The following is a 57,323-nucleotide window of genomic DNA, read 5'->3' on the forward strand; positions in this document are numbered from 1 at the left end:
CCCAGGCCCGGCACCTTCTTCAGGGCAAAACCCGCCGCCATCAGGCCACGACGAACCCAGCCGGTGGTGGTGAAGGTGCCCAGGGTAGTGCCTGGGCGCGACAGCCGCGCCAGTTGGGCGAACAGCTCGGGGGTCCACATGTCGGGGTTCTTGGCCGGCGCGAAGCCATCGAGGAACCAGGCGTCGATCGGCGCATCCAGTTGCGGCAGTTGCTCCAGCACATCGCCGATCAGCAGGGTGAGGGTGATGCGTCCACCCTCGAAGCTGAACTGCTGGAAGCCTGGGTGCACGGCCACATACTGGGCGAGCAGTTGCTGGCTGTAGGCAGCCAATTGCGGCCAGAGTGCGGTGGCCCGGCTCAGGTCGGCGAAGCTCAGTGGGTATTTCTCGACACTGACGAAATGCAGCCGCGCGTCGGCGTGGGCATGCTCGGCGAAGTGCTGCCAGGCGCAGAAGAAATTCATGCCGGTACCGAAACCGGTCTCGCCGATCACCAGGCAGCTGTGGGGCGCAAGTTCGGCGAAGCGCTGGCGCAGGCGGTTCTGTTCGATGAACACGTAGACCGTTTCATCGACGCCTTCGTTCTTCGAGAAGTAGACGTCGTCGTACTGGCGCGAGTGCGGGCGGCCCTGTTCATCCCAATCGAGCTGGGCGTAGGCGGGTAGGGGGGTATCAGGCATCGGTCGGCTCGTCATGCGGTGCAGGAGGCGATTCTAGGGGATTCAGGGCAGTCGTGCAGGCTCAGCCGACTGACCTGGGGCAAACCCGCGTGGTCGTAGATTCCGCTAATCTTGCTAATCCACTGAAGGAGCCCGCCCTATGTTCGAATCCGCACAAATCGGCCATGCCATCGACAAGGAAACCTTTGAAGCCGAAGTGCCCGCCCTGCGCGAGGCGCTGCTCGAAGCCCAGTACGAGCTCAAGCAGCAGTCGCGCTTCCCGGTCATCATCCTGATCAACGGTGTCGAGGGGGCGGGCAAGGGCGAGACGGTCAAGCTGCTCAACGAATGGATGGACCCGCGGCTGATCGAGGTGCGCACCTTCGACCAGCAGACCGACGAGGAACTGGCCCGGCCACCGGCCTGGCGCTACTGGCGTGCATTGCCACCGAAGGGGCGCATGGGCGTGTTCTTCGGCAACTGGTACAGCCAGATGATCCAGGGGCGGGTGCACGGGCAGTTCAAGGACGCCGTGCTCGACCAGGCCATTGCCGGTGCCGAGCGCCTGGAGCAGATGCTGTGCGACGAGGGCGCATTGATCATCAAGTTCTGGTTCCACCTGTCCAAGAAGCAGATGAAGGCGCGGCTCAAGGCACTCAAGGACGACCCGCTGCACAGCTGGCGCATCAGCCCGCTGGACTGGCAGCAGTCGCAGACCTACGACCGTTTCGTGCGTTTCGGCGAGCGTGTGCTGCGCCGCACTGGTCGCGACTACGCGCCCTGGCATGTGATCGAGGGTGTCGACCCGCACTACCGCAGCCTGGCGGTGGGGCGCATTCTGCTGGAAAGCCTGCAGGCGGCATTGGCCAACGACCCCAAGGGCAAGCACAAGGGCAACGTTGCGCCGCTTGGGCGCAGCATCGACCAGAAGAGCCTGCTGGGTGCGCTGGACATGACCTTGCGCCTGGAAAAGGCCGACTACCAGGAGCAACTGGTCAGCGAGCAGGCGCGCCTGGCTGGGCTGCTGCGCCACAAGCGCATGCGTCAGCACGCCCTGGTGGCGGTGTTCGAGGGCAACGATGCAGCCGGCAAGGGCGGGGCGATTCGCCGCGTCGCCGCCGCGCTCGACCCACGCCAATACCGGATCGTGCCCATCGCCGCGCCCACCGAGGAGGAGCGTGCCCAGCCCTACCTGTGGCGCTTCTGGCGGCACATTCCGGCACGCGGCAAGTTCACGGTGTTCGACCGCTCCTGGTATGGCCGGGTGCTGGTGGAGCGGGTGGAGGGCTTCTGCAGCCCGGCCGACTGGCTGCGCGCTTATGGCGAAATCAACGACTTCGAGGAGCAACTGAGCAACGCCGGGGTGGTGGTTGTGAAGTTCTGGCTGGCGATCGATCAGCAGACCCAGCTTGAGCGCTTCGAGGAGCGCGAGCAGATTCCCTTCAAGCGCTACAAGATCACCGAGGAGGATTGGCGAAACCGCGACAAGTGGGGCGAATACACCGCGGCAGTGGGCGACATGGTCGACCGCACCAGCACCGAGATTTCGCCGTGGACGCTGGTGGAGGCCAACGACAAGCGCTGGGCGCGGGTGAAGGTGCTGCGTACCATCAACGATGCGCTGGAGGCGGCGTTCGCCAAGGGCAAGAAGTAGATTCGCGATGGCCTTTTCATGGCCAATTCCGCTCCTGCAGGTACCCACCGAGTGTGGGTACTGTGCAATACCCGCTTCGCTACCCATGCCCCGACAGAATGACCTGATGAAATATTTTCCCGCATCGATCCCCCAGCCCAGTCTCCCGAGCCCTTAGAATCCCCATACCCCCACCACGGGCTGCAATCGAGGACGCTATGCACATTTCATCCGGACGCTGGGTCTATGGCCTGTTCCTGGCACTGTTGACCGCGCTGCTCTGGGGCATCCTGCCGATCAAGCTCAAGCAGGTGTTGCAGGTGATGGACCCGGTGACGGTCACCTGGTATCGCCTGATGGTGTCCGGCGGCCTGCTGTTCGCCTGGCTGACCGCGAACGGCCGCTTGCCGCGTTTCGATGGCCTGGGGCGCAAGGGCTACGGGTTGGTGGCGGTGGCCGTGCTCGGGCTGGTGGGCAACTACGTGCTGTACCTGGTGGGCCTGAAGTTGCTCAGCCCCGGCACGGCGCAACTGGTGGTGCAGCTGGGGCCGGTGTTGCTGCTGGTGGCCAGTGTGTTCGTGTTCAAGGAACGCTTCAGCTTTGGTCAGGGTGTCGGTTTACTGGTCCTGCTGGTGGGCTTCGGGTTGTTCTTCAACCAACGCCTGGAAGAGTTGCTGACCTCGTTGGGCGCTTACACCACCGGAGTGCTGACCATCGTCCTGGCCACCAGCATCTGGGTGTTCTACGCCTTGAGCCAGAAACAGCTGCTGACCGTGTGGCATTCGCAGCAGGTGATGATGGTGATCTACCTCTGCTGCGCCGTGTTGCTGACGCCCTGGGTACACCCGCTGGAGGCACTGCAATTGAGCCCGCTGCAAGGCTGGCTGCTGCTCGCCTGCTGCCTCAACACCCTGGTGGCCTATGGCGCGTTCGCCGAGGCGCTGGCCCATTGGGAGGCCTCGCGAGTCAGTGCGACCTTGGCCTTGACGCCATTGGTGACGTTCATCGCCGTGGCGCTGGCGGCCTGGGTGTGGCCTGAATTCGTGCAGGCCGAAGAGATCAACGCCCTGGGCTATGCCGGGGCGGTGACGGTGGTGCTGGGGTCGGCGCTGGTAGCGCTGGGGCCATCGCTGGTGGCTGGTTGGCGGGCCAGGCAGGCGCGGGTGGCGCAGGTTCGCTAGGGATCGGCGGCGACCCATTCGCGGGTAAACCCGCTCCCACAGGTGTTGCGCTGATTTCGGATTGCGCGCAGAACCTGTGGGAGCGGGTTTACCCGCGAAGAGGCCACCACTGGATTGGGATCAGCCCTTGCCCCCTGGCGCCAGCATGTTCTCCGGTCGCACCCACTGGTCGAACTGCTCGTTGGTCAGGTAGCCGAGCTCCAGTGCCGCCTCACGCAAGGTCTTGCCTTCGCTGTAGGCCTTCTTGGCGATTTCCGCCGACTTGTCATAGCCGATATGCGGGTTGAGCGCCGTCACCAGCATCAACCCACGCTCCAGGTGCGCGGCCATCTGCCCGGCATCCGGCTCGATGCCGGCCACGCAGTGCTGCTGGAAGTTGCGGCAGCCATCGGCCAGCAGCTCGATGGACTGCAACAGGTTGTGGATGATCACCGGCTTGAACACGTTCAACTGCAAATGCCCCTGGCTGGCCGCGAAACCGATCGCCGCGTCGTTGCCCAGCACCTGGCAGGCCAGCATCGACAGGGCCTCGCACTGGGTCGGGTTGACCTTGCCCGGCATGATCGAACTGCCTGGCTCGTTGGCTGGCAGGCGCACCTCGGCCAGCCCCGCACGTGGGCCGGAACCCAGCAGGCGCAGGTCGTTGGCGATTTTCATCAGGGCCACGGCCAGGGTCTTCAAGGCACCCGCCAGGCTGGTCAGCGGCTCGTGCCCGGCAAGGGCGGCGAACTTGTTCGGCGCGGTGACGAAAGGCAGGCCCGACAAAGCCGCCAGCTCCGCCGCGATGGCCTCGGCAAAGCCATGCGGGGCGTTCAGCCCGGTGCCCACCGCCGTACCGCCCTGGGCCAGTTCGCACACCGCTGGCAGAGCCGCGCGGATGGCGCGCTGGGCGTAGTCGAGCTGGGCGATGAAGGCCGAGACCTCCTGGCCAAAGGTGATCGGCGTGGCGTCCATCATGTGGGTGCGGCCGGTCTTGACCAGGTGCGTGTGGCGCGCCGACAGCTCCGCCAGACCCGCCGACAGTTCGGTGATCGCTGGCAGCAGCTTGTGCTGCACCGCCTGGACCGCCGCGATGTGCATGGCGGTGGGGAAGCAGTCGTTGGAGCTCTGCGAGCGGTTGACGTGGTCGTTCGGGTGCACCGGCACCTTGCCGCCACGGCCTTTGCCGGCCAGCTCGTTGGCGCGCCCGGCGATCACCTCGTTGACGTTCATGTTGCTCTGGGTGCCGCTGCCGGTCTGCCACACCACCAGCGGGAACTGGTCGTCGTGCTCGCCTGCCAGCACCTCGTCGGCGGCCTGCTCGATCAATCGGGCGATGTCGGCAGGCAGGTCGCCGTTGCGGTCGTTGACCCGCGCAGCGGCTTTCTTGACCAGGGCCAGGGCGTGCAGTACGGCCAAAGGCATGCGCTCCTTACCGATGGCGAAGTTGACCAGCGAACGCTGGGTCTGCGCGCCCCAGTAGGCGTCTTCAGGAACTTCGACCGGGCCCAGGCTGTCTGTCTCGATACGGCTCATGCTGCGTTCACTCCATAGTCTGTGCGAAACCGCAGTTTAGGCCTTGAACCGAACGAGCGGTCAACGCCCTCGTCATGCCACTTGAGCAGCGTGCCCTTGGCGGCGCAGAATGCTCTACTCTGAGGTACTCGCCTCCATCTCTTGAAGGATATGCAATGACCCGTCTTCGTGCCGTCTGCGCCGCCGTCGCCCTGGTTTGTGCCAGCGGCCAGGTACTCGCTGCCACCCCTAGCCACAACGCTGCCGCCGAGAAGTTCCTGACCCTGGCCAACGCCGACAAGCTGGGCACCCCGGTGTACATGCAGGTTCAGCAGATGTTCGCCCAGCGCTTCGAGCAGACCAAGGCACCGGCCAACAAGAAGGCCGTGCTCGACAGCTACACCGCCAAGGCCAATGCCGCCCTGGACAATGCCATCGGCTGGAACAAGCTCAAGCCGCAGATGGTCAACCTGTACACCGCGACCTTCACCGAGGCCGAGCTGAACGAGCTGGTCAAGTTCTACCAGTCGCCGCTGGGCAAGAAAGTGTTGAGCGAGATGCCCAAGGTCACCCAGCAGTCGGCCCAGCTGACCCAGCAGAGCCTGGAGCCTGCGGTACCGGTGGTCAACAAGCTGCTCGACGATATGACCAAGGAGCTCGACCCGAACGCTGGCAAGGCCGCACCGGCGAAGAAGTGAGCCAGACGCCATGAGCATGCAGCAACGCATCGAGCAACAGCTTTCCCCCCTTGATGGCGGGCACCTCGAGGTGCTCAACGAAAGCCACATGCACAGCCGTGGCCAGGAAACCCATTACAAGGCGGTGATCGTCAGCGAGCAGTTCGCGGGCCTGAACAGCGTCAAGCGCCACCAGAAGGTATACGCGACCATGGGTGAGCTGATGGGGCAGATCCACGCCCTGGCGATCCACACCTACACCCCCGAGGAGTGGGCCCAGGTCGGTGCTGCACCCGCCTCGCCAGTCTGTGCCGGGGGCGGCAAGCACTGAATCCTTGCCGGCATTCTGGTAGACTGCACAACGCGCCGCCCGTCGGCGCGTTTTTATTTGTCGTTCCGGTTCGCCCTTTGCGAGGGCACCCACCTGGAGAAACACCTGCATGTCCCAAAGCATCGTCGTGGCGGCGCTGTACAAGTTCGTCACCCTGCAAGACTACGTCGAGTTGCGCGAGCCGCTGCTCAAGGCCCTGCTCGACAACAATGTCAAAGGCACCCTGCTGTTGGCCCATGAGGGCATCAATGGCACCGTGTCCGGCACCCGCGAAGGCATCGACGGTCTGCTGGCCTGGCTGCGCAGCGACCCACGCCTGGTCGACATCGACCACAAGGAGTCGTACTGCGACGAACAGCCGTTCTACCGCACCAAGGTCAAGCTCAAGAAAGAGATCGTCACCCTTGGCGTGCCGGGCGTCGACCCCAACCAGCAAGTGGGCACCTACGTCGAGCCCAAGGATTGGAACGCATTGATCAGCGACCCCGAGGTGCTGCTGATCGATACCCGCAACGACTACGAAGTGGCCATCGGCACCTTCAAGGGCGCCATCGACCCGAAGACCGAGACCTTCCGCGAGTTTCCCGAGTACATCAAGGCCAACTTCGACCCAAGCAAGCACAAGAAAGTGGCGATGTTCTGTACCGGCGGCATCCGTTGCGAGAAAGCCTCCAGCTATATGCTCGGTGAAGGCTTCGAGGAGGTCTATCATCTTAAGGGCGGCATCTTGAAATACTTCGAGGAAGTGCCTCAGGAACAAAGCCTCTGGGACGGCGACTGCTTCGTCTTCGACAACCGGGTCACGGTGCGCCATGACCTCTCCGAGGGCGACTACGACCAGTGCCATGCCTGCCGCCACCCGATCGATGCCGATGACCGTGCGTCCGAGCACTACTCGCCAGGTGTCAGCTGCCCGCACTGCTGGGACAGCCTGAGCGAGAAGACCCGCCGCAGTGCCATCGACCGGCAGAAGCAGATCGAGCTGGCCAAGGCCCGCAACCTGCCGCACCCGATCGGCTACAACTACAAAGCCGAGGCCTGATGCATGACTGCACGCCTGCTCTATGTGATGGACCCGATGTGCTCCTGGTGCTGGGGTTTCGCGCCGGTAGCCGAGGCGCTCATCGCCCAGGCACGTGAGGCCGGGGTGCAGACGCACCTGGTGGTGGGTGGACTGCGCAGTGGCACCACGGCACTGGACACTTCCACTCGGCGCTACATCCTCGAACATTGGCAGGCGGTGGCCGAGGCCACCGGGCAGGCGTTTCGTTTCGAGGGGGCAATGCCGGAAGGCTTCGTCTACGACACCGAGCCTGCCTGCCGCGCGCTGGTTAGCGCCCGTGAGCTCGGCGGCGAAGGCGTGTGGCGCCTGCTGGCGGCAATCCAGCGGGCGTTCTACGAACAGGGCGTGGACGTCACCCGCGCGCCGCAGTTGGTGGAACTGGCCGAGCAGGCCGGTTTCGACCGCGGTGCGTTCGCCGACGCCTTTACCCACCCGGACACCCGCGCCGCGACTGCGGCAGACTTCACTTGGGTACAAGACCTGGGTATCGCCGGTTTCCCCACCCTGCTGGCCGAGCGCAACGGCCAGCTGGCGTTGCTGACCAATGGCTTCCAGCCTTTGGAGCGCCTACAGCCCTTGCTGGGCCGCTGGTTGCAGCAGGCCGCCTGTGCTTGACCTGCCGGGGTCGCCAGACCCTGTGCCAGGGCGCTCCCCCGCCGTGCCTGATCGCCTGAGCTGGTCGGAAATCCGTCGCCTGGCCCTGCATCACCGCAAAGCCCTGTGGACCGCCAACTTGGTGGCCGTGCTCGCGGCCCTGTGCAGCGTGCCGATTCCGCTGCTGCTGCCGCTGTTGGTGGACGAAGTGCTGCTGGGTCGCGGCGATGCCGCGCTGAAGTGGATGAATCAGTTTTTGCCGAGCCACTGGCAGCAGGCGACGGGTTATATCGGCCTGATGCTGGTTGCGACCTTTGGCCTGCGCCTGACCTCGTTGATCATGAGCGTTGTGCAGGCCAAGCTGTTCGCGGGGCTTGCCAAGGACATCGTCTACCGCCTGCGGATTCGTCTGATCGAGCGGCTTAAGCGCATTTCCCTCAAGGAATACGAAAGCCTGGGCAGCGGCACGGTGACCACGCACTTGGTCACCGACCTCGATACCCTGGACAAATTCGTCGGCGAAACCCTCAGCCGCTTCCTGGTCGCAGTACTGACCCTGACCGGCACGGCGGCCATCCTGCTGTGGATGCACTGGCAGCTGGCGCTGCTGATCCTGCTGTTCAACCCGCTGGTGGTGTATTTCACCGTGCAGTTGGGCAAGCGGGTCAAGCACCTGAAGAAACTGGAGAACGACAGCACCGGTCGCTTCACCCAGGCGCTGACCGAAACCCTCGATGCCATCCAGGAGATCCGCGCCGGCAACCGCCAGGGCTATTTCCTTGGGCGCCTGGGGCTGCGCGCGCGCGAGGTGCGTGACCGGGCCGTGGCTTCGCAGTGGAAAAGCGATGCCAGCGGGCGTGCCAGTGGCCTGTTGTTCCAGTTCGGCATCGACATTTTTCGCGCGGCGGCCATGCTCACCGTGCTGTTCTCGGACCTGTCCATCGGCCAGATGCTGGCGGTGTTCAGTTACCTGTGGTTCATGATGGGGCCGGTGGAACAACTGCTGAACCTGCAATACGCCTACTATGCCGCCGGTGGCGCGCTGAGCCGCCTCAACGAGCTGCTCAGCCGCGCCGACGAGCCACGCTATACCGCGGCCTGCGACCCGTTCGCCGGACGCGAGACAGTGGGCATCGAGGTGCGCGACCTGCGCTTCGCCTATGCCGATGAGCCGGTGCTGGAGCAGCTTGACCTGTCCATCGCCCCCGGCGAGAAGGTCGCCATCGTCGGTGCCAGTGGTGGCGGCAAGAGCACCCTGGTGCAACTGCTGCTGGGCCTTTACAGCGCACAGGCCGGCACTATCCGCTTCGGCGGCGCCAGCTTGCAGGAAATCGGCCTGGAAACCCTGCGCGAGAATGTCGCGGTGGTGCTGCAGCACCCTGCGCTGTTCAACGACACGGTGCGCGCCAACCTGACCATGGGCCGCGAAAGCACTGACGACGCCTGCTGGCAGGCGCTGCGCATCGCCCAGCTCGAAGCCACCATCGCCGCCTTGCCCCAAGGCCTGGACAGCGTGGTCGGGCGCTCCGGGGTGCGTCTGTCGGGCGGTCAGCGCCAGCGCTTGGCGATCGCCCGGATGATCCTGGCCGAACCCAAGGTGGTGATCCTCGACGAGGCCACCTCGGCGCTCGACGCCGCCACCGAGTACAACCTTCACCAGGCCCTGTCGCGCTTCCTCAGCGGGCGCACCACACTGATCATCGCCCACCGTCTCTCGGCCGTGAAACAGGCCGACCGCGTGCTGGTGTTCGACGGCGGCCACGTGGCCGAGGATGGTGGCCACCAGCAGCTGATCGCCGAAGGTGGTCTCTACGCCAAGCTGTACGGGCACCTGCAGCAGTCCTAGCTTCACTGCGCTCGTGTAGGCGCGAGCACGTTTTCGAGAGGTCGCTAAAAAGCCTACGCGCTCATGGCAAATGGCCTACGCTGAGCTTGTCTGGGTCGATTCGTGCCATATCCGCTCTGTGACAGGGACTACATGAAGGGAAATCGGGCTCTCGAGGCGCCAAGGTTGCTAGGCATCATCTGGCCCTTCGTCGCGGTGGTGGTCTTGCAGGTGCTGCTGGGCAGCATCAGCCTGTATTCGCTTTCGGCAATGCGCGCCTATGTGGCAGGCGAGAGCCTGTGGTCCAAGGCGCAGAAGGATGCCATCTACTACCTCAACCTGTACGCCGACGACCGCGACGAGCGCACTTTCCAGCGTTATCGCCAGGCCATCGACGTGCCCAAGGGCGACCACCAGCTGCGGGTTGCCCTCGACAAGCCCGAGCCAGACCTGGAAGCGGCGCGGCGTGGCATCCTGCAGGGCGGCAACCACCCCAACGATGTCAACCGGATCATCTGGTTCTATCGCAACTTCCGCCAGGTCAGCTACTTCCAGACGGCCATCGACTACTGGGATATCGGCGACGAATACCTGCGCCAGCTCGATGTACTGGCCGTGGAAATGCGCAACGGTTTTTCCCAGGGCACGGTCGGCCCCGTCCAGATCGCCCAGTGGCGTGCACGTATCGTCGCCATCAACGACGGTGTGACGCCCGCTGCCAAGGCCTTCAGCGATGCGCTGGGCGAAGGCTCGCGCGTACTGCTGCTGGTGCTGATGGTGACCAACCTGTTTACCGCGCTGTTCCTGATCGCCCTGGCCTGGTGGCGCTCGGGCAAGCTGCTGGCGCAACGACAAGCGTTCGCCAGCGCCTTGCAACAGGAGCGAGAGCGGGCGCAGATCACCTTGGAGTCGATTGGCGACGCGGTAATTACCACCGATGTCGAAGGCTGCATCGTCTACATGAACCCCGCCGCCGAGCAACTCACCCATTGGCAGGCCGCCCAGGCCCAGGGCTTGCCGCTGGCATCACTGTTCAGCCTGCTGGACGAGAACGCCGAGAAAGACAGCCGCACGCTGGTGGAGCAGGTGCTCAGCGGCAGCCTCAAGGGCGGTGCCGAGCATGCCCGGCTGATCCAGCGCCTGGACGGCAGCACGGTATCGGTGAACCTGGTGGGCTCGTCGATCTTCACCAACGGCCAGGCCAGCGGCATTGTCCTGGCGTTGCACGACATGACCCAGGAGCGCCAGTACATCGCCAACCTGTCCTGGCAGGCTACCCACGATGCCTTGACCGGCCTTGCCAACCGCCGTGAGTTCGAGTTCCGTCTGGAGCAGGCACTCAACGCCTTGGCGCGCAAAGGCTCGCGTCATTCGCTGATGTTCCTCGACCTGGATCAGTTCAAGCTGGTCAATGACACCTGTGGCCACGCGGCGGGCGATGAGTTGCTGCGGCATATCTGCGCGGTGTTGCAGTCCGGGCTGCGCGAGGGCGATACCTTGGCGCGACTGGGCGGCGACGAGTTCGGCGTGCTGCTGGAGAATTGCCCCGCCGACCAGGCCGAGCGCATCGCCGAGCACCTGCGCCACACCGTACAGAGCCTGCATTTCGTGTGGAAAGGGCGGCCGTTCGTGACCACGGTAAGTATCGGCCTGGTGCACATCGCACAGTCGCCCGGCACCCTGGAGGCCTCGCTGCGCGCCGCCGACATGGCGTGCTACATGGCCAAGGAAAAAGGCCGCAACCGGGTTCAGGTGTACCACGCCGACGACAGCGAGCTGTCGATGCGCTTTGGTGAAATGGCCTGGATCCAGCGTCTGCATGTGGCGCTGGAAGAAAATCGCTTCTGCCTCTATGCCCAGGAAATCGCCGCGCTCAAGCCCGACACCGGCCCAGGCCATCTGGAAATTCTCTTGCGTCTGCACGACGAGACCGGCCGCACCATCCTGCCCGACAGTTTCATTCCAGCCGCCGAGCGCTATGGCCTGATGACCGCCCTGGACCGCTGGGTGGTGCGCAATGTCTTTCAGGTGATTCGCCAATGTCTGGACGAAGGCCGCGATGGGCCGCTGGCCATGTGCGCGATCAACCTCTCAGGCACCAGCATTGGCGATGACAAGTTCCTCGAGTACTTGCAGCGGCTATTCGGGGAGTACCGTATTCCGCCGCGCATGATTTGTTTCGAAATAACCGAGACCAGCGCGATTGCCAACTTGGGAAGTGCTATTCGCTTTATTAATGAATTGAAAGGGCTGGGTTGCAAGTTCTCGCTGGATGACTTCTGCGCTGGAATGTCGTCATTCGCCTATTTGAAACATTTGCCGGTAGACTTCCTGAAGATCGACGGAAGTTTCGTAAAAGATATGCTTGATGATCCGATCAACCGAGCTATGGTTGAGGTAATTAATCATATTGGCCATGTGATGGGTAAAAGGACCATCGCCGAGTTCGTCGAGACACCTTTGATCGAGCAGGCCTTGCAGGAGATCGGCGTGGATTACGCCCAGGGCTACCTGATCGAAAGGCCGCAGGTATTTACCTGCGACAGCCTGCAGCGCCAACGGATTGTCGCCAGGCCCCTGCAACACAGGGCGCCGGGGACCTTTCGCTGACATAACGTCGGCATATCACAGGGAATCAAGGAGCTGACAGTGAGCGATGCATTCATAAGGATCGGGCCATTGATGGACCCTGCCAGTTACCCCGACTGGGCGCAGCAACTGATCGAAGATTGTCGTGAGAGCAAGCGCCGGGTAGTCGAGCACGCGTTCTACCAGCGACTACGCGATGGCCAGCTCAAGGCCAGCACCATTCGCCAGTACCTGATCGGTGGCTGGCCGGTGGTCGAGCAATTCTCCCTGTACATGGCCCAGAACCTGACCAAGACCCGTTATGCCCGCCATCCCGGCGAGGACATGGCGCGGCGTTGGCTGATGCGCAACATTCGCGTGGAATTGAACCACGCCGACTACTGGGTGCATTGGGCCCAGGCTCATGGCATCCACCCTCACGAGTTGCAGGCCCAGGACGTTCCGCCCGAACTCAATGGCCTGAACGACTGGTGCTGGCGGGTGTGTGCCACCGAGTCGCTGGCGATCGCCATGGCGGCCACCAACTACGCCATCGAAGGCGCGACGGGCGAATGGTCGGCGGTGGTCTGCGCCGAGGACACCTATGCCCAAGGCTTCCCAGAGGAAACCCGCAAGCGCGCGATGAAGTGGCTGAAGATGCACGCGCAGTACGATGATGCCCACCCCTGGGAAGCGCTGGAGATCATCTGCACGCTGGTGGGCGAGAACCCCACCTTGTTGCTGCGTCACGAGTTGCGCAAGGCGGTGTGCAAGAGCTACGACTGTATGTTCCTGTTCCTGGAACGCTGCATGCAAATGGAAGGACGCAGCCAGGGGCGGCTGCGTCCGGCGTTGGCTGCTGGTTGATGTTCGCCGGCCTCTTCGCGGGTTTACCGGCGAAGAGGCCGGCTCAGACGTCGGAAAACTTACTGCGCGTTGAACGCCTGTCCATTCACCCCGGTGCTGTCCGGGCCCATCAGGTACAGGTATACCGGCATGATGTCCTCGGGCAGCGGGTTGCTCTGCGGGTTCTCGCTTGGGTAGGCCTGGGCGCGCATCGCGGTTCGGGTGGCGCCGGGGTTGACGCTGTTGGCCCTTACCGGTGCCACGCCTTCCAGCTCGTCGGCGAGTGTCTGCATCAGCCCTTCGGTGGCGAACTTCGATACCCCATAGGCGCCCCAATAGGCCCGGCCCTTGCGGCCCACGCTCGATGAAGTGAACACCACCGAGGCATCCTGCGACAGCTTGAGCAGCGGCAGCAGGGTGCTGGTGAGCATGAACATGGCGTGGACGTTGATGTGCATCACACGCATGAAGTTGTCGCCTGACAACTGCTCCAGCGGCGTGCGCGGCCCGATGATCGAGGCGTTGTTGAGCAGGCCGTCGAGGCGCCCGAACTGCTTCTCGATCATCACCGCCAGTTCGTCATACTGGTGGGGCAGGGCGGTTTCCAGGTTGAACGGGATCACCACCGGTTGTGCGTGGCCGGCGGCCTCGATCTCATCGTAGATCTCGTTGAGATTGGCTTCGGTCTTGCCCAGCAGCAGCACCGTCGCGCCCAAGGCGGCATAGGCCTTGGCGGCGGCGGCACCGATGCCGCGGCCGGCACCGGTGACCAGGATGACCCGATCCTTGAGCAGGTCGGGGCGGGCGGTGTAGTCGAACATTGAACATTCCCTATTTCTATGGGACGACAGGGTAGGTGCTATCTGTTGGAATTCAGCAGCCGCACAGCGCGCTGTCGATTACCTTGCGCAGTTCCAGCGGGTGGTCCACCACCACGTCGGCGCCCCAGTTGTTGGGGTTGTCCTCCGGGTGAATATAGCCGTAGCGCACCGCCGCCGTGCGCGTGCCGGCATCACGCCCCGACTCGATGTCGCGCAGGTCATCCCCCACGAACAGCACGCTGGCCGGGTCCAGGTCCAGGGTCTTGCAGGCCAGGATCAACGGCTCGGGGTCGGGCTTGCTGTTCTTCACGTGGTCCGGGCAGATCAGCAGTGCCGAGCGCTCCGCCAGGCCCAGTTGCTGCATGATCGGCTCGGCGAAACGCACCGGCTTGTTGGTGACCACGCCCCACAGCAGGTTGCCTTTCTCGATGTCGGCCAGCAGCTCTGCCATGCCGTCGAACAGGTGGCTGTGCACCGCGCAGTCGCGCTGGTAGCGCTCGAGGAACTCCAGGCGCAGCGCCTCGAAGCCTTCGGCTTCGGGGCTGATGTCGAAGGTTTGCGCGACCATCGCCCGGGCACCGCCGGAAATCACGTCGCGGATGCGCTTGTCGTCGATGGCCGGCAGGCCGCGTTCGGCAAGCATCGCCTGGCAGATGGCGATGAAGTCCGGCGCCGTGTCTAGCAAGGTGCCGTCCATGTCGAAGAGTACTGCTCGCAAGCGCATGCTCATTCCTCGCGCAGGGTCTGGATCATGTAGTTGACGTCGACATCGCCTGCCAGCTTGTAGTGCTTGGTCAGCGGGTTGTAGGTCAGACCGATGATGTCCTTGACTTCCAGGCCTGCGGCGCGGCTCCAGGCGCCCAGTTCGGACGGGCGGATGAATTTCTTGAAGTCGTGGGTACCGCGTGGAAGCATCTTGAGGATGTATTCGGCACCGATGATCGCCAGCAGGTAGGCCTTGGGGTTGCGGTTGATGGTCGAGAAGAACACCTGGCCGCCCGGCTTGACCAGGCGGTGGCAGGCGCGAATCACCGACGAAGGGTCGGGCACGTGCTCGAGCATTTCCAGGCAGGTGACCACGTCGAACTGACCGGGCAGTTCCTCGGCCAGCGCCTCTGCGGTGACCTGCCGGTACTCCACCTCTACACCCGACTCCAACTGGTGCAACTGGGCGACCGCCAGTGGCGCCTCACCCATGTCGATGCCGGTCACGGTAGCGCCGCGCAGGGCCATGGCCTCGCTGAGGATGCCGCCGCCGCAGCCCACGTCCAGCACCTTCTTGCCGGCCAGACTGACGCGCTCATCGATCCAGTTGACGCGCAGCGGGTTGATGTCGTGCAGTGGCTTGAACTCGCTCTCGCGGTCCCACCAGCGATGGGCCAGGGCCTCGAACTTGGCGATTTCGGCGTGGTCGACGTTGCTCATTGAACAATCCCTCTGAAACTTCGATAAAAGGTGCTACAGGCGGCAGCACGGGCTGCCCCCCAGTTATTCTTTGCCCGCGCGGATACGGGCTCCCCAGGCACGGGCGGTGTCGACCAGGGCGTGTTCGTCCATGCGCGTCAGGCGCCGTTCGTCGAGCAGGTGTTCGCCGCCGACCCAGACATGCCGGGTGCATTCGCGGCCCGTGGCATAAACCAGCTGCGAAACCGGGTCATGCACCGGTTGCTGGGCCAGGCCGGACAAATCGAAGGCCACCAGGTCAGCCGCCTTGCCCACTTCCAGGGAACCGGTGACCGCCTCCAGGCCCAGGGCGCGGGCGCCGTTCAAGGTGGCCATGCGCAGGGCGCGATGGGCGTCCAGTGCGGTGGCCGAGCCGGCGACGGCCTTGGCCAGCAGTGCGGCGGTACGGGTTTCGCCCAGCAGGTCGAGGTCGTTGTTGCTGGCGGCGCCATCGGTACCTACCGCGACATTGACTCCAGCCTGCCACAAGCGCTCGACCGGGCAGAAGCCGCTGGCCAGCTTCAGGTTGGACTCCGGGCAGTGCACCACGCTGGTGTTGCTTTCTACCAGCAGGGCCAGGTCGTCGTCGCTGATTTGGGTCATGTGGACCGCTTGCAGGCGTGGGCCCAGCAGGCCAAGGCGCGCCAGGCGCATCAAGGGCCGCTCGCCATGCTCGGCAACGGCTTGCTCGACTTCGTGGGCTGTCTCGTGGATATGCATGTGCAGGGGAGCGTCGAGCTGGTCGGCGATCACCCGGATCTTCTCCAGGTTCTCGTCGTTCACGGTGTACGGCGCGTGCGGCCCCAGGGCGATGCTGATACGTGGGTGGTGACGCAGGTCGCCGAACAGTTCGATGGCCAGGTTAAGGCCTTCTTCCGGGGTGCGCGCGCCGGGGATGGGGAAGTCCAGCAAGGGCACGGAAATTTGCGCGCGAATGCCGCTGCGGTGCACTCGGTCGCAGGCTTCGCGGGGGAAGAAGTACATGTCGGCGAAGCAGGTGACGCCGCCCTTGAGCTGCTCGGCAATGGCCAGGTCGGTGCCGTCGCGCACGAAGCCTTCGTCGACCCAACGGCCTTCGGCCGGCCAGATGTGCTCCTGCAGCCAGGTCATCAGTGGCAGATCGTCGGCCAGCCCGCGGAACAGGGTCATCGCGGCGTGGCCGTGGGCATTGATCAGGCCGGGGGTCAGCAGGCAGTCGGGCAGTTCACGCACCTCGGCGGCCTGTGGCGCCTGGTCACGCGGGCCGACCCAGGCGATCAGGCCGTCGCGGATGCCGAGTGCGTGATCCTTCAGCACGACCCCGGCAGGCTCTACAGGTACCAACCAGGAAGGTAGCAGCAGCAAGTCGAGGGAAGCGGCAGCGTTGGGCATGCGGTATTTCCTGCTTCTATTAGGCGGAACGCGCAGTATACCCGAGCGCCTGCGGCTGGGGCTCGCTATAATCGACCGCTTTTGAATGGCCAATGACGGGGAGAGGCAATGCGCGAGCGACTTTTGGCGGCGGAGAAGGTGACGGGCATCCAGTGGCGGGATGGCACCTTGCATCTGCTCGACCAGCGCCTGCTGCCTGCCCGCGAGCACTGGCTGGCCTGCACCGATGTCGGGTCTGTGGTCGAAGCGATCCGCGGCATGGCGGTGCGCGGCGCGTCGGCCATTGGCATCGCGGCGGCCTATGGCCTGGTGCTGGCTGTGCGCCAGCGCCAGGCCGAGGGCGATGACTGGGAGTACACGCTGGAAGAGGATTTCCTGGCGCTGGCCGAGTCGCGCCCCACTGCTGCCAACCTGTTCTGGTCGCTGAACCGCATGCGCGAGCGTTTGCAGCGCCTGCGTGATGGCGAAGGCGCAGTGGCGGCCTTGGAAGCCGAGGCGCTGGCGATCCACGAAAGCGACCGTGAAGCCAACCTGACCATGGCCCAGTACGGGATCGAACTGATCCGCAAGCAGCAGGGCAACGCACAGACCCTGCTGACCTACGGCAATGCCGGAGCCCTGGCCAGCGGTGGTTTCGGCACCGCCCTGGGTGTGGTGCGGGCCGCTTACCAGGAAGGTATGGTCGAGCGCGTCTACGCCGGGGAAACCCGGCCTTGGTTGCACGGCTCGCGACTTACTGCCTGGGAATTGGCCCAGGAGGGCATTCCGGTCACCCTGTGTGCGGACTCCGCGCTGGCGCACCTCATGAAGACCAAGGGCATCACCTGGGTCGTGGTCGGTGCCGACTGCATCGCTGCCAATGGCGACGTGGCCGGCAAAATCGGCACTTACCAGATGGCCGTTGCCGCCATGCACCATGGGGTGCGTTTCATGGTGGTGGCGCCGAGCACCAGCATCGACCTGAACCTGGCCACCGGCGAAGACATCCCGCTGGAAGAGCGTGATGCCGGTGAACTGTTGGAAGTGGCCGGTACCCGGGTCGCAGCGGATGTCGAGGTGTTCAATACGGTGTTCGACGTGACCCCGGCTGACCTCGTCGATGTGATCGTGACTGAAAGAGGGGTTGTCGAGCGGCCTGATGCCGCCAAGATCGCCCAGCTGGTGAGCCGCAAGCGCTTGCACTGAAGGAGCCTTTTGTGTGCAGGAGGCGCCGAAGACAGGCGCAGATTTCCGCTCCAGCGGCATCCTGCCCTATCTCCCACGCTCCAAGCCTTTGTGATAACATCCGACAGTTTCCAAGGCCGCGCTTTGCAGCGGCCTTCATTGCGCAGATCCATGGCTCAACTCATTGATTTGTCGTATGTCGCCGCATGGCCAAGCGCTGCGGCGGCGAGCTTCGTTCGTCCACCGATGGATACGACGAAGTTTCACCAGAAAAAGGAATCAGGCTTCTCATGGGCGAACTGGCCAAAGAAATCCTCCCGGTCAATATCGAAGACGAACTGAGACAGTCCTACCTCGACTACGCGATGAGCGTGATTGTCGGGCGAGCGCTGCCTGATGCACGTGATGGCTTGAAGCCTGTGCACCGTCGCGTGCTGTACGCGATGAGCGAGCTGGGCAACGACTGGAACAAGCCGTACAAGAAGTCCGCCCGTGTGGTCGGTGACGTCATCGGTAAATACCACCCGCACGGCGATACTGCCGTGTACGACACCATCGTGCGCATGGCCCAGCCATTCTCGCTGCGCTACCTGCTGGTCGACGGCCAGGGCAACTTCGGTTCGGTCGACGGCGACAACGCCGCGGCCATGCGATACACCGAAGTGCGCATGACCAAGCTGGCCCACGAGCTGCTGGCCGACCTGCACAAGGAAACCGTCGACTGGGTGCCCAACTACGATGGCACCGAGCAGATCCCGGCGGTCATGCCGACCAAGATCCCCAACCTGCTGGTCAACGGTTCCAGCGGTATCGCCGTGGGCATGGCCACCAACATCCCGCCGCACAACCTGGGCGAGGTGATCGACGGCTGTCTGGCGCTGATCGACAATCCCGAGATCAGCGTCGATGAGCTGATGCAGTTCATCCCGGGCCCGGACTTCCCCACCGCCGGCATCATCAATGGCCGCCAGGGCATCATCGAGGCTTATCGCACCGGCCGCGGCCGCATCTATATGCGCGCCCGCTCCGAGGTCGAGGACATCGACAAGGTCGGCGGTCGCCAGCAGATCGTCATCACCGAACTGCCGTACCAGCTGAACAAGGCGCGGTTGATCGAAAAGATCGCCGAGCTGGTCAAAGAGAAGAAGATCGAAGGCATCACCGAGCTGCGCGACGAGTCCGACAAGGACGGCATGCGCATCGTTATCGAGCTGCGTCGCGGCGAGGTGCCGGAGGTGGTGCTCAACAACCTCTATTCGCAGACCCAGTTGCAAAGCGTGTTCGGCATCAACGTCGTCGCCCTGATCGACGGCCGTCCGCGTCTGCTCAACCTCAAGGACCTGCTCGAGGCGTTCGTCCGTCACCGCCGCGAAGTGGTGACCCGTCGCACCGTGTTCGAGCTGCGCAAGGCCCGCGAGCGGGGCCATATCCTTGAAGGCCAGGCGGTTGCGCTGTCGAACATCGACCCGGTCATTGCCCTGATCAAGGCTTCGCCGACTCCGTCGGAAGCCAAGGAAGCCCTGGTCAGCACGCCGTGGGAATCCAGTGCCGTTCAGGTCATGGTCGAGCGCGCTGGCGCCGATTCCTGCCGTCCTGAAGACCTGCCGGAGCAATACGGCCTGCGTGACGGCAAGTATTTCCTTTCGCCCGAACAGGCCCAGGCCATTCTTGACCTGCGCTTGCATCGCCTCACGGGCCTGGAGCACGAGAAGCTGCTGGCCGAGTATCAGGAAATCCTCGAGCAGATCGGCGAGCTGATCCGCATCCTGAGCAGTGCCGAGCGCCTGATGGAAGTGATTCGCGAGGAGCTCGAAGCGATTCGCGCCGAATATGGCGACGCGCGCCGCACCGAAATCCTCAACGCCAGCCACGACCTCAACTACGGCGACATGATCCCGGAAGAAGAGCGCGTGGTGACCATTTCCCATGGCGGCTATGCCAAGACCCAACCGTTGTCCGCTTACCAGGCCCAGCGCCGTGGCGGCAAAGGCAAGTCGGCGACCGGCGTGAAGGACGAGGACTACATCGAGCACCTGCTGGTCGCCAACAGCCATGCCACCCTGCTGCTGTTCTCCAGCAAGGGCAAGGTGTACTGGAAGAAGACCTACGAGATTCCGGAAGCCTCCCGCGCTGCCCGTGGTCGTCCGCTGGTCAACCTGCTGCCGCTGGAAGAGGGCGAGCGCATCACCGCGATGCTGCAGATCGACCTCGAGGCCCTGCAGCAGAGTGCCGATCTCGACGAAGACATCGAGGAAGCCGATGACACCGTGCTCGAGGGCGAGGTGGTCGAGGCCGAGGAAATCGACGAAGAAGACGGCGATACCCCTGAGTGGGTAGCCGAGCCGACCGGCGCCTACATCTTCATGGCCACAGCCTCCGGCACCGTGAAGAAAACCCCGCTGGTGCAGTTCGCCCGTCCGCGCTCCAACGGCCTGATCGCCCTGAAGCTCAAGGAAGGCGACACCCTGATCGCCGCCGCCATCACCGACGGTGCCAAGGAAGTCATGATGTTCTCCGACGCCGGCAAGGTGATCCGCTTCGCCGAGAGCGTGGTGCGCGAAATGGGCCGTAACGCCCGTGGCGTGCGTGGCATGAAGCTGGGCAAGGGCCAGCGCATCATCTCGATGCTCATCCCCGAATCCGGCGCGCAGATCCTCACCGCCTCCGAGCGTGGTTTCGGCAAGCGCACGCCGCTGTCGAAATTCCCGCGTCGCGGCCGTGGTGGCCAGGGCGTGATCGCCATGGGTACCAAGGGACGCAACGGCTTGCTGATCGGTGCCATCCAGGTGCAGGAAGGCGAGGAGATCATGCTGATTTCCGACCAGGGCACCTTGGTGCGTACGCGGGTCGGCGAGGTTTCCAGCCTTAGCCGCAACACCCAGGGCGTCACCCTGATCAAGCTGGCCAGCGACGAGACCCTGGTAGGCCTGGAGCGTATCCAGGAGCCTTCCGAGGAAATCGATGACGGCATCGAGACGGACGAGGAGGGCGTCGAGATCGGTGCCATTGAACCGCTCGATGACGACAGCGGTGCCACCGAAGAGGCACCTCAGGAATAAACAGCGCAACAACCCTGGCGGGGCGACCATTTGGTCGCCCCGCTGACTGAATAGAGCAGAGCGAGAGTGGATGTGAGCAAACGAGCCTTTAACTTCTGCGCAGGCCCTGCTGCGCTTCCCGACGCTGTCTTGCAGCGTGCCCAGGCCGAAATGCTGGACTGGCGTGGCAAGGGCTTGTCCGTGATGGAAATGAGCCACCGTGGCGACGACTACGTGGCGATCGCCGAAAAGGCCGAGCAGGACCTGCGCGACCTGCTGTCCATTCCCTCGAACTACAAGGTGCTGTTCCTTCAGGGTGGCGCCAGCCAGCAGTTCGCCGAAATTCCACTGAACCTGCTGCCCGAAGATGGCACCGCCGACTACATCGAGACCGGTATCTGGTCGAAGAAGGCCATCGATGAAGGTCGTCGCTTCGGCAATATCAACGTTGCCGCCAGCGCCAAGCCCTACGACTACCTGGCCATCCCAGGCCAGAACGAGTGGAAGCTGACCAGCAACGCTGCCTACGTGCACTATGCGTCCAACGAAACCATCGGTGGCCTGCAGTTCGACTGGGTGCCACAAACCGGTGACGTGCCACTGGTGGTCGACATGTCGTCCGACATTCTCTCGCGTCCGATCGATGTCTCCCAGTACGGCCTGATCTACGCCGGTGCGCAGAAGAACATCGGCCCCAGCGGCCTGGTGGTCGTCATCGTGCGCGAAGACCTGCTGGGCCGCGCTCGCAGCAGTTGCCCAACCATGCTCGACTACAAGGTCTCGGCCGACAACGGCTCGATGTACAACACCCCGGCCACCTATTCCTGGTACCTCTCGGGTCTGGTGTTCGAGTGGCTCAAGGAGCAGGGTGGCGTCGAGGCCATGGAGCAGCGCAATCGCGCCAAGAAAGACCGCCTGTATGGCTTCATCGACAGCAGCGAGTTCTACTCCAACCCGATCAGCGCCAACGCCCGTTCGTGGATGAACGTACCGTTCCGCCTGGCCGACGAGCGCCTGGACAAGGCCTTCCTGGCCGGTGCCGATGCCCGCGGCCTGCTCAACCTCAAGGGGCACCGTTCGGTGGGGGGCATGCGTGCTTCCATCTACAACGCCCTGGGCCTGGACGCCGTCGAAGCCCTGGTGGCCTACATGGCCGAGTTCGAGAAGGAGCACGGCTGATGTCCGAACACGAGCTCAAGGCGCTGCGTGTACGCATCGACAGCCTCGATGAGAAGATTCTCGAGCTGATCAGCGAGCGTGCCCGCTGTGCCCAGGAAGTGGCGAAGGTCAAGACCGCTACCCTGGCCGAAGGCGAGACCCCGGTGTTCTATCGCCCCGAGCGCGAAGCCGCGGTGCTCAAGCGCGTCATGGAGCGCAACAAGGGGCCGCTGGACAACGAAGAAATGGCACGGCTGTTCCGCGAGATCATGTCGTCCTGCCTGGCACTGGAAGAACCGCTGAAAGTCGCCTACCTCGGCCCGGAGGGTACCTTCACCCAGGCGGCGGCCATGAAGCACTTCGGCCATGCCGTAGTCAGCCGTCCGATGGCGGCTATCGACGAAGTGTTCCGTGAAGTGGCGGCCGGTGCCGTCAACTTCGGCGTGGTGCCCGTGGAGAACTCCACCGAGGGCGCGGTCAGCCACACCCTGGACAGCTTCCTCGAGCACGACATGGTGATTTGCGGCGAGGTGGAACTGCGTATCCACCACCACCTGCTGGTGGGCGAGAACACCAAGACCGACAGCATTACCCGCATCTACTCCCATGCCCAGTCCCTGGCGCAGTGCCGCAAGTGGCTGGATGCCCACTACCCGAACGTCGAGCGCGTTGCGGTATCGAGCAATGCCGAAGCGGCCAAGCGGGTCAAGGGCGAGTGGAATTCGGCGGCGATCGCCGGCGATATGGCGGCCAACCTGTACGAGCTCACTCGCCTTGCCGAGAAGATCGAAGACCGCCCGGACAACTCCACGCGCTTCCTGATGATCGGCAACCAGGAAGTGCCGCCGACCGGCGACGACAAGACCTCGATCATTGTCTCGATGAGCAACAAGCCGGGTGCGCTGCACGAACTGCTGGTGCCATTCCACGAGAGCGGCATCGACCTCACCCGCATCGAGACCCGTCCGTCGCGCAGTGGCAAATGGACCTACGTGTTCTTCATCGACTTCGTCGGCCATCACCGCGACCCGCTGATCAAGGCGGTGCTGGAGAAGATCAGCCAGGAGGCAGTGGCGCTCAAGGTGCTGGGCTCCTATCCGAAGGCGGTGCTTTGATCCGGGCCCATGAGGGCCCACACACTGTCTTGATTCCTGAACAGGGTTCGCACTCGTGGTAGATGCCGTAACAAACAAAACTGCACCGATCATCGACCGTCTGGTCGTGGTCGGCCTTGGCCTGATCGGCGGCTCCTTCGCCAAGGGCCTGCGTGAAAGCGGCCTGTGTCGCGAGGTGGTGGGGGTCGACCTCGACGCCCAGTCACGCAAGCAGGCGGTCGTGCTGGGCGTGGTCGATCGCTGCGAGGAAGATCTTGCAGCCGCCTGCGTCGGGGCCGACGTCATTCAATTGGCCGTGCCGATCCTGGCGATGGAGAAGCTGCTGGCGCGCCTGGCCCAGCTCGACCTGGGTGATGCGATCATCACCGATGTCGGCAGCGCCAAGGGCAATGTGGTGCGCGCCGCCCGCGAAGCCTTTGCTGCGCGCCTGCCGCGCTTCGTGCCGGGCCACCCGATCGCCGGCTCCGAGCAGAGTGGGGTGGAGGCTTCCAATGCCGCGCTGTTCCGCCGTCACAAGGTCATTCTTACCCCGCTGGCAGAAACCGACCCCGCCGCGCTGGCCCTGGTCGATCGCCTGTGGCGCGCGCTCGAGGCCGATGTCGAGCATATGCCGGTAGAGCGGCATGACGAGGTGCTGGCTGCTACCAGCCACCTGCCTCATCTGCTGGCCTTCGGCCTGGTCGATTCCTTGGCCAAGCGCAATGAAAACCTGGAGATCTTCCGGTACGCTGCGGGGGGCTTTCGCGATTTCACGAGAATCGCCGGCAGTGACCCGATCATGTGGCACGACATCTTCCTCGCCAACCGCGAAGCTGTCCTGCGCACGCTGGATACATTTCGCAGCGATCTCGACGCCTTGCGCGATGCGGTCGATGCTGGGGACGGGCACCAGCTGCTGGGTGTTTTCACCCGCGCCCGGGTAGCCCGCGAGCATTTCAGTAAAATCCTGGCCCGTCGGGCCTATGTGGACGCTATGAACGCCAACGACCTGATTTTCCTGGCCCAACCTGGTGGCCGCGTGTCCGGACGGATTCGCGTACCGGGCGACAAATCGATTTCCCATCGCTCGATCATGCTCGGCTCGCTGGCCGAAGGCACCACCGAGGTGGAAGGCTTCCTCGAAGGCGAGGACGCCCTGGCGACCCTCCAGGCCTTCCGTGACATGGGGGTGGTCATCGAAGGCCCGCACCATGGCCGCGTGACCATCCATGGCGTTGGCCTGCATGGCCTCAAGCCGCCACCTGGGCCGCTGTATGTCGGTAACTCCGGCACCTCCATGCGCCTGCTGTCCGGCCTGTTGGCGGCCCAACCGTTCGACACCACCATGACCGGCGATGCCTCGTTGTCCAAGCGTCCGATGAACCGAGTGGCCAACCCGCTGCGCGAAATGGGTGCAGTGGTCGAGACCGGCCCGGACGGTCGTCCGCCGCTGACCATTCGTGGCGGTCACAAGCTCAAGGCGCTGAATTACACGCTGCCGATGGCCAGTGCCCAGGTTAAATCCTGCCTGCTGCTGGCGGGCCTGTACGCCGAAGGCACCACCACCGTCACCGAGCCTGCGCCGACCCGTGACCACACCGAGCGCATGCTGCGTGGCTTTGGCTACGCGGTGCAGTCGAACGGTCCGGTTGCGTCGCTCAAGGCCGGTGGCAAGCTCAGCGCAACCCGTATCGAAGTGCCGGCAGATATTTCCTCCTCGGCGTTCTTCCTGGTCGCGGCCTCCATCGCCGCCGAAGGTTCGGAGCTGGTGCTGGAGCATGTCGGCATCAACCCGACCCGTACCGGGGTGATCGACATCCTGCGTCTGATGGGCGGCGACATCACTCTGGAAAACCAACGTGAAGTCGGCGGCGAGCCGGTGGCCGACCTTCGTGTGCGTGCCGCCAAGCTCAAGGGTATCGAGATTCCCGAGCAGCTGGTGCCGCTGGCCATCGATGAGTTCCCGGTACTGTTCGTCGCTGCGGCCTGCGCCGAAGGGCGCACTGTGCTGCGCGGTGCCGAAGAGCTGCGGGTCAAGGAATCCGACCGTATCCAGGTGATGGCCGATGGCCTGATCGCCTTGGGCGTGAAGTGCGAACCGACCCCGGATGGCATCATCATCGACGGCGGCCAGATCGGCGGCGGCGAAGTGCACGGCCATGGCGACCACCGCATTTCGATGGCTTTCAGTATCGCCTCGCTGCGCGCCAGTGCGCCGATCCGTATCCATGATTGCGCCAACGTCGCCACCTCGTTCCCGAACTTCCTGGCGCTGTGCGGCGAGGTTGGGGTCAACGTCGCTGAAGAGGGCAAGTCGTGAATATGCTAGCGCCGGTCATCACCATCGATGGGCCGAGCGGCTCGGGCAAGGGGACCGTCGCCGGCCTGCTGGCGCGCGAGCTGGGTTGGCGCCTGCTGGATTCCGGCGCGCTGTACCGCCTGTTGGCGTTTGCCGCCGGCAACCACGGCGTCGATCTGACCAATGAAGAGCTGCTCAAGGCGCTTGCCGCCCATCTGGACGTGCAGTTCATTGCGGCCGAGCCAGGTAAGCTGCAACAAATAATTCTTGAGGGTGAGGATGTCAGCAATGTCATCCGCACCGAAAAGGTCGGTGCCGGGGCTTCGATGGTTGCCTCGTTGCCCGCAGTGCGCGAGGCGCTGTTGCAGCGCCAGCGCGCTTTCCGCGAAGCGCCAGGCCTGATCGCCGATGGTCGGGACATGGGTACCGTGGTGTTCCCCGATGCCCCTTTGAAGGTGTTCCTCACCGCCAGTGCGGAGGAACGCGCTCGACGTCGTTATTTGCAGTTGAAGAGCAAGGGTGAGGATGTTAGTCTGGCGAGTCTGCTGGATGAGATACGTGCACGCGATGAGCGTGACACCCAGCGCGCGGTGGCCCCGCTGAAACCAGCGGCCGATGCCATCCAGCTGGACTCCACCGAGTTGTCCATCGAGCAGGTGTTACAACGTATCAGGAGCGAGCTCGCCCAGCGCGATCTGCTCTGATAACCAGGAAAGCGGGCAGGGTCACCAGTCAACGTCCTGCCGGCGTTCCTTTACATGAACGAAACCCACATTGTCTGGAATGTGGCTGTGGGTGGTAAAACCGCCCGAATCTACAGGAATTAAAATGAGCGAAAGCTTTGCAGAACTCTTTGAAGAAAGCCTGAAAACCCTCAATCTTCAGCCGGGTGCGATCATCACCGGTATCGTTGTCGACATCGACGGCGACTGGGTTACCGTACACGCTGGCCTGAAGTCCGAGGGTGTCATCCCGCTCGAGCAGTTCTACAACGAAGCTGGCGAACTGACCATCAAGGTCGGTGACGAAGTTCACGTTGCGCTGGACGCGGTCGAAGACGGCTTTGGCGAAACCAAGCTGTCCCGTGAAAAAGCCAAGCGCGCCGAGTGCTGGATTGTTCTGGAAGCAGCTTTCGCCGCCGAAGAAGTGGTCAAGGGCGTTATCAACGGTAAGGTTAAGGGCGGCTTCACTGTCGACGTTAACGGCATCCGTGCGTTCCTGCCGGGCTCCCTGGTTGATGTCCGCCCTGTGCGCGACACCACCCACCTGGAAGGCAAAGAGCTGGAATTCAAGGTCATCAAGCTGGACCAGAAGCGCAACAACGTTGTCGTTTCCCGTCGCAGCGTGCTAGAAGCCGAGAACAGCGCCGAGCGCGAAGCCCTGCTGGAAACCCTGCAGGAAGGCCAGCAGGTCAAAGGTATCGTCAAGAACCTCACCGACTACGGCGCCTTCGTGGACCTGGGCGGCATCGACGGCCTGCTGCACATCACCGACATGGCCTGGAAGCGCATCAAGCACCCGTCGGAAATCGTCAACGTGGGTGACGAAGTCGACGTTCGCGTCCTGAAGTTCGACCGTGAGCGCAACCGCGTTTCCCTGGGTCTGAAGCAGATGGGCGAAGATCCGTGGGTTGCTATCACCGCTCGCTACCCAGAAGGTACTCGTGTTACCGCTCGCGTCACCAACCTGACCGACTACGGCTGCTTCGCCGAGCTGGAAGAGGGTGTCGAAGGCCTGGTACACGTTTCCGAAATGGACTGGACCAACAAGAACATCCACCCGTCGAAAGTCGTTCAGGTTGGCGACGAAGTGGAAGTCATGGTTCTGGACATCGACGAAGAGCGTCGTCGTATCTCCCTGGGTATCAAGCAGTGCAAGTCCAACCCATGGGAAGACTTCTCCGGCCAGTTCAACAAGGGTGACAAGATCAGCGGTACCATCAAGTCGATTACTGACTTCGGTATCTTCATTGGTCTGGAAGGCGGCATCGACGGCCTGGTTCACCTGTCCGACATCTCCTGGAACGAAACCGGCGAAGAAGCCGTCCGTCGTTTCAAGAAGGGCGACGAGCTGGAAACCGTCATCCTGTCGGTTGACCCAGAGCGCGAGCGCATCTCCCTGGGCATCAAGCAGCTGGAAGACGATCCGTTCTCCAACTTCGTTGCTGTCAACGACAAGGGTGCCATCGTCAAGGGTATCGTCAAGGAAGTTGACGCCAAAGGCGCCATCGTTACCTTGGCCGACGACATCGAAGCTTCTCTGAAGGCTTCCGAAATCAGCCGTGACCGCGTTGAAGACGCTCGTAACGTGCTGAAGGAAGGCGAAGAGATCGAAGCCAAGATCATCAGCGTCGACCGCAAGTCCCGCGTTATCAGCCTGTCCATCAAGTCGAAGGACGACGCTGAAGAGCGCGAAGCTATCCAGAGCCTGAAGAACGCCGCTCCGGAAGCTGCTGCCGATACCACCATGGCTGCGCTGCTGCGCGAAGCAATGGCCAAGCAGAACTGAGTTCTGTTTGATCGGTAAAAAGGGCGACCTTCGGGTCGCCCTTTTTTTGCCTGTGGTTTTTGATCGCAGCGGCCTGCGGCATGAGTGCTCCGATGCAGTGCGTTCTTGAATTTTTTTATTAAGTCAAGGAGCGCCCTGTTCAAATCCCTCCGGGCGTGCTACAAACTCATAAGCAATGATCTAGCTGCTTGATAACGAAGGGAAAAATATGACGAAGTCGGAGCTGATCGAACGAATTGTCACCCATCAAGGGCTGCTCTCGTCCAAGGATGTGGAGCTGGCTATCAAGACCATGCTTGAGCAGATGTCGCAGTGCTTGGCGACCGGGGATCGTATTGAGATCCGGGGGTTTGGCAGTTTTTCCTTGCATTATCGGGCGCCACGGACTGGGCGCAATCCAAAGACCGGTGAATCAGTGAGCCTGGATGGCAAGTTCGTACCGCATTTCAAGCCGGGGAAGGAGTTGCGGGATCGGGTCAATGATGAGGACGGGGTTGGTCAGGTTTAAATCATGCGAAAGCTGAAAGATTTCCTCGTGATCTGTTTTTTGGTTGTGCTCGCGATTCTTGTGGGCGTGTTCGCCTTGGAGAACCATCATTCGGTTACGTTGGTGTTTTTCGGGCAGGCGTTGGGTGATGCCCCGGTTTCTTTGATTGCATTGGGGGGGGTATCGTTTGGGGTGCTATTGGGTTGGGGATTGGCCTCTCTGCACTTCATGGCTATCAGGATCAGGAGATCCAGCGCGGGTTAATTTCGTTGCGTTAGGTGCTGGCAAGCGTAGGATGAGCGGTCGGTACATGTGTCGTCGGATGCTCGGATATTCAGCTTTGTTTCCTCGTTCTGCGCTTCATGTCGTCAAAATCCTCCTAGGTAGAGATCTGGCTCATCGCGGGGAGCGACCTCTGCATACGCTGTTGAAAAAAATCGTTTTATTTTTAGAAACTATTCTCGTACCTGTAGTCTGATTGCAATATTGTCGGCGGCTATAGCAGCTGTATTGCTTTATTCGCGATTTGGGGTCTTTGCAGGTGATATCAATCGTTCAGGGAAGTAAGAATGCCACGAGAGCATCGTTTTTACCGTGATGAAGGGCTGAGTTTTTTGATGCTGATGCGCGGCGTGTGGGAAAGAAAATACGTCGTGGCGGCGATTGCCGGGGTAGGGCTCATTGCGGGTGTCGCGTATGCGCTGTTGTCAAGCCCGGTCTATGAGTCCAAGGCTTTTGTTGCGAGTCCTGGTCTTGCGGGTATCGCCGCGCTGAACGTCGGGCGTGGAGATGAAAAATCGTTGCCGCTCTTCACGAAGGAGCGTGTAAATTCAGTATTCTTAGCGAGTCTTCAATCGCAAGAATTACGCCGTCGTTTCTTTTCAGAGCACTACCTGTCGCATTTTTCCAAAGAGTGGCGCCAAGGCGAGCAGGAAGCGTTGTGGATGGCCTTTGGTCGACAATTCGTATACTCGCCAAGCCGTCAAGTAGGAGGCCTCGCCAGTATGACGGTGCAGGCGAGCGATGCGCAGTTATCCATGCGTTGGTTGTCCGATTATCTTGCCGCTGCGGACTCGCAGGCCAAGCAGCAGCTGATTGACGATGCTCGTTCGGACCTGGATCGCACTATAGAGTCGCTTGAGCGACGAATTGCGCAGGCGCGTGAGCGTGCCCGAAAAGAGCGCGCGGATGAGATTGTGCGGCTGGATGAAGCGTTGAAAGTTGCTCAGCATGTGGAGCTTGCCAAGCCCTCCGCTACAGCGTCGAGTTTTTTGGCTGATGCCTCGTCAATGTACGGCTCATTATCCTACCTGCGTGGGGTGACTGCTCTAAAGGCGCAGTTGTCGAACCTGCGTGAGCGAGCCTTTGATGACCCTTTCATTTCTGGCTTGCGCGAGTTGAACGCTGAGTTGAGTTACTATAAGGGTTTGAACCTAAGTGCGGACAGCTTCCAAACCTATCGTCTGGATGGTGTGCTCGAAGAGCCTGAGACTCCTTTGAAGCCGCGTAAGGGTTTGATCATTATTCTTTCGCTGATTGGTGGGTTGTTGTTGGGGGTGATTACGGCTTTGCTGAGAGTCCTTGCGTTGTCGGCCACCGACTGAGTTGAAAAACCTGAAATAGGCCGGTTACCTTGTGATAGAGGTGGCGCGCTAGACCCCTCGCTTAAAAAGGTGGATGTCAAGCGGGGTCCATTGCTTGCGTTAGCCCCTCTATACTCGAAAATTTTGCAGCAGGGTCGAAATTGCGGCGTTGCTCCACGCTAGGGCATTGCTTGTAGGGGCCTAGTGAGCACATCTTCCAAGCGTGACCGTCGAAGGCAAGGGTGTCCATCTAATTTAAGTAGACACTATTTCTGGCGTATCAATTGCATTTTCATACACCCTCAGCGCCGCACTTTAGGTCCTGCGCAGTGGCTTCGTCTGCCTGCAACCTGAGAGCCCCTCGTCCGTCGAGAGCGTTGCGTTGGTCGGTAGGTTCGCTGTGTAGCCTCTTTCTCCTGTCCAGTCCACCCGTTTCGTCATTATCGTGCTCCGCTTGAGGTTGGGCACCATCACGGCGCTCATCGTTGCCATGGTACGTTTTTTACTGGTGCGCGTAGAGCCGCCGTTTCGCGCGGCGCGAGGGTGTCGCAGGTGACCGTCAAGCATCTTCCTCTGGTTTGCGCGGCTATACCCGAAGGAGTGCGCGTCTTATAATGCCTGCCTTCGCTCGGGGCGACGGCTGTCGCTTTCCGGTGCTGCCATTTCCCTTGGCATAGAAGCCTATGGTAGGGGTGGGGCATTCTCAGCGAATTCAATGACGTGGAGTGGAGCGAAACAGTCTTGAAATTTACGCAAACCAGCATTCCGGAAGTAGTGGTGATCGAGCCGAATGTCTACGGTGATGATCGTGGCTGGTTCATGGAAACTTTTAACGAACCCCTGTTTCACCGAGCGTTGCGCGAGATGGGCCTTCCCCTTCCTCGAGCGTTCGTGCAGGACAACCATTCCTGTTCGAACAAAGGTGTCGTCCGAGGTTTGCACTTTCAACACGCCCCTCATGCGCAAGGCAAGCTTGTACGTGTCGTACAAGGTGCTGCCTGGGATGTTGCCGTTGATATTCGTAAGGAGTCAGCGACCTACGGTCAATGGGTAGGCGTTGAGTTGAGCGCGCAAAATCGCAAGATGCTCTGGATACCCGAAGGTTTTGCTCACGGTTTCATCGCGCTGGAAGACAACACGCATTTTCTCTACAAGACAACGGACGTATATCACAAGCCCAGTGAAGGGGGCTTGGCCTGGGACGATCCCGACCTCGCTATCCAATGGCCCGAGCTTGCCGAACGGGTAGTCAGTGACAAGGATTTGCAGCTGCCGGCATTCAGCGGATTCCAGGGTGTAGAGGTGCCTTCGTCCCGGTCCGAAGTCGTCAGTCATGAGTTCAAGGTCATCGGTGACGAGCGGGGAAGCCTGATTGCGCTCCAGGGGCCTGGTAACGTTCCGTTCGACGTCAAGCGTGTTTACTACATCTTCGGTACCCAGTCGCAGGTCAGCAGGGGGTTTCACGCTCATCGCGATCTGCAACAAATGGCGATCTGTGTGGCGGGCAGATGTCGCATGCGGCTGGATGACGGCGTTACCCGTCAGGACGTTTGGCTGGACGCTCCGCACAAGGGCTTGTTAATCAAGAATCTGATTTGGCGTGAAATGCATGACTTTAGCGAGGATTGCGTGCTGATGGTGTTGGCCAGTGGTTCCTACGACGAGTCAGATTATATCCGTGACTACCAGACTTTCCTTCAAGAGGTACAGCATGGAAAAAAATAAGAAATTGGTGATTGTTGGTGCTGGTGAGTTGGCAATGATCGCTTACGAATATTTCACCTACGATTCCTGTTATGACGTTGTTGGTTTCAGTGTCGAGCGCGACTACTTAAAAGAGTCATCCCTTTACGATCTGCCGATTGTGGCGTTCGATGAGATTTGTACTCAATTCTCACCGCACACACACGAGGTGTTCGTGGCTATTCCTGCTAGCGGGCTGAATCGGGTGCGTACCCGATTGTACGATGCTGTAAAAAAGTTGGGTTATGTGTGCGCCACCTATATAAGCTCCCGTGCCTTTGTCTGGCGCAACGCCAAGATCGGTGAGAACTGTTTTATTTTCGAGCACAATACGGTTCAGCCATTCGTTGAAATTGGTAATAACGTCATCCTTTGGAGTGGCAACCATATTGGTCATCGTAGTGTTATCGAGGACCATTGTTTTTTGTCTTCCCACGTAGTGGTGTCGGGATATTGCCGAATTGGCAGTTCTACATTCATCGGCGTGAACGCAACTATCAATGATCGTATTGAAATCGCCGCCGATTGCGTGATTGCATCGGGAGCGCTGGTCAACAAGCATCTGCGCACGCCAGAGCGTATATATTATGGGGCTCCGGCGCAGGAGCTGCCAAAGAAAAGTGCACTTAAAGTCAAGTTTTAGGATGTCTCATGAACTGGAAAAAACTCGGCCTGGTATTTACACAGGACGGTAACACCGAGTGGCGTCGTCATTCAGCCCTCACGCCAACGCCCTTGCTTCTGAGCCCCGAAATCATACGCATCTATGCGGGGTTCCGAGATGACCAAGGTATAAGCCGTATCGGCTATGTGGATGTCGATAGCCGGGATCCCAGCCGGGTAGTCGGTGTGAGCGAACGTCCGGTGCTTGACCGTGGGCGCGATGGCTGCTTCGACGACAATGGCGTCATTCTCGGCGATGTGGTGCGTGACGGCGACCGGTTGCGCATGTACTACGTTGGTTTCCAGCTGGTCCGGCGTGCCAAGTTCCTGGCCTTCACCGGGTTGGCCGAAAGCACTGATGGCGGAGAAACCTTCCAGCGTACAAGTGAGGCTCCTGTTCTTGATCGGTCAATCGAAGGCAATACCATTCGAGCAGTGCATACAGCACTGTACGAAAATGGTATTTGGAAGATCTGGTACGCTGTCGGTGACGATTGGCAAATGATCGATGGTGTTCCTTTCCCGAAATACAATATCTGGTATGCCGAGTCCAGCGATGGGCGAAGCTTCCCCGCTCAAGGTACATTGTGTGTGGATGTTCGCGGCGATGAATATCGTATTGGGCGCCCCTCGGTGTATAGAACGGAGTCGGGCTATATGATGTTCTACACAAAGGGCGGTACCAGCGGTAAGGACTACTTCCCCGGTGTTGCGTTTTCCGATGATGGCATTCACTGGGAGCGTCGCGATGAGCAGTTGGGGCTTGTATTGGGCGAGCAGGGCTTCGATGATCGGCATTTGTGCTACCCTCGTTTGGTAACGGTCGGCGAGCGTACCTACTGTTTCTACAATGGAAACAATATGGGGGCAGAAGGTTTCGGTGTGGCAGAGTTGCTCGCGCGATGATCTGCATTCCCTATAGCCAAGAGCAGCGTCAAGCATGGGATAACTGGATCGACGCTTCCCGTACGCCATTATTCATGTTCAAGCGCGATTTCATGGAGTATCACGCTGACCGCTTTCAGGATGCTTCGCTGATGTTCTATGAGGAGGACAAGCTGGTGGCTGTCCTGCCTGCGTCGCGGCACGGTGACGAGCTCCTCAGTCATGGCGGGTTGACCTATGGTGGCATGGTCTATAACGCCAAGGTGCGTGCGGATACGGTAGTTGCTTCATTTCAGGCCCTGCTGGAGCATGCTCGTGATCAGGGCTGCAGCAAACTGCTTTACAAAGCAATACCCTATGTCTTCGCGAGTCAGGGGGCCCAAGAAGACCTCTATGCCTTGACGCAGGCCGGTGCGACGCTGGTGCGTCGCGATCTGTCCAGTGTGATCCATCTGGATAATCGACCGAAACTCTCCAAAGGTCGCAAGTGGTTGATTGCCCGCGCCGCGAAACTGGGCCTTCAGAGTTGCGATAGCGAGGATTGGCAAGCCTTCCACGCTCTTTTGAGCGAGGCGTTGACACGCCACGGCGCCAAGCCGGTGCATAGCGTTGAGGAGTTGCGGCTTCTGCACCAGCGCTTTGGGCAACAGGTCGTGCTCAAGGCTGTAGTCCACGAGGGCCGCATGATCGCGGGGGCGCTTCTGTTCCTGTTCGGCAACGTTACCCATACCCAGTACCTTGCGACTAACGAAGAGGGCAAGGATATGGGAGCGCTCGACGCGCTGATCGAGGAATGTATTAAAGACAGTGCATCGCGCGGAGAGAAGTTTTTCAGTTTTGGTATTTCTACTGAAATGGGCGGTAAGGTCCTGAATTCCGGTCTGATCAATCAGAAAGAAAATTTTGGCGCCCGTGGCATGGTTTTGGATTTCTACGAGGTCGTCTTCAAATGATCAGCTTCCTTGATCTTAAAAAACTTAATGGTGTCTATGCGCAGGCACTGCGTGAGGCGTGTGCCCGGGTAATCGATTCGGGCTGGTTCATTGGCGGGCAAGAACTCGCGACGTTTGAAAAATCATTTGCCGAATACTGCGGTGCGGCTCATTGCGTCGGTGTGGCCAATGGCCTCGACGCTTTGACCCTGACGCTGCGCGCCTGGAAGGAAATGGGCAAGCTCAAGGACGGTGACGAAGTGATCGTTCCGGCCAACACCTACATCGCGAGCGTGCTGGCAATTACTGAGAACCGCCTAAAACCCGTCTTGGTCGAGCCGAACCCGCATACTTTCAACTTGGACGCTGCTGGCGTGCGTGCAGCCTTGAGCGAACGCACGCGGGCGATCGTGGCCGTGCACCTGTATGGCCAGATGGCGGACATGAAAGGCATCATGCCGCTTGCAAATGAGCATGATCTGCTGGTGCTGGAGGATGCTGCGCAGGCTCACGGAGCCAGTATCGATGGTCGACGTGCAGGTACTTGGGGGCATGCGGCTGGATTCAGTTTCTATCCAGGAAAGAATCTAGGTGCACTCGGCGATGCCGGTGCCATGACTACCCAGGACGAGGCGCTTGCAAAGATGGTGCGCGGCCTGGGCAACTATGGTAGCCAGCGCAAATACGAAAACGAATACCAAGGTGTCAATAGCCGCCTGGATGAAATTCAGGCCGCTATGTTGAGCGTGAAACTGGCTCATCTGGACAGTGAGATCACTGCTCGACGGAGCGTCGCGCAGACTTACTTGTCGGCCATCAAAAATTCCATGGTGAAGCTGCCGTATGTCAATGCTCCAGAGCAACATGTCTGGCATCTTTTCGTCATTCGGAGTGAGCGCCGTGATGCGCTGCAACGTCATTTGCAGGACTGTGGTGTACAGACATTGATCCACTATCCGGTGCCACCTCACAAGCAGGACGCCTACAGCGTTTATGGCAATTTGAGCTTACCGTTGACAGAAGCGATCCACCGGGAGGTGCTCAGCCTTCCAATCAGCCCAGTGATGACAGCGGAAGAAGCCGACACCGTCGTTCGCGCAGTCAATGCCTTCGTCTAAATACCATGTAACGGCCAGCGCTGTATGCTGGCCATCGACGAGTAGGATTGCCTGCCGGTGAACATCTTTAGAACAAGTATTCTCACTGCGATCGCGACGGCGGCTCGTCTGCTTTCTGGTTTCATCGTCATGAAGCTGGTAGCTGTACTTGCTGGACCGGATGGAGTAGCGCAGTTGGGGCAGTTCATGAGCCTGGCCGCGCTGCTGGTGGTCTTTGCCGGAGGAGGCGTGGGCCCCGGTGTGGTGAAGTATCTGGCTGAATATCGGGGCGACGATATCAGGGTATCGCAACTACTGCGCGCCGCGTTCAGCTTCACGCTGATGGCTTCGGTGGGGATGTGCCTGCTCGTGCTGCTTTTCAGTAGCCGAATTTCCGTGTGGCTGCTGGGTGATGAGCAACTGCGCTGGTTGATCGTGGTGTTGGCGATTGCACAGATATTCGTCGCGATGCACAACCTGATCATAGCCACTGTCAACGGCATGATGGACGTTAAACGGCTGGCATTGATTCATGTCGTTGGGGCGTTCATTGGAGTTTTGCTGCCAGCAGTCCTTGGGTATTACTTTGGGCTGCATGGCGTATTGCTTGCCTATGTCCTGGCGCAGGCTGCTCTGTTGCTGGTTAGCTTCGGTGCATACCGACGCAGTGGTTATTTCCGATGGGCTAACATCGGCTGGAGTGTCGACCGGGCCAGCTTTAGCCGGTTGGCCGGCTTCTCCTTGATGACTCTGACGTCTGCACTCATTGCTCCGGTGATTCAAATTGCCGTGCGAAATCATCTCGCGGGAGAGTTTTCCTGGTCCGAGGTGGGCTATTGGCAGGCTGTCTCCAAGGTCTCGGAAGCCTATCTGCTATTCATTACAATGGCGATTAGTGTCTATTACTTGCCCAAGCTCTCTGCGATCACCGAGCGGGGTGCCATGGTGGCGGAAATTCGCAAAGGATTTGTGGTACTTGTCCCACTTGTAGGCTTGTCAGCGTTCGTCATCTATTTATGCAGGGGCTGGGTAACGACACTACTGTTTTCGGAGGATTTCCACGAAGGTTTGTACCTGTACGCCCCGCAACTGTTGGGTGACGTCATCAAGGTTGCCGCGTTTCTACTCTCGTATATGATGCTGGCTAAGGCCATGACCCGTACATTCCTTTTTTCCGAGGTCGCTTTCGGTCTCATGTACTTAGTGTGGGTTTTTGTGTTGACCGAGCATTTTGGGCTGGTCGGTTCGATGTATGCCTTCATTGTCAACTACACCATTTATTTCTTCTTTTGTCTGTTTGTGGCAGCGCGCTACATCAGAAATATGTAGATGGTGCGCTGTTTTTGAATTAGGGAGCAATTAATATATGACACTTGTCAGCGTCATGATGCCGGCTTACAATGCCGAAAACTATATAGCGGCGGCGCTTGACTCGATTCTCGAGCAGTCCTACCCAAATATTCAGATCGTTGTGGCCGATGATGCTTCCACCGACAGAACCCCCGCGATTATCCGCGAGTACGCGGAGCGCTTTCCTGGCAAGATCAAGGCTATCTTCAATCTTCATAATGTGGGAGTGACGCGTAACTGCAACATTGCGCTGAGCCACACCGATGGCGACTTTATCGCCTTATTTGCCGGTGATGACCTGATGCTGCCTGGCAAGTTGGCGCGACAGGTCGAGCTTATGGAAGCCAACCCGCGATGCGTATTGTGCTACCATCCTGTTGAAATTTTTGACTCTGCTACCGGAAAAACCCTGTATGTGACCAACCAGCATCCGCGTGAAGATGTGTTCAACACTCAGGATATGCTGCTCAAAGGGGGGATACCGGGAGGATGTTCGATTATGTTACGCCGTACTGCGCTACCTCCGCACGGCTACGATGAGCGTGTCAAGACCGTCAGCGATTGGTTGTTTTTCTTGGAAATATCGCTAAAGGGAACTCTGCTCAAGGCCGAGGAGGTGCTCGCGCGGTATCGCAAGCACCTGGGGGGGGCGAGCCGACAAACCTATGAGCTATTGGATGAGTCTCTGTACGCCCTTGACCTGTTCGAGCAGCAGGTGGCTGACCGCAAGGACTTGTTAGCGCTGATTGGCCCGGCCAAGGCTAGGTATGTTGCGGGAGAGGCCTATCGCCAGCTGGAGCGTGATCCGCATTTGGCTCTGACGTTGACGCGTACTGTGTTGCGCTACCAGCGCAGTGGAAAATATCGGGTGCTTCATGCTGTGGCCTGGCTCAATCGTTATGTACCTGGTGCGCAATGGGTCATGGGGGCCATCGCTAATCGCATCAAGTATGTACTCAAGCGCGTAGTAGGTTGAGGTATGGGTAACCCAGTAGTCGTTTTCAGCGCGGTATGGGGCAGTGTACTACTGTTGTATTGTTTGGGTGCTACCAGCAATTTGGTCCCCATCAATATAGTCGGCCTGAGTTTAGTCGTGCTTAACATGTTGAGCATGGCGCTGTTCTATCTCTTAATGGTGGCCGGGCGCCGTGTTCCGCTGATCGATAAAACACAGATCATGGAATACCGGAGAGCGGCAAAAGTTTACGCCAAGGTTCTGTTCGTCCTCTGGTTCGGTGGCACTTGTATGGAGGTCTACGTACAGCGCGGGTTTCCCTTGTACTGGAACTGGGTCGGTGATGGTCGACTCTATACCGATTTCGGTATCCCATCCTTTCACGGCATCATGAACGCCATGTATCTGCAACTGGTTACCGCGTTGGCTTATCTCTACTTCGTAAAGCCTCGCCGTATCATTATCTTGCTTCTGTTCTTACTGGCCTGCTGGCCGGTACTGATGCTGGGGCGTGGTATTCTGCTCAGTGTCATCGTTCAGATTACCGCAGTTTTCTTCTTGATGCGCAGATTGAATATCAAGGTTACCTTGATTTTAATAAGCAGCGCCTTGGTCGCTGTCTTTCTGTTTGGTTATGTCGGTGATCTGCGCCAGGTGGTCAATCCGTTCGGTTACCTGGTCGAGCCCGCATACGTCGATTTTTTCTCGAGCATGCCCAGCGGATTTCTTTGGTTCTATGTATATATGACCTCGGGCATGAGCAACCTTTTCTTCAATATCGAGACCCTGCAGCCTGCTTACAGCGTCGGCTATTCTCTATACAATATGCTACCCAGCGCCTTGAAACTCTGGCTGGGGTTCGATCAGCGTAATGATCTGTTTGTCTTCGTCGATAATAACCTGAATGCTGCCACTTTTTATTCGGGCTATATATCGGACTTTGGTCCGGTGGGAGCATTCCTGCTGGCAGCATTTGTTCAGTTTTGCTGTTGCCTGGCGTACAGGGTCGCGCGCAATGGGCGTCCATGGGGCATCCTCGCTTACGCGGTAGCCTTTCAGATCCTAATATTTTCTATTTTCTATGATATGTTTTTCCTCTTGCCAGTTCTTTTTCAGTTTGCCATGGCGATTCTTTTTTTCAGCTTTTACCAATTCACGCGTCGTTCGAAGGTTCGGGTTGATTTGCCGCTGGCCGAGCCGTCTTCAGATCCGCGAATCCAATAAATTTCAGGAGTATAGAAATGTCGCAACATGTTCTGGTTACTGGTGGCGCTGGCTTCATAGGGTCCCATTTGATTCCAAAACTTATCGCTGCGGGTCATCGCGTGCGGGTGATGGACTCTTTGACCGCGCAGGTGCATGGCACTATTCCCGTCGGCCTGGATTGGCTGCAGGGTGAAGGCATTGAATTCATTCGCGCAGATGTGACCATTCGCGAAGATTGGCAACGCGTGCTGGGGGGGATTGATGTCGTCGTTCACTTGGCGGCCGAGACTGGTACGGGGCAGTCGATGTACGAGATTGCGCGCTATAACGAAGTCAACAGTCAAGGTACTGCGCTGCTCTTCGATGTGCTGGGCAAGTTGCCAGAGCATCAAGTCAAACGTGTAGTGCTTTCTTCCAGCCGTTCGATTTACGGGGAAGGTGCTTACCGGCACCCTGTGACGGGCGCACGTGTCTACCCCGGTGCGCGTACTGCTGAGCAACTGCGCGAGCAGCGTTGGGATCCCGTATGCAGTGAAAGCGGTATGGCGTTGGAGTTGGTCGCGACTCGTGAAGATGATCTGATTTCGCCCGCGTCAATTTACGCTGCGACAAAGTACGCTCAGGAAGACTTGGTTAGAATCGGATGCCAGGCCATGGGCTTGGGATACGCGATATTGCGTCTGCAGAACGTTTACGGTGAGCGTCAATCGCTCAATAACCCCTATACGGGGATTCTCTCCATCTTCTCGACCAAGATTCGCCGAGACACCCAGTTGCCGTTGTTTGAAGATGGGGCGGAGAGTCGCGACTTTGTTCACGTGGACGATGTCACCGACGCCTTACTCGCAGCGGTCATCGTCGCCGAGGCGCCCAATACCGCCATCAACGTCGGTAGTGGCCTCGCAACCTCCGTCGAAGAAGTAGCTTCCGAACTGTGCAGAGCCTTTGACAAAGCGCCGAATGTCACGGTCACGGGTCAGTTCCGTGTGGGCGACATTCGCCATAACTATGCAGATATCGATCGACTCCAACGCTTGCTCGGGGTTACCCCGAAAGTGTCATTGGCAGCGGGGCTACGTCGCTTTGCCGATTGGGTTTGCAGTCAGCCACTGCCTGAAGATCAGTTGGAAAAGGCCAACCGTGAACTACGTGAACGCAAGCTCATGAATTGAGGCATAAAGTGAAATCTGACGATATCGGATTGATGGCGCTGTTGTTCGCGGATGTACGCCGACACCGAGAGCTGTTCGGCTTAACCACTAATGTTTCGCGCGTCAAATTGTGTCTAGGCATGCTGTCGCCGCGGTTTGCTCCGGTATTACTTTGCCGGCTTGCCCACGCTTGCCAACGTGCGCGGCTTTCGCCATTGGCCAAGGCTTTTTCATTGCTCAATTTCGTCGTGTTCGGCATCGAGATCGCAGTAGCCTGTCGGATCGGCCCAGGCCTGTTCTTTCCCCATACACAAGGCACGGTGATAGGTGCAGTGAGTATTGGCCGAAATGCGGTGATCTACCAGGGCGTGACCCTGGGGGCACGTGACTTGGACTTTACCTACGATGCAGCGCATCGTCCCGTTGTGGGCGATGATGTCATGCTGGCTGCGGGTGCCAAGGTCTTGGGCGGTATACGCATAGGTAATGGGGTAACGGTTGCCGCCAATGGTGTGTTGTTGATGTCGGTACCCGACTACTCGGTTGTGGGGGGAGTTCCCGCGAAAATCTTGAAACAGCGGGATGAAACGGTTTGATTTATCATCTGCGAGATAAAAAGGTGCTCCTCGTTGCACCGCAATTCTTTGGTTACGAGCGAGACATTCGCGATGAACTGGAGCGGCGTGGCGCCAAGGTTGATTTTCTGCTGGATAGACCTTTCACCTCGGCATTCCTCAAGGCCATTACCCGCTGGCGTCGCCAGTGGGTAATGGCTGCTGCGCAGCGCTACTACGAGGCGCATACCGACCTAGAGGCGGACTACGACTATGTGTTCGTCGTCAATGGGCAAACATTGTCGAGCGCCGTGTTGGAGCAGTGGCGACACGCTTTCCCACGAGCGCGCTTCTTCCTTTACATGTGGGACTCGTTCGGCAATCGAAAGGATGTTGTTGCCAACCTTCGTTACTTTGATCATGCTTTTACGTTTGACCGGCAGGATGCGAAGGAGCACGGTATTCACTTCCGACCGCTGTTCTTTTCCAAGGGCTTTGAGCGTTCTCAAGGGCTTGAGCAGCAATGGGACATCAGTTTCATCGGTACCGCCCACACCGATCGTTACCCGATTGTCGCTAGGGTGTCGGAAGGCTTGGCGCCATCGGTTCGTCGTTACTGGTATCTCTATTTGCAAGCACCCTGGGTGTTTTGGCTCTATAGAGTGATCAACCCAGGTTTCCGATCCGCGCCGCGATCGGCCTTCAAGTTCGACCCGTTGACCAAGGCCGATGTGCAAAAGGTTTTCTTTGCATCGGGCGCTATCCTCGATATCGAGCATCCGCAGCAGACGGGCTTGACGATGCGTACCCTGGAGACGCTGGGGGCGCGCAAGAAACTGATCACGACCAATATCAGTGTGCGTGAGTATGACTTCTTCGACAGCGCCAATATCTGCGTACTGGATCGTAACGACCCAATTGTACCTTCTGGATTTCTAGAGGCGCCCTATATCGATGTGGCCCCGGCAATCTATCAGCGTTACCGGTTGGAAGGGTGGTTGGACGAAATATTACAGAAGGAGTTGTCGTGAAGGTATTTGTCACTGGGGCCAGTGGTTTCATCGGGCGGGCCCTGTGCCAGGCGTTGGTGGCGCAGGGAGACGAGGTTATCGCGCTGGTGCGTTCGTCATGGCAGATGACGGGAGTTCAGGTCGTTAAGGGAGATCTGGAGGCGTTGCCATCCTTAGAGCAGGTATTGGTTGGGGTTGATTGTGTGGTGCACCTGGCCGGGCGCGCACATCTGCTACGAGACAATGCTGCTGACCCGCTGGTGGAGTTTCGCAATGTCAACCGTGACGCCACCGAGCGCCTAGCCAAGATTGCGCGAGCTGCCGGGGTCAAGCGTTTCGTTTTCATGAGCTCGATCGGTGTCAATGGTTCTCACACCCAGAGCCGACCGTTCGACGAAACCAGCGCGGTGAACCCTCATGCTCCGTACGCCCTTTCGAAGTTGGAGGCCGAGCAGTCACTGGCGCAAGTTCTGCATGATAGCGCCACAGACCATGTGATCATTCGCCCTCCGCTGGTTTATGCCGCTGATGCACCAGGCAATTTCGGTCGCTTGTTGAAGCTGGTCGGCAGTGGCCTGCCATTGCCTTTGGCTGGCTTGAGAAACAGCCGTAACATGGTAGCGCTCGAGAACCTGGTGGATTTTATCCTGCTGGCCTGTCGCGCGCCGGCAGCGGCTGATCAGGTCTATTTAGTTGCCGACGACCAGGCTGTCAGCACCAGCGATATCGTTCGTCTGATCGGGGAGGGTATGCAGCGCCGGGTGCTCAACCTTCCGGTGCCCGAGCCGATGTTAGGCGGGCTTTTGACTGTATTGGGCAAAGGGTCACTACGAACCCAGCTGTGCGGCTCGCTAGAGGTTGACAATCGCAAGGCCAGAAGCCTGGGTTGGACGCCACGGGTAACGGCGCAGCAGGCGTTGGTAGCTGCGGGTCGAGATTATCGACGTGATTGACACTGCCTTTATTGGTTCGAGCGGATGTTTGCAATGACTATTTGGCTCTTTACTTTGCCGCTGATCGCGGTGCTTTCTCTGCTGGTGACAGGTTTACTGCGACGTTATGCGCTCTCACACAGCCTGATCGATGTTCCCAATGCGCGCAGTTCGCACCAGCAGCCGACGCCGCGTGGTGGTGGCGTGGCCATTGTCCTTAGCTTCCTTTTGGCGGTGCCGGTCGCCATGGCGCTTGAGTTGCTCAGCGTGCCAGCGAGCGTTGCGCTTCTGGGCAGCGGCTCGCTGGTCGCAGTAATCGGTTTCATGGATGATCATGGTCATATTGCGGCGCGCTGGCGATTGCTCGGCCATTTCGTCGCGGCCATTTGGGCGTTGTATTGGCTGCAGGGCTTCGCGCCGATCCGTATCTTTGGCGTGGAGTTCAATCTGGGGTGGTTGGGGGTAATATTTGCTGCCTTTTACCTGGTCTGGATGCTCAACCTCTACAACTTCATGGATGGAATTGACGGACTGGCCAGCGTTGAGGCTTGCACGACTACATTGGCCATGTGTCTGATCTACTTGATGAATGGGCATCTGCAACTGCTATGGCCAGCATTGGCGCTCTGCCTGGCCGTGGCAGGTTTTTTGTTCTGGAACTTCCCGCCTGCCCGTATTTTCATGGGCGACGCCGGCAGCGGTTTCCTGGGTATTACACTGGGTGTACTGTCACTGCAAGCTGCATGGGTCGATCCCCAGTTATTCTGGTCATGGGTCATCCTTCTTGGTGTATTCATCGTGGATGCTACGCTGACCCTGCTCCGTCGACTGATGCGAGGGCAGAAGGTATATGAAGCACACCGCACGCATGCCTATCAGTACGCCAGTCGTCGGTTGGGGCGACACCTGCCTGTCACCCTCTCGATCTTGGTGATCAATATCGTATGGTTGATGCCGATCGCCTGGGCGGTAAGTTACCTGGCGCTGGATGGCCTGACTGGGGTGGCAATCGCGTATGCTCCGCTCGTCGTACTCGCCTGGTATTTCGGTGCGGGCGAGCCGGAAATTCAGTAAGCGGTGTTATTGACCATTCCACGGACAAGGCATGCCAGGTTATTGGCCTGCGATGCCGTTTCAAAGGATAAGAAATGATGTTTGAAGGGACGATGGGGAAGTTGAGATCCTTTCTCTTGAACTTGCCCCGAAGCAGCAAGCGCCTGATTCAGGTGGTGACAGACGTTTTCGCGGTCTGCTTGGCGCTGTGGCTTGCATTCGCTCTTCGCCTTGGGTTTTTCGAGATGGGCAACCCGATAGCCACCCACCCCTGGCTGTTCGTCGCTGCACCGGTGGTCGCCATTCCGCTATTCATCCGGTTGGGCATGTATCGAGCCGTCATGCGCTACTTTGGCAACGATGCGCTGATGGTGATCTTCAAAGCTGTCAGCCTCGCCTCACTCTTGCTGACACTGGTGCTTTACTGGTACAGCAACCACAGTGCTGTCGTGCCCCGCTCAATCATCTTCAACTACTGGTGGCTCAGTCTTGTCATGATTGGCGGGCTGCGTCTGGCCATGCGCCAGTATTTTCTCGGTGACTGGTTTGCAGCGTCCCGTCATGTGCCTTTTGCAACCCGTGATGATGGATTGCCGAAGGTTGCGGTCTACGGTGCGGGCGCAGCCGGTAATCAGTTGGTGGCAGCATTGCGTATGGGCCGGGTCATGCGCCCGATCGCCTTCATCGATGATGACGCCTCGATCACGGATCGCATCATCTCGGGCCTGCAGGTTTATCATCCACGCGACATGAAGAAGTTGATCGATGTGTGTGGTATCCAGGAGGTCTTGCTGGCCGTGCCTTCTGCGACTCGCGCTCGCCGGAGGGAAATCCTCAGTTATCTGGAGGATTTCCCGCTACATGTTCGAAGCGTTCCGGGCTTCATGGATCTGGCCAGCGGCCGGGTACAAGTGGACGATATTCAGGAGGTCGATATCGCTGACCTGCTGGGTCGTGATTCGGTACCCGCGCAGGAGGCACTGCTTGAGCGATGCATCCGGGGTAAGTCGGTACTTGTCACTGGAGCAGGCGGGTCGATCGGTTCGGAACTTTGTCGGCAGATCCTCTCCTGTGAACCGGCCACGTTGCTGCTATTCGAACACAGTGAGTACAACCTCTATTGCATTCAGGACGAGCTGGAGCGACGCATCGCCCGCGAGTCGTTGTCCGTACGTTTGCTGCCCATACTGGGATCTATCCGTAATCCAATGCTCCTGCTGGATGTGATGCAGAGTTGGCATGTTGAAACCGTCTATCATGCTGCGGCTTATAAGCACGTGCCGATGGTCGAGCACAATATTGCCGAAGGCGTGTTGAACAACGTGATGGGTACGCTAAACACGGCCGAGGCCGCGCTGCGTGCAGGCGTCGATAACTTCGTTCTGATCTCCACTGACAAGGCTGTGCGGCCCACGAACGTGATGGGGAGCACCAAGCGCTTGGCCGAGATGGTGCTACAGGCCTTGAGCAAGGAGGCTGCGCCCGTATTGTTTAAAGACAATGCCAATATTGCTCAGGTCAACAAGACTCGTTTCACCATGGTCCGATTCGGCAATGTATTGGGCTCGTCCGGCTCCGTGATTCCACTGTTCTACCGGCAGATCAAAGCGGGTGGTCCTCTGACGGTAACTCACCCGAAGATCACGCGCTACTTCATGACTATCCCTGAGGCCGCGCAACTGGTCATCCAGGCCGGATCAATGGGGATGGGGGGAGATGTCTTCGTCTTGGACATGGGGGAGCCAGTTCGAATCGTCGAGCTTGCCGAAAAAATGATTCATCTCTCCGGCTTGAGCGTCCGCTCGGAGAAGAACCCCCAGGGCGAAATCGCAATCGAGTTCACTGGGCTACGTCCAGGAGAAAAACTCTACGAAGAACTGCTGATTGGTGAGAATGTCGTAGCGACACCTCATTCAATGATCATGAGTGCTCATGAAGACTATCTGCCGTGGGATATGCTTAAAACGAAGATCACGGAATTGCTGGCAGCGATCGAGAAGGATGACTATCCGCGCATTCGCCAGCTGCTTCGGGAGACTGTCAGCGGTTATGCGCCGGACGGGGAGATCGTCGATTGGATCTATCAGCAGCGGCGAATTGATGGTTGAAGAATGATATGACCTGCTAGCCGGCTAGCAGACATGATACGGACCGCCGCGTTTGCGCGTCGACGTTCATCTATGACTTAAGGAATCTGATTTCGGATGACTATTCTTGTAACTGGCGGCGCTGGGTTCATCGGCGCCAATTTCGTTCTGGATTGGATTGCGCAAAGCGACGAGCGTGTGATCAACCTGGACAAGCTCACCTATGCTGGCAATTTGCAGACCCTGGCAAGCCTTGAGGGTGATAACCGCCACCAGTTCGTGAAGGGCGATATCGCTGATTCGGTTCTCGTCAAGCAGTTGTTGTTGGAGCATCGGCCTCGGGCGATCGTCAACTTCGCGGCTGAATCGCATGTGGACCGCTCCATCCATGGCCCCGAAGACTTCATTCAGACCAATATCGTGGGTACCTTCAGATTGTTGGAGGAAGTGCGTGCGTACTGGAAAAGCCTGGGTGATCACGAGCGGGTGCAGTTCCGCTTCCTTCACGTTTCCACTGATGAAGTTTACGGTTCGCTTGAGCCCAATGCTCCGGCATTTACCGAAGAACATCGCTACGAACCCAACAGTCCCTATTCGGCCAGCAAGGCCGCGAGTGATCACCTGGTTCGCTCCTATCATCACACCTACGGCTTGCCCGTCCTGACCACGAACTGTTCCAACAATTACGGGCCGTATCACTTCCCCGAGAAGTTGATTCCGCTGATGATCGTCAATGCCTTGGCTGGCAAAGGCTTGCCTGTCTACGGTGATGGCCAGCAGATACGTGACTGGTTGTATGTGAAAGATCACTGCAGCGCGATCCGCCGGGTACTCGAGGCGGGTACGTTGGGCGAGGTATACAACGTGGGGGGCTGGAATGAAAAGCCGAACCTGGAAATTGTCCAGCGCATCTGTGCGCTGCTTGACGAATTACAGCCACGTGCTGACGGCCTCAGCTATTCAGAGCAAATCACCTTTGTCACTGATCGCCCAGGCCACGACCGCCGATATGCCATTGATGCTCGTAAGTTGGAGCGCGAATTGGGTTGGAAACCTGAGGAAACTTTCGAAAGCGGTATTCGCAAGACAGTGCAATGGTATCTGGACAACACAGGTTGGGTCGAGAATGTTCAGTCTGGTAACTATCGTGACTGGGTTGAGAAGAATTACAGTGAGAGAAGTGAGTGAAAATCCTACTGCTAGGTAAGGATGGCCAGGTGGGCTGGGAGCTGCAGCGCAGCCTGGCTCCTTTGGGAGATGTCTTGGCATTGGGCAGGCAGGATCAGGTTCACTGTGGTGATCTGGCGGACCTTGGCGCTTTGGCGAAAACCGTCCAACAGGTCAAGCCGGACGTTATCGTGAATGCTGCGGCGTTTACTGCTGTAGATAAAGCTGAGTCAGAACCCGAACAGGCTTATTTGATCAACGCCAAAGCTGTCGAGGTTCTGGCGCGGGAAGCGGCCCGGCAAAACGCGTTGCTGGTGCATTACTCCACTGACTATGTGTTTTCCGGTGATGGCCAGCAGCCATGGCAGGAGCAGGATTCGGTAGCGCCAGTGAACATATACGGTGCGTCCAAGCTCGCTGGTGAGCAAGCGATTCAGGCTTCGGCGTGTCGGCATCTGATCCTGCGTACAAGCTGGGTATATGCCTCCCGTGGTAGCAATTTTGCCCGCACCATGCTCCGCTTGGCACGGACACGCGATAGCTTGGGCGTTATCGACGATCAGTTTGGGGCACCCACTGGTGCGGACTTGATCGCGGATGTCACGGCTCATTTAATCCGTGCGACGTCTCTCGAACCGGCACGGGATGGTCTATACCACCTGGCTGCGTCGGGAGAGACGACCTGGTGTCGATACGCGCGCTTCGTGATTGAACAAGCCGGCAAGCAGGGGCAGGTGTTAAAAGCGTCAGCTGCAACTGTGAATGCTATTGATACTTCGGCCTACCCGACGCCTGCCAAGAGGCCTGCTAATTCCAGGCTCGATACATCGAAGCTGCAAAAGGCTTTCGGCCTGACGCTACCTGATTGGCATCAGGGCGTTGCAAGGATGGTCATGGAAATCACTGAGAGCGATAAGCAATGAAACGTAAAGGTATTATTCTGGCGGGTGGCTCCGGGACGCGACTGCACCCGGCCACCTTGGCAGTTTCGAAGCAACTTCTGCCCGTCTACGATAAGCCGATGATCTATTATCCACTGACCACACTCATGTTGGCGGGTATTCGCGATATTCTCATCATCAGCACACCTCAGGACACGCCTCGTTTTGAGCAGCTATTGGGAGACGGCGGCAAGTGGGGATTGAACCTCACCTATGCGGTACAGGACTCTCCAGACGGCTTGGCGCAAGCCTTCTTGATCGGTGAGCGCTTCATTGACAACGGTCTTAGCGCGTTAGTGCTCGGTGATAACATTTTTTATGGTCATGATTTCCAGCACTTGTTGAACAGTGCCACCGGTCGTGACCAGGGTGCTAGTGTATTTGCTTATCACGTGATGGACCCAGAACGCTATGGCGTTGTAGAGTTCAATCAGCAGGGTAAAGCTATAAGCCTCGAGGAAAAGCCACAGGCGCCCAAGTCTAATTATGCAGTAACCGGTCTTTATTTTTATGATCAAGATGTAGTCGAAATTGCCAAAAGTATCAAACCGTCGGCACGAGGCGAGCTTGAGATCACCGACCTCAACCGTATCTATCTTGAACGGGGTGATCTGTCCGTGGAAATAATGGGCAGAGGTTATGCTTGGCTGGACACCGGTACGCACGACTCTTTGCTGCAAGCCAGCCAGTATATTGCGACTATCGAGCAGCGTCAGGGGTTGAAAGTCGCCTGTCCCGAAGAGGTAGCCTATCGCCAGGGTTGGATCAATGCCAGCGACCTTGAGAATCTGGCTGCTCAGTTGAGCAAAAACGGTTATGGGCAGTATCTCAAGCGGCTACTGCAAGAAAAGGTTTACTGAACGTAAAGCGCTTTGCTAGTGAGCAGCGCTTGATATGTTGAATAATCTGGTAAAGACTTTTCGCATAACTCATTCTTGCACTGTGCAGTGATTCCGCTAAGGTTCGAGGGGCAGCGATGGATGCGCTGCCCCTTAGTCTCTTAAACGGAGTGTACCTATGCGTTTTAAATTCGCTAAATTCATCTCTTTCCTTGCGGGTGCGATGCTGGCATTTTCGGCTGCTGCATCTTCCGCGAGCCCCGTTTCCGCTGAGGGTGCCAAGCCGCCCATGATAGCGAGTCCGGCTACTCTCTCCGAATCGACGGTGATCAATATAAATCACGTTGATGAGGCAACGTTGCAGGATAAGTTGACTGGTGTCGGAAAAGCGAAGGCGCAGGCCATTATAAAGTACCGTGAGCTGAATGGTCCCTTTAAAACAGTGGATGAGCTTCTTGAAGTAAAAGGCATTGGCAATGCATTGCTTGAACGTAATCGTGGCGCTTTAACCGTCGATTAGAGCGCTGAGTATAATGGCCGGCGAGGGAGGCTTTGCTCAGCCGGTCATTATATAAAAGGAACTATTTATTGTCTTTGGCCTCCTTTGCATCCATTTCGGCATTTCGTTCATGAATCTTCTTCAATTGCTCTTCTGTCAACGGCAGCTTTTTTGCTGTCTCCTTTAACATCATCAATCCGCCAATGATCGAGCCAAGGGCGACGATGAGTATAAGCCAGGCGTACCAAGGCATTGTCGTTCTCCAGTGACCGTAAGGGTAAGGAACGTTTGTTGTTTCTTTCGACAGGCAATACGGTCCGTCCGTTCAATGATAGCCTGGGGGCCCAGCAGGCAACTGTTCTGCGATCCCCAAACTGTCCCTACTTCGTTTACAATGCCCGCCGTTCAAGCCTTACCAAGAGACCGCTCCCCATGTCCGCCTGCCAGACGCCCCTGATCGTCGCCCTGGATTTCCCCACCCGCGAAGCCGCTTTGCAGCTGGCCGACCAGCTCGACCCTGCGCTGTGCCGGGTAAAAGTGGGCAAGGAGCTGTTCACCAGCAGCGCCTCGGGCATCGTCGAAACCCTCTGCGCCAAGGGCTTCGAAGTATTCCTCGATCTGAAATTCCACGACATCCCCAATACCACCGCCATGGCAGTCAAGGCCGCAGCCGAGATGGGCGTATGGATGGTCAACGTGCACTGTTCCGGCGGCCTGCGCATGATGTCGGCCTGCCGTGAAGAGCTGGCCAAGCGCAGCGGACCGCAACCGCTGCTGATCGGCGTGACCGTGCTGACCAGCATGGAGCGCGAGGACCTGGCCGGTATCGGCCTGGATGTCGACCCGCAAGAGCAGGTATTGCGCCTGGCGGCGCTGGCACAGAAGGCCGGCATGGACGGTCTGGTGTGCTCGGCCCTGGAGGCGCCGGCGCTGAAGGCGGCGCACCCGGCATTGCAACTGGTGACGCCAGGCATTCGCCCGGCAGGCAGTGCACAGGACGACCAGCGCCGCATCCTGACGCCGCGTCAGGCCCTGGACGCCGGCTCCGACTACCTGGTGATCGGGCGTCCGATCAGCCAGGCAGCAGACCCAGCCCAGGCGCTGGCAGCCGTGGTCGCCGAGATTCGCGGTTGATCCAACCTTTCGAGGGCCGCTAGGCGGCCCTCAGACCTTCAACACCAACTTGCCGAAGTTCTCCCCCTTGAACAGCTTGAGCAGTGTTTCGGGGAACGTCTCCAACCCCTCCACCACATCCTCCTTGCTCTTGACCTTGCCACTGGCCATCCACCCGGCCATTTCCTGCGCCGCCTTGCCATAGTCCTTGACGTAATCCATCACCACGAAGCCTTCCATGCGCGCGCGGGCGACCAGCAGCGCCAGGTAGTTCGCCGGCCCCTTGACCGCTTCCTTGTTGTTGTACTGGCTGATAGCACCACAGATGACGATGCGCGCCTTGAAGTTGATGCGGGTCAGCACCGCATCGAGGATGTCGCCGCCCACATTGTCGAAATACACATCCACACCCTTGGGGCACTCGCGCTTCAGGCCGGCCAGCACATCCTCGGCCTTGTAGTCGATGACCCCGTCAAAACCCAGTTCGTCCTTCAGGTAGGCACATTTCTGTGCGCCGCCCGCGATACCGACCACGCGGCAGCCTTTGATCTTGGCAATCTGCCCGACAATGCTGCCGACCGCGCCCGCAGCGCCGGAAATCACCACGGTATCGCCTTCCTTGGGCTGGCCGACCTCCAGCAAAGCGAAGTAGGCGGTCATGCCGGTCATGCCCAGGGCCGACAGGTAGCGGGGCAGGGGCACCAGGCGTGGGTCGACCTTGTAGAACCCCTTGGGCTCGCCGGTGAAGTAGTCCTGTACCCCAAGCGCACCGCTGACATGGTCACCGGGCTTGTAGTCCGGATGCTTGGAAGCAACCACCTCGCCTACGCCTAGGGCTCGCATCACCTCGCCAAGGCCCACAGGGGGGATGTACGACTTGCCTTCGTTCATCCAGCCGCGCATGGCCGGGTCCAGCGACAGGTACAGGTTGCGCACCTGGATCTGTCCTTCGGCAGGTTCGGCTGCTGGAATCTGTTCGAAAGTGAAGTCATCCCGGCTTACGGCACCGACAGGGCGCTTGGCCAGCAGGAAGCGGCGGTTGGTCTGGGTCATGGCGGTCTCTCGCTCGTTATAGGCAAAGCCCGTTGATAGTGCGTGGGGCCCCCGCCGACAAGCTTCACTGGCATGGCGAATGGCGGACGATCCACATGGGTGATCCAAGGTTGCAGGCACAATCACTGCAACCCATGGTAGTTCAACCGTGCTCCTGATGATGCTGCCCAGCCAGGCGGCGCACTGACTAGACTCAGCCTGGTCTTTCTTTCCCTATGCAGGAGCCCGTGATGAGCATGACTTTTTCCGGCCAGGTCGCCCTGGTCACCGGCGGTGCGGCCGGCATTGGCCGGGCGACCGCCCAGGCGTTCGCCGCAGAAGGCCTCAAGGTGGTGGTGGCGGATCTCGACGTGGCTGGCGGCGAGGGCACTGTGGCGCTGATCCGTGAGGCTGGCGGCGAAGCATTGTTCGTCGCCTGCGACGTGACCCGCGACAGCGATGTGCGCCAGTTGCACGAGAAGATCGTCCAGGCCTACGGCCGGCTGGACTACGCCTACAACAACGCCGGCATCGAAATCGAGAAAGGCCGCCTGGCCGAAGGCAGCGAGGCGGAGTTCGACGCCATCATGGGCGTCAACGTCAAAGGCGTGTGGCTGTGCATGAAGTACCAGTTGCCGCTGCTGCTCGCCCAAGGCGGCGGGGCGATCGTTAATACCGCCTCTGTGGCAGGCCTTGGGGCGGCGCCGAAGATGAGCATCTACGCAGCCTCCAAGCACGCAGTGATCGGCCTGACCAAGTCGGCGGCCATCGAGTATGCGAAGAAGGGCATCCGGGTCAACGCCGTGTGCCCGGCCGTGATCGACACCGACATGTTCCGCCGAGCCTACGAGGCCGACCCGCGCAAGGCCGAGTTCGCCGCCGCCATGCACCCGGTGGGGCGTATCGGCAAGGTCGAGGAGATCGCGTCGGCGGTGCTGTACCTGTGCAGCGATGGCGCAGCTTTCACCACCGGCCACAGCCTGGCCGTGGACGGTGGCGCCACGGCGATCTGACGGGCACTCGAGCGGCACGACCCGCAGTTAGCTGAAAACGACAGGTTCATAGCTATTTGACACCATTCTGACGTCAAGCTCTTGTAGGTACGCCTGCGCCATTGTCACTCTTGCCTTTCGGGAAAACCTGAAGGGCGAGGGGAATCGGCGATGAAGTCGACCAAGCACGGTGGTCTGGGCAACCTGGGCATGGCCCGCAAACTCGGCCTGGGCTTTGCCCTGGTATTGCTGTTGACCCTCGCGGTCGCGGCCATCGGTATCTTCGCGCTGCACAGTGTCGGGCAGCGCTTCGAGGGGCTGCGGCAGATGGGCCAGGTCAACACTGAACTGTTGCGCCTGCGCCAGCACGAGCAGGCGTTCGCCCTGCGCTCGGACATCAAGGAAGCCGACACACTGCGCAGCGGCCTGCAAGGCTTGGTCGAGCGCGTTCGCAGCCTGCCGGCCCTGGCGGCGACAGAAGCGGACCTCAGCGCCTATGGCAAGGCCTTCGATGCCTTCGTCGAGGTCGTGCAGTCCAAGGAACTGGCGCTGGACATGGCCAGTTGGTCGGTGTCCAGTGTCGCCAACAACCTCGATGTGTTGCAGTCGGGGCTGGCCGACGATGGCGCCTACACCCTCAAGCAGTCCCAAGGCGAGAAAGGCACCGAATTCCTTGACCAGGCTGCGCAGGTCTCGCAGGTGTCGCGGCTGATGTTGCAGGCCATGGACGAGGCGCGGGTGCGCCTGGAGAAGGGCCGCAAGGGCGATGACACGGTAGAGCAGGGCCGCATCGCGCAGACCGTCGATGCGGCGGCACTGGTCGAGCAGCTCAAGGCCTCGGTCGATGACCCGGGCTACCAGAGCGTATTGGGGGAGGTGGCCGGGCATATCGCCAGCTTCTCGGAGAAACTCAATGAGTACACTGACCTGCTCGCCAAGGAGCAGGGCATCAAGGCGCAGTTGCAGGCCAGTGCCGAGCAGGTCACCTCGCGTGTCGACCAAGCCTACGCCACGCAGGAGCAGAGCATGCAGGGCGAGCTGACCCGCAACGCCTTGGCCATTGCCATCGCCACGGCCTTGGCGCTGCTGGTGGGCATAGTGGCAGCCTGGCTCATCACCCGCGCCGTGGTCGGCCCGCTCAAGCGGGTGATCGCCAGCGCCCAGCGCATTGCCGCGGGCGACCTGGTGGTCGAAAACCAGGTGGTCGGGCGCGACGAGGTTGGCCAATTGACCTTGGCGATGCAGCAGATGGCCGCAGGGCTGTCCGGTATCGTCAGCGGCTTGCAGCATGGTATCGAGCAGTTGGCGGGCAGCGCACAGGCGCTGTCGGCGGTGACCGAGCAGACCAATCGCGAGGTAGGCAGCCAGAAAGAGGAGACCGAGCAGGTGGCTACGGCGATGCAGCAGATGACCGCCACCGTTCACGATGTGGCACGTAACGCCGAAGAGGCCGCCCAGGCCGCGCAGGATGCCGACGACAAGGTCGAGTCCGGCCAGCAGGTGGTGCGGCGCAGCATGCAGCGTATCGAGCAATTGGCGGACGCAGCGGAAACCGCCAGCGCTGGCATCGACAGCCTGAGTGCCGAGATTCATACCATTGGCGATGTGCTTGAAGTCATCAAGAGCGTTGCCGAGCAGACCAACCTGTTGGCGCTCAACGCGGCCATCGAAGCGGCCCGTGCTGGCGAGCAGGGCAGGGGCTTTGCGGTGGTGGCCGATGAAGTGCGTGCCCTGGCGCGGCGGACCCGGCAATCGACTGAGGAAATCGAGCGCCTGGTCGCCAGCCTGCGCGGCAACGCCCAGCAGTCGGTGACGCAGATTCGCGGTAGTACCGAGCTGGTGCGCCTGGCAGTGGCCGATGCGCTGCACACTGAAAGCGCCTTGGGCAGCATCGCTTCGGCGGTGTCGTTGATCCAGCAGATGAACCAGCAGATTGCCGCGGCGGCCGAGCAGCAGAGCTCGGTGGCCGAGGAGATCAGCCGCAGCGTGACGCAGATTCGTGGCAGCGCCGACCAGGCGGCGTTGGCGATGCGCGACAATGCGCGTTCCAGCGTGGAGCTTGCGCAGCTGGGGGATGAGTTGAAGGGTATGGTCGGGCACTTCCGCTTGTAGTGGTCTGTGCCGGCCCTTTCGCGGGCTTGCCGCGAAAGGGCCGGCACAGGCGAATGAAATTATCCCGTTTTACGTGGGCTCAAAATCATCAGGGTGACCACACCCGCCACGATCCCCCAGAACGCCGAACCAATCGAAAACAACGTCAACCCCGACGCGGTGACCATGAAGGTAATCAGCGCAGGCTCGCGCTCTCGCGCTTCGCCCATGGCCACGCTCAGGCCGTTCATGATCGATCCGAACAGCGCCAGGGCGGCAATCGACAGCACCAGTTCCTTGGGCAAAGCGGCGAACAGCGCTGCCAGGGTGGCGCCGAACACACCGGCAATGCCGTAGAAAATGCCGCACCAGACCGCCGCCGTGTAGCGCTTGGCCGGGTCTTCATGGGCATGTGGGCCGGTGCAGATCGCCGCGCTGATCGCCGCCAGGTTCACCCCGTGGGCGCCGAATGGCGCCAACAGCAGCGAGGCGAGGCCGGTGCTGGTGATCAGTGGCGAGGCGGGTACCTGGTAACCGTCGGCGCGCAGCACGGCGACGCCGGGCATGTTCTGCGAGGTCATGGCCACCACGAACAACGGAATGCCGATGCTGATGGTGGCGGCCAGGGAAAAGCTCGGCGTGGTCCACACCGGTTTGGCCACTTCCAGGTTGAAGCCGCTGAAATCCAGCAGCCCCAGTACTCCGGACAGCACTGTGCCGACCACCAGCGCGGCCAGCACGCAATAGCGTGGCGACAGGCGCTTGACCAGCAGGTAGCTGAAGAGCATGCCCAGCACCAGCAGCGTCCGATGCTGGGCGGCGACGAAGATCTCGCTGCCGATCTTGAACAGGATACCGGCCAACAGCGCCGAGGCCAGGGACGCTGGTATGCGGCGCACCAGTCGTTCGAAGCTGCCGGTCAGGCCGCACACCAGCACCAGCACGGCGCAGGTGATGTAGGCACCGATGGCCTCGCCATAGCTCACGCCGCCCAGGCTGGTAATCAGCAAGGCTGCGCCGGGGGTCGACCAGGCCACGGTAATCGGTGTGCGGTAGCGCAACGACAGGCCGATGCTGCACACCGCCATGCCGATCGACAGCGCCCATATCCATGAGGAAATCTGTCCGCTGGTCAGTCCCGCTGCCTGGCCGGCCTGGAACATCAGCACCAATGAGCTGGTATAGCCGGTGAGCATGGCGATGAAGCCTGCGACGACTGCCGAAGGGGAGGTGTCCGACAAAGGGCGCAGGCGCGTCGAGCTGGCGTCGGTCATGGGGTGGTTCCTTGTACGTGTAAGCAGTTATTGCAGACTACCGTCTTGGCGCGAGAGCCTTGTCATACAGCCGCCATTGCATTTAACCGTACAGTCCCCAACTATTGGCCTCGGATCTGCTACTGCGCGAGAGGGGAAGGGGCGATGTACAAGGTGTATGGAGATGTCCAGTCGGGTAATTGCTACAAGGTCAAGCTGATGCTGGCACTGTTGGACCGCCCTTGTGAGTGGCTTGCGGTGGATATCCTCAAGGGGGAGACCGAAACGCCCGAGTTCCTGGCCATGAATCCCAATGGCAAGGTGCCGGTGCTCAAGCTCGAGGACGGCACCTGCCTGTGGGAGTCCAATGCCATTCTCAACTTCCTCGCCGATGGCAGCGAGTTCCTGCCCAGCGAGCCACGCTTGCGTACCCAGGTGCTGCAATGGCAGTTCTTCGAGCAGTACAGCCATGAGCCCTACATTGCCGTGGCACGTTTCATCCAGTTCTACCTGGGGCTGCCGGACGAGCGCCTGGAGGAATACCGCAAGCTGCACAAGGGCGGCTACAAGGCGCTGAAGGTGATGGAAAAGCAGCTGAAGATGACGCCGTACCTGGTGGGCGAGCAGTATTCGATTGCCGACGTCGCGCTGTATGCCTATACCCACGTGGCGCACCAGGGAGGCTTCGACCTGGCCGATTACCCGGCGGTGCGGGCATGGCTGGAGCGAGTGGCGAGCCATCCGAAGCATGTAGCGATGGGCGGGTAGGCGGCCCCGCTCCTACAGGTTCGATGCCGGGGCCAACACCGCGACGAGTCGGTACCTCAGATCGCCGAGAAGCGCTTGTCGAGATAGGCAATGATCGCCTTGGACTCGTACATCCAGGTCACCTGGCCTGCTTCCTCGATCCGCAGGCATGGCACCTTCACCCGGCCTCCGCCCTCCAGCAGCGCCTGGCGGTGTTGCGCATCGTTCTTCGCATCGCGCAGGGCCACCGGCACGTTCAAACGGTGCAGGGTGCGGCGAGTCTTCACGCAGAACGGGCAGGCATGGAACTGGTACAGCGCCAGGCCTTGGGCCTCTTGTTCGACCTGGGCCTGGGCTGCGGCATCGCGCTTGCGCTTGGCCGGGCGGCTGATCCAGTCGCCGAACACGATGAGCTGGCCGAGGCCAACCCGCAGGGCTTTGACGATCATGGGCAACTCCTGAGCATCTCGGTACGGAAAATAAAAAGCCGACCCAGCGGGTCGGCTTCGAACTACAGGCCGATCACTTGATCAGGCTGAGGAATTCGCTGCGAGTCGCGGCGTTTTCGCGGAATTCGCCAAGCATCACCGAAGTGATCATGCTCGAATTCTGCTTTTCCACACCGCGCATCATCATGCACATGTGCTTGGCTTCGATGACCACGGCAACGCCGGCCGCACCTGTGACCTGTGCGACCGCCTCGGCGATCTGGCGGCTGAGGTTTTCCTGGATCTGCAGGCGGCGGGCATACATGTCGACGATACGTGCGACCTTGGACAGGCCCAGCACCTTGCCTTTGGGCAGGTAGGCCACGTGGGCCTTGCCGATGAATGGCAGCATGTGGTGTTCGCACATCGAATACAGCTCGATATCCCGGACCAGCACCATTTCGCTGTTGTCAGAGCTGAACAACGCACCATTGGTGACTTCTTCCAGGGTTTGCTCATAACCGCGGCAAAGGTATCGCATGGCCTTTGCGGCCCGTTTGGGCGTGTCCAGCAGGCCCTCGCGGGAAACGTCCTCGCCGATCTGGCTGAGAATCGCGGTGTAGTTCTGTTCCAGGGACATGTATCTACCTGTGGGGAAAAAACGCAAAGGCGAAGGTTACGGCTGTGACGGCGGCGCTGCAAGCACGACGTCACTCATCACGGCCTTCGAGCATGGTCCGGCGCAGCATCACGTACACCGCACCGG

53 protein-coding genes and 1 pseudogene (1 of these 54 running past the window's edge) are annotated in these 57,323 nt (G+C 59.9%); 42 read left to right on the top strand and 12 right to left on the bottom strand.

Annotated features, from left to right (window positions below):
• Positions 1–680: tRNA (5-methylaminomethyl-2-thiouridine)(34)-methyltransferase MnmD (mnmD, locus tag RAC97_RS18405; protein WP_375100975.1), on the bottom strand; the 680-nt coding region annotated here is incomplete at its 3' end.
• Between the two features lie 139 nt (positions 681–819).
• On the opposite strand from mnmD, the gene pap reads away from it, so the two are divergent.
• Both pap and RAC97_RS18415 read left to right on the top strand, forming a co-directional pair.
• Positions 820–2,313, top strand: coding sequence for a polyphosphate:AMP phosphotransferase (pap, locus tag RAC97_RS18410; RefSeq protein ID WP_375100976.1), 1,494 nt, complete (start codon positions 820–822; stop codon positions 2,311–2,313).
• A gap of 197 nt (positions 2,314–2,510) precedes the next feature.
• Positions 2,511–3,473, top strand: a complete 963-nt coding sequence (locus RAC97_RS18415) for a DMT family transporter (protein ID WP_375100977.1) — start codon at positions 2,511–2,513, stop codon at positions 3,471–3,473.
• 120 nt (positions 3,474–3,593) lie between these two features.
• Here RAC97_RS18415 and RAC97_RS18420 read toward each other — a convergent pair whose 3' ends face one another.
• Positions 3,594–4,988, bottom strand: a complete 1,395-nt coding sequence (locus tag RAC97_RS18420) for a class II fumarate hydratase (RefSeq protein ID WP_375100978.1) — start codon at positions 4,986–4,988, stop codon at positions 3,594–3,596.
• A gap of 155 nt (positions 4,989–5,143) precedes the next feature.
• Here RAC97_RS18420 and RAC97_RS18425 point away from each other — a divergent pair, with 155 nt between their 5' ends.
• The 7 genes from RAC97_RS18425 (at position 5,144) to RAC97_RS18455 (ending at position 12,892) form a co-directional block, all read left to right on the top strand.
• Entirely contained in the window at positions 5,144–5,665 is a 522-nt protein-coding gene (locus RAC97_RS18425; RefSeq protein ID WP_375100979.1) for a DUF2059 domain-containing protein, read from the top strand.
• 10 nt (positions 5,666–5,675) lie between these two features.
• Positions 5,676–5,975 carry a BolA family protein gene (locus RAC97_RS18430; protein ID WP_375100980.1) on the top strand — a complete coding sequence of 100 codons (300 nt, stop codon included), beginning with the start codon at positions 5,676–5,678 and terminating at the stop codon, positions 5,973–5,975.
• Positions 5,976–6,084: 109 nt separating this feature from the next.
• Positions 6,085–7,017 carry a rhodanese-related sulfurtransferase gene (locus tag RAC97_RS18435; RefSeq protein ID WP_375100981.1) on the top strand — a complete coding sequence of 311 codons (933 nt, stop codon included), beginning with the start codon at positions 6,085–6,087 and terminating at the stop codon, positions 7,015–7,017.
• Positions 7,018–7,020: 3 nt separating this feature from the next.
• Positions 7,021–7,653 carry a DsbA family protein gene (locus RAC97_RS18440; RefSeq protein WP_375100982.1) on the top strand — a complete coding sequence of 211 codons (633 nt, stop codon included), beginning with the start codon at positions 7,021–7,023 and terminating at the stop codon, positions 7,651–7,653.
• The gene (locus tag RAC97_RS18445; RefSeq protein ID WP_375100983.1) at positions 7,646–9,478 is read left to right on the top strand and encodes an ABC transporter ATP-binding protein; all 1,833 of its coding nucleotides are present in this window, start codon (positions 7,646–7,648) and stop codon (positions 9,476–9,478) included. The genes RAC97_RS18440 and RAC97_RS18445 overlap by 8 nt, the downstream gene beginning before the upstream one ends.
• A 132-nt stretch (positions 9,479–9,610) precedes the next feature.
• A complete protein-coding gene (locus RAC97_RS18450) occupies positions 9,611–12,067 on the top strand; it encodes an EAL domain-containing protein (RefSeq protein ID WP_375100984.1) in 2,457 nt (818 codons plus the stop codon).
• 39 nt (positions 12,068–12,106) lie between these two features.
• Positions 12,107–12,892 (top strand): TenA family transcriptional regulator, encoded by a 786-nt coding sequence (locus tag RAC97_RS18455; protein WP_375100985.1) that lies wholly within the window; start codon positions 12,107–12,109, stop codon positions 12,890–12,892.
• A 59-nt stretch (positions 12,893–12,951) separates the two neighbouring features.
• Here the strand turns inward: RAC97_RS18455 and RAC97_RS18460 are convergent, their stop codons facing one another.
• The 4 genes from RAC97_RS18460 to RAC97_RS18475 all read right to left on the bottom strand — a co-directional run bounded on the left by RAC97_RS18460 (position 12,952) and on the right by RAC97_RS18475 (position 16,506).
• Positions 12,952–13,692, bottom strand: coding sequence for a YciK family oxidoreductase (locus RAC97_RS18460; protein ID WP_375100986.1), 741 nt, complete (start codon positions 13,690–13,692; stop codon positions 12,952–12,954).
• Between the two features lie 52 nt (positions 13,693–13,744).
• A complete protein-coding gene (gene mupP / locus RAC97_RS18465) occupies positions 13,745–14,416 on the bottom strand; it encodes an N-acetylmuramic acid 6-phosphate phosphatase MupP (protein ID WP_375100987.1) in 672 nt (223 codons plus the stop codon).
• A gap of 2 nt (positions 14,417–14,418) precedes the next feature.
• The gene (gene ubiG, locus RAC97_RS18470) at positions 14,419–15,117 is read right to left on the bottom strand and encodes a bifunctional 2-polyprenyl-6-hydroxyphenol methylase/3-demethylubiquinol 3-O-methyltransferase UbiG (RefSeq protein WP_375100988.1); all 699 of its coding nucleotides are present in this window, start codon (positions 15,115–15,117) and stop codon (positions 14,419–14,421) included.
• Between the two features lie 63 nt (positions 15,118–15,180).
• On the bottom strand, positions 15,181–16,506 hold the full coding sequence (locus RAC97_RS18475) for a TRZ/ATZ family hydrolase (protein ID WP_375100989.1): 1,326 nt from the start codon (positions 16,504–16,506) through the stop codon (positions 15,181–15,183).
• A gap of 108 nt (positions 16,507–16,614) precedes the next feature.
• On the opposite strand from RAC97_RS18475, the gene mtnA reads away from it, so the two are divergent.
• From mtnA to RAC97_RS18615, 28 genes are all read left to right on the top strand, one after another.
• The gene (gene mtnA, locus RAC97_RS18480; RefSeq protein WP_375100990.1) at positions 16,615–17,691 is read left to right on the top strand and encodes an S-methyl-5-thioribose-1-phosphate isomerase; all 1,077 of its coding nucleotides are present in this window, start codon (positions 16,615–16,617) and stop codon (positions 17,689–17,691) included.
• A gap of 269 nt (positions 17,692–17,960) precedes the next feature.
• Positions 17,961–20,729, top strand: coding sequence for a DNA gyrase subunit A (gene gyrA, locus RAC97_RS18485; protein WP_375100991.1), 2,769 nt, complete (start codon positions 17,961–17,963; stop codon positions 20,727–20,729).
• 72 nt (positions 20,730–20,801) lie between these two features.
• Entirely contained in the window at positions 20,802–21,887 is a 1,086-nt protein-coding gene (serC, locus tag RAC97_RS18490) for a 3-phosphoserine/phosphohydroxythreonine transaminase (RefSeq protein ID WP_375100992.1), read from the top strand.
• Positions 21,887–22,981 carry a prephenate dehydratase gene (gene pheA / locus RAC97_RS18495; protein WP_375100993.1) on the top strand — a complete coding sequence of 365 codons (1,095 nt, stop codon included), beginning with the start codon at positions 21,887–21,889 and terminating at the stop codon, positions 22,979–22,981. The genes serC and pheA overlap by 1 nt, the downstream gene beginning before the upstream one ends.
• Before the next feature lie 88 nt (positions 22,982–23,069).
• Complete coding sequence (locus tag RAC97_RS18500; protein WP_375101045.1) at positions 23,070–25,280, top strand: bifunctional prephenate dehydrogenase/3-phosphoshikimate 1-carboxyvinyltransferase; 2,211 nt, start codon at positions 23,070–23,072, stop codon at positions 25,278–25,280.
• 2 nt (positions 25,281–25,282) lie between these two features.
• Positions 25,283–25,963, top strand: coding sequence for a (d)CMP kinase (gene cmk, locus RAC97_RS18505; RefSeq protein ID WP_375101046.1), 681 nt, complete (start codon positions 25,283–25,285; stop codon positions 25,961–25,963).
• Between the two features lie 124 nt (positions 25,964–26,087).
• Entirely contained in the window at positions 26,088–27,767 is a 1,680-nt protein-coding gene (gene rpsA / locus RAC97_RS18510) for a 30S ribosomal protein S1 (RefSeq protein WP_375100994.1), read from the top strand.
• Between the two features lie 208 nt (positions 27,768–27,975).
• On the top strand, positions 27,976–28,275 hold the full coding sequence (ihfB, locus tag RAC97_RS18515) for an integration host factor subunit beta (protein WP_375100995.1): 300 nt from the start codon (positions 27,976–27,978) through the stop codon (positions 28,273–28,275).
• Between the two features lie 3 nt (positions 28,276–28,278).
• Positions 28,279–28,518: a DUF1049 domain-containing protein gene (locus RAC97_RS18520; protein ID WP_375100996.1), complete on the top strand. Its 240-nt coding sequence runs from the start codon at positions 28,279–28,281 to the stop codon at positions 28,516–28,518.
• Between the two features lie 305 nt (positions 28,519–28,823).
• A complete protein-coding gene (locus RAC97_RS18525; protein WP_375100997.1) occupies positions 28,824–29,858 on the top strand; it encodes a Wzz/FepE/Etk N-terminal domain-containing protein in 1,035 nt (344 codons plus the stop codon).
• Between the two features lie 720 nt (positions 29,859–30,578).
• Positions 30,579–31,562: a dTDP-4-dehydrorhamnose 3,5-epimerase gene (rfbC, locus tag RAC97_RS18530; protein WP_375100998.1), complete on the top strand. Its 984-nt coding sequence runs from the start codon at positions 30,579–30,581 to the stop codon at positions 31,560–31,562.
• Positions 31,549–32,223, top strand: a complete 675-nt coding sequence (locus RAC97_RS18535; RefSeq protein WP_375100999.1) for an acetyltransferase — start codon at positions 31,549–31,551, stop codon at positions 32,221–32,223. The genes rfbC and RAC97_RS18535 overlap by 14 nt, the downstream gene beginning before the upstream one ends.
• 8 nt (positions 32,224–32,231) lie before the next feature.
• The gene (locus RAC97_RS18540) at positions 32,232–33,149 is read left to right on the top strand and encodes a hypothetical protein (RefSeq protein ID WP_375101000.1); all 918 of its coding nucleotides are present in this window, start codon (positions 32,232–32,234) and stop codon (positions 33,147–33,149) included.
• A complete protein-coding gene (locus RAC97_RS18545; RefSeq protein WP_375101001.1) occupies positions 33,146–34,081 on the top strand; it encodes a GNAT family N-acetyltransferase in 936 nt (311 codons plus the stop codon). Before RAC97_RS18540 ends, RAC97_RS18545 begins: the two co-directional genes overlap by 4 nt.
• Positions 34,078–35,178, top strand: coding sequence for a DegT/DnrJ/EryC1/StrS family aminotransferase (locus tag RAC97_RS18550; RefSeq protein WP_375101002.1), 1,101 nt, complete (start codon positions 34,078–34,080; stop codon positions 35,176–35,178). The genes RAC97_RS18545 and RAC97_RS18550 overlap by 4 nt, the downstream gene beginning before the upstream one ends.
• A 57-nt stretch (positions 35,179–35,235) precedes the next feature.
• Positions 35,236–36,486: an O-antigen translocase gene (locus tag RAC97_RS18555; protein WP_375101003.1), complete on the top strand. Its 1,251-nt coding sequence runs from the start codon at positions 35,236–35,238 to the stop codon at positions 36,484–36,486.
• Between the two features lie 37 nt (positions 36,487–36,523).
• The gene (locus RAC97_RS18560) at positions 36,524–37,483 is read left to right on the top strand and encodes a glycosyltransferase (protein WP_375101004.1); all 960 of its coding nucleotides are present in this window, start codon (positions 36,524–36,526) and stop codon (positions 37,481–37,483) included.
• A gap of 3 nt (positions 37,484–37,486) precedes the next feature.
• Entirely contained in the window at positions 37,487–38,686 is a 1,200-nt protein-coding gene (locus RAC97_RS18565) for an O-antigen polymerase (protein WP_375101005.1), read from the top strand.
• Positions 38,687–38,703: 17 nt separating this feature from the next.
• Positions 38,704–39,840 (top strand): NAD-dependent epimerase/dehydratase family protein, encoded by a 1,137-nt coding sequence (locus RAC97_RS18570; RefSeq protein WP_375101006.1) that lies wholly within the window; start codon positions 38,704–38,706, stop codon positions 39,838–39,840.
• 8 nt (positions 39,841–39,848) lie between these two features.
• The gene (locus RAC97_RS18575; protein ID WP_375101007.1) at positions 39,849–40,415 is read left to right on the top strand and encodes a serine O-acetyltransferase; all 567 of its coding nucleotides are present in this window, start codon (positions 39,849–39,851) and stop codon (positions 40,413–40,415) included.
• Entirely contained in the window at positions 40,412–41,404 is a 993-nt protein-coding gene (locus RAC97_RS18580; RefSeq protein ID WP_375101008.1) for a hypothetical protein, read from the top strand. The genes RAC97_RS18575 and RAC97_RS18580 overlap by 4 nt, the downstream gene beginning before the upstream one ends.
• Entirely contained in the window at positions 41,401–42,336 is a 936-nt protein-coding gene (locus RAC97_RS18585; protein ID WP_375101009.1) for an NAD-dependent epimerase/dehydratase family protein, read from the top strand. The genes RAC97_RS18580 and RAC97_RS18585 overlap by 4 nt, the downstream gene beginning before the upstream one ends.
• A gap of 33 nt (positions 42,337–42,369) precedes the next feature.
• Positions 42,370–43,389 (top strand): glycosyltransferase family 4 protein, encoded by a 1,020-nt coding sequence (locus RAC97_RS18590; protein WP_375101010.1) that lies wholly within the window; start codon positions 42,370–42,372, stop codon positions 43,387–43,389.
• Positions 43,390–43,481: 92 nt separating this feature from the next.
• The gene (locus RAC97_RS18595) at positions 43,482–45,476 is read left to right on the top strand and encodes a polysaccharide biosynthesis protein (protein WP_375101047.1); all 1,995 of its coding nucleotides are present in this window, start codon (positions 43,482–43,484) and stop codon (positions 45,474–45,476) included.
• 96 nt (positions 45,477–45,572) lie between these two features.
• Complete coding sequence (rfbB, locus tag RAC97_RS18600) at positions 45,573–46,643, top strand: dTDP-glucose 4,6-dehydratase (protein WP_375101011.1); 1,071 nt, start codon at positions 45,573–45,575, stop codon at positions 46,641–46,643.
• Complete coding sequence (rfbD, locus tag RAC97_RS18605) at positions 46,640–47,545, top strand: dTDP-4-dehydrorhamnose reductase (protein WP_375101012.1); 906 nt, start codon at positions 46,640–46,642, stop codon at positions 47,543–47,545. The genes rfbB and rfbD overlap by 4 nt, the downstream gene beginning before the upstream one ends.
• The gene (gene rfbA, locus RAC97_RS18610; RefSeq protein ID WP_375101013.1) at positions 47,542–48,423 is read left to right on the top strand and encodes a glucose-1-phosphate thymidylyltransferase RfbA; all 882 of its coding nucleotides are present in this window, start codon (positions 47,542–47,544) and stop codon (positions 48,421–48,423) included. Before rfbD ends, rfbA begins: the two co-directional genes overlap by 4 nt.
• Before the next feature lie 157 nt (positions 48,424–48,580).
• Positions 48,581–48,922, top strand: coding sequence for a ComEA family DNA-binding protein (locus RAC97_RS18615; RefSeq protein WP_375101014.1), 342 nt, complete (start codon positions 48,581–48,583; stop codon positions 48,920–48,922).
• A gap of 61 nt (positions 48,923–48,983) precedes the next feature.
• On the opposite strand, the gene RAC97_RS18620 is transcribed toward RAC97_RS18615, so the two are convergent.
• Positions 48,984–49,154: a DUF2897 family protein gene (locus tag RAC97_RS18620; RefSeq protein ID WP_375101015.1), complete on the bottom strand. Its 171-nt coding sequence runs from the start codon at positions 49,152–49,154 to the stop codon at positions 48,984–48,986.
• A gap of 179 nt (positions 49,155–49,333) precedes the next feature.
• Here RAC97_RS18620 and pyrF point away from each other — a divergent pair, with 179 nt between their 5' ends.
• A complete protein-coding gene (gene pyrF / locus RAC97_RS18625; RefSeq protein ID WP_375101016.1) occupies positions 49,334–50,035 on the top strand; it encodes an orotidine-5'-phosphate decarboxylase in 702 nt (233 codons plus the stop codon).
• 30 nt (positions 50,036–50,065) lie between these two features.
• On the opposite strand, the gene RAC97_RS18630 is transcribed toward pyrF, so the two are convergent.
• Positions 50,066–51,067: an NADP-dependent oxidoreductase gene (locus RAC97_RS18630; RefSeq protein WP_375101017.1), complete on the bottom strand. Its 1,002-nt coding sequence runs from the start codon at positions 51,065–51,067 to the stop codon at positions 50,066–50,068.
• A 230-nt stretch (positions 51,068–51,297) separates the two neighbouring features.
• Here RAC97_RS18630 and RAC97_RS18635 point away from each other — a divergent pair, with 230 nt between their 5' ends.
• The 3 genes and pseudogenes from RAC97_RS18635 to RAC97_RS18645 all read left to right on the top strand — a co-directional run bounded on the left by RAC97_RS18635 (position 51,298) and on the right by RAC97_RS18645 (position 54,150).
• Positions 51,298–52,059, top strand: a complete 762-nt coding sequence (locus tag RAC97_RS18635) for an SDR family oxidoreductase (RefSeq protein ID WP_375101018.1) — start codon at positions 51,298–51,300, stop codon at positions 52,057–52,059.
• A 1,005-nt stretch (positions 52,060–53,064) separates the two neighbouring features.
• Positions 53,065–53,289, top strand: a pseudogene (locus RAC97_RS18640) (HAMP domain-containing protein); the annotation flags it as partial.
• Positions 53,287–54,150, top strand: coding sequence for a methyl-accepting chemotaxis protein (locus RAC97_RS18645; protein ID WP_375101048.1), 864 nt, complete (start codon positions 53,287–53,289; stop codon positions 54,148–54,150). The pseudogene RAC97_RS18640 and the gene RAC97_RS18645, both read left to right, overlap by 3 nt.
• Before the next feature lie 59 nt (positions 54,151–54,209).
• Here the strand turns inward: RAC97_RS18645 and RAC97_RS18650 are convergent, their stop codons facing one another.
• Positions 54,210–55,403 carry a benzoate/H(+) symporter BenE family transporter gene (locus tag RAC97_RS18650; protein ID WP_375101019.1) on the bottom strand — a complete coding sequence of 398 codons (1,194 nt, stop codon included), beginning with the start codon at positions 55,401–55,403 and terminating at the stop codon, positions 54,210–54,212.
• Positions 55,404–55,547: 144 nt separating this feature from the next.
• On the opposite strand from RAC97_RS18650, the gene RAC97_RS18655 reads away from it, so the two are divergent.
• Positions 55,548–56,150, top strand: a complete 603-nt coding sequence (locus tag RAC97_RS18655) for a glutathione S-transferase family protein (protein ID WP_375101020.1) — start codon at positions 55,548–55,550, stop codon at positions 56,148–56,150.
• Between the two features lie 56 nt (positions 56,151–56,206).
• Here the strand turns inward: RAC97_RS18655 and RAC97_RS18660 are convergent, their stop codons facing one another.
• From RAC97_RS18660 to RAC97_RS18670, 3 genes are all read right to left on the bottom strand, one after another.
• Positions 56,207–56,578, bottom strand: a complete 372-nt coding sequence (locus RAC97_RS18660; protein ID WP_375101021.1) for a glutathione S-transferase N-terminal domain-containing protein — start codon at positions 56,576–56,578, stop codon at positions 56,207–56,209.
• 73 nt (positions 56,579–56,651) lie between these two features.
• Positions 56,652–57,197, bottom strand: a complete 546-nt coding sequence (gene folE / locus RAC97_RS18665) for a GTP cyclohydrolase I FolE (protein WP_375101022.1) — start codon at positions 57,195–57,197, stop codon at positions 56,652–56,654.
• Between the two features lie 70 nt (positions 57,198–57,267).
• Positions 57,268–57,323, bottom strand: the 3' end of a protein-coding gene (locus RAC97_RS18670) for a Smr/MutS family protein (RefSeq protein WP_375101023.1). The gene runs 505 nt beyond the window's last position; the window shows 56 of its 561 coding nt (coding positions 506–561); its start codon lies off the right edge, out of view — the gene reads right to left on this strand; it ends in the stop codon at positions 57,268–57,270.

Origin of the sequence: Pseudomonas sp. LS_2 (genome assembly GCF_042709235.1) — a bacterium.
Lineage (GTDB): Bacteria > Pseudomonadota > Gammaproteobacteria > Pseudomonadales > Pseudomonadaceae > Aquipseudomonas.

Bases quoted from the DNA above. Each gene is read 5' to 3' on its own strand.
- pap (WP_375100976.1), top strand. From the start codon at position 820: ATGTTCGAATCCGCACAAATCGGCCATGCCATCGACAAGGAAACCTTT.
- RAC97_RS18415 (WP_375100977.1), top strand. From the start codon at position 2,511: ATGCACATTTCATCCGGACGCTGGGTCTATGGCCTGTTCCTGGCACTG.
- RAC97_RS18420 (WP_375100978.1), bottom strand. From the start codon at position 4,988: ATGAGCCGTATCGAGACAGACAGCCTGGGCCCGGTCGAAGTTCCTGAA.
- RAC97_RS18425 (WP_375100979.1), top strand. From the start codon at position 5,144: ATGACCCGTCTTCGTGCCGTCTGCGCCGCCGTCGCCCTGGTTTGTGCC.
- RAC97_RS18430 (WP_375100980.1), top strand. From the start codon at position 5,676: ATGAGCATGCAGCAACGCATCGAGCAACAGCTTTCCCCCCTTGATGGC.
- RAC97_RS18435 (WP_375100981.1), top strand. From the start codon at position 6,085: ATGTCCCAAAGCATCGTCGTGGCGGCGCTGTACAAGTTCGTCACCCTG.
- RAC97_RS18440 (WP_375100982.1), top strand. From the start codon at position 7,021: ATGACTGCACGCCTGCTCTATGTGATGGACCCGATGTGCTCCTGGTGC.
- RAC97_RS18450 (WP_375100984.1), top strand. From the start codon at position 9,611: ATGAAGGGAAATCGGGCTCTCGAGGCGCCAAGGTTGCTAGGCATCATC.
- RAC97_RS18460 (WP_375100986.1), bottom strand. From the start codon at position 13,692: ATGTTCGACTACACCGCCCGCCCCGACCTGCTCAAGGATCGGGTCATC.
- mupP (WP_375100987.1), bottom strand. From the start codon at position 14,416: ATGCGCTTGCGAGCAGTACTCTTCGACATGGACGGCACCTTGCTAGAC.
- ubiG (WP_375100988.1), bottom strand. From the start codon at position 15,117: ATGAGCAACGTCGACCACGCCGAAATCGCCAAGTTCGAGGCCCTGGCC.
- RAC97_RS18475 (WP_375100989.1), bottom strand. From the start codon at position 16,506: ATGCCCAACGCTGCCGCTTCCCTCGACTTGCTGCTGCTACCTTCCTGG.
- mtnA (WP_375100990.1), top strand. From the start codon at position 16,615: ATGCGCGAGCGACTTTTGGCGGCGGAGAAGGTGACGGGCATCCAGTGG.
- gyrA (WP_375100991.1), top strand. From the start codon at position 17,961: ATGGGCGAACTGGCCAAAGAAATCCTCCCGGTCAATATCGAAGACGAA.
- pheA (WP_375100993.1), top strand. From the start codon at position 21,887: ATGTCCGAACACGAGCTCAAGGCGCTGCGTGTACGCATCGACAGCCTC.
- cmk (WP_375101046.1), top strand. From the start codon at position 25,283: ATGCTAGCGCCGGTCATCACCATCGATGGGCCGAGCGGCTCGGGCAAG.
- rpsA (WP_375100994.1), top strand. From the start codon at position 26,088: ATGAGCGAAAGCTTTGCAGAACTCTTTGAAGAAAGCCTGAAAACCCTC.
- ihfB (WP_375100995.1), top strand. From the start codon at position 27,976: ATGACGAAGTCGGAGCTGATCGAACGAATTGTCACCCATCAAGGGCTG.
- RAC97_RS18520 (WP_375100996.1), top strand. From the start codon at position 28,279: ATGCGAAAGCTGAAAGATTTCCTCGTGATCTGTTTTTTGGTTGTGCTC.
- RAC97_RS18525 (WP_375100997.1), top strand. From the start codon at position 28,824: ATGCCACGAGAGCATCGTTTTTACCGTGATGAAGGGCTGAGTTTTTTG.
- RAC97_RS18535 (WP_375100999.1), top strand. From the start codon at position 31,549: ATGGAAAAAAATAAGAAATTGGTGATTGTTGGTGCTGGTGAGTTGGCA.
- RAC97_RS18540 (WP_375101000.1), top strand. From the start codon at position 32,232: ATGAACTGGAAAAAACTCGGCCTGGTATTTACACAGGACGGTAACACC.
- RAC97_RS18545 (WP_375101001.1), top strand. From the start codon at position 33,146: ATGATCTGCATTCCCTATAGCCAAGAGCAGCGTCAAGCATGGGATAAC.
- RAC97_RS18550 (WP_375101002.1), top strand. From the start codon at position 34,078: ATGATCAGCTTCCTTGATCTTAAAAAACTTAATGGTGTCTATGCGCAG.
- RAC97_RS18560 (WP_375101004.1), top strand. From the start codon at position 36,524: ATGACACTTGTCAGCGTCATGATGCCGGCTTACAATGCCGAAAACTAT.
- RAC97_RS18565 (WP_375101005.1), top strand. From the start codon at position 37,487: ATGGGTAACCCAGTAGTCGTTTTCAGCGCGGTATGGGGCAGTGTACTA.
- RAC97_RS18570 (WP_375101006.1), top strand. From the start codon at position 38,704: ATGTCGCAACATGTTCTGGTTACTGGTGGCGCTGGCTTCATAGGGTCC.
- RAC97_RS18590 (WP_375101010.1), top strand. From the start codon at position 42,370: ATGACTATTTGGCTCTTTACTTTGCCGCTGATCGCGGTGCTTTCTCTG.
- RAC97_RS18595 (WP_375101047.1), top strand. From the start codon at position 43,482: ATGGGGAAGTTGAGATCCTTTCTCTTGAACTTGCCCCGAAGCAGCAAG.
- rfbB (WP_375101011.1), top strand. From the start codon at position 45,573: ATGACTATTCTTGTAACTGGCGGCGCTGGGTTCATCGGCGCCAATTTC.
- rfbA (WP_375101013.1), top strand. From the start codon at position 47,542: ATGAAACGTAAAGGTATTATTCTGGCGGGTGGCTCCGGGACGCGACTG.
- RAC97_RS18615 (WP_375101014.1), top strand. From the start codon at position 48,581: ATGCGTTTTAAATTCGCTAAATTCATCTCTTTCCTTGCGGGTGCGATG.
- RAC97_RS18620 (WP_375101015.1), bottom strand. From the start codon at position 49,154: ATGCCTTGGTACGCCTGGCTTATACTCATCGTCGCCCTTGGCTCGATC.
- pyrF (WP_375101016.1), top strand. From the start codon at position 49,334: ATGTCCGCCTGCCAGACGCCCCTGATCGTCGCCCTGGATTTCCCCACC.
- RAC97_RS18630 (WP_375101017.1), bottom strand. From the start codon at position 51,067: ATGACCCAGACCAACCGCCGCTTCCTGCTGGCCAAGCGCCCTGTCGGT.
- RAC97_RS18635 (WP_375101018.1), top strand. From the start codon at position 51,298: ATGAGCATGACTTTTTCCGGCCAGGTCGCCCTGGTCACCGGCGGTGCG.
- RAC97_RS18645 (WP_375101048.1), top strand. From the start codon at position 53,287: ATGGCCGCAGGGCTGTCCGGTATCGTCAGCGGCTTGCAGCATGGTATC.
- RAC97_RS18650 (WP_375101019.1), bottom strand. From the start codon at position 55,403: ATGACCGACGCCAGCTCGACGCGCCTGCGCCCTTTGTCGGACACCTCC.
- RAC97_RS18655 (WP_375101020.1), top strand. From the start codon at position 55,548: ATGTACAAGGTGTATGGAGATGTCCAGTCGGGTAATTGCTACAAGGTC.
- RAC97_RS18660 (WP_375101021.1), bottom strand. From the start codon at position 56,578: ATGATCGTCAAAGCCCTGCGGGTTGGCCTCGGCCAGCTCATCGTGTTC.
- folE (WP_375101022.1), bottom strand. From the start codon at position 57,197: ATGTCCCTGGAACAGAACTACACCGCGATTCTCAGCCAGATCGGCGAG.